Consider the following 57,671-nt stretch of genomic DNA (forward strand, 5'->3'; position numbering starts at 1 on the left):
GCGGTCTTGTCGGTGGCGTTTAGCCCCGATGGTCAGCGCATCGTCAGTGGCAGTTTCGACAATACGCTGCGGCTGTGGGATGCCAACACGGGCGCACCCATCGGCGCACCGCTCGCAGGCCATGGGGATGCGGTCTTGTCGGTGGCGTTTAGCCCCGATGGTCAGCGCATCGTCAGTGGCAGTTTCGACAATACGCTGCGGCTGTGGGATGCCAACACGGGCGCACCCATCGGCGCACCGCTCGCAGGCCATGGGGCTGCGGTCTTTTCGGTGGCGTTTAGCCCCGATGGTCAGCGCATCGTCAGTGGCAGTTTAGACAATACGCTGCGGCTGTGGGATGCCAACACGGGCGCACCCATCGGCGCACCGCTCGCAGGCCATGGGGCTGCGGTCTGGTCGGTGGCGTTTAGCCCCGATGGTCAGCGCATCGTCAGTGGCAGTTTCGACAATACGCTGCGGCTGTGGGATGTTTCTCCAGCGGCTTGGACGGATCTGGCTTGCCGCCGACTACAGTATCACCCACTCCTGAATCAGCCCGAAACCATCACCCCTGACCCAGCGTTCCATGAGGTGGCCGCTCGGAGCAGAGCGGTCTGCCAGCAGCGAGCATGGTGGCGTTCAACCCGTTCTAACCAGGTTCCCACTAACTGGTTTGGCAGCCTCATCCACCGAGTCGCCAGTCTGTTCGGGCAAGGATAGTATTCAGGAGTCAGGAGTCAGGAGTCAGGAGTCAGGAGTCAGGAGTCAGGAGTCAGGGCCTCACTGGCTTCTGGCTTCTGGTCCCGGATTCTCCACCTAGCCAGAATTTTTCGGCTTAAGTTGACACCCCGTTTACCCGACTTAACCCCAGATAGACACTAGAAAACCCCATCTGGGCACTTGGGTTAAGCACCAGACGGGGGTGGTAAGGCTAACAGCGGGTAATAACTCAAAGCGGGATGTTTTTTCAAGGAGAGTATTCAGAAACCAGAAGCCAGGAATCAGAGTCTCACTGACTTCTGACTTCTGGCTTCTGACTCCTCACCTAGCTAGAATTTCACGGCTTAAGGTGATACCGCTAACAGCAGCTCAATCACCAGCATTTAGAACCGAACTGGGTTGCCGGTAATACTCTGGAACTCAAAGGTGCCAACAGTCTCACGGTAGGTGTAACGAGTGTCGCGCAGCATGCTGATGGCCAGGCGCTCACCCAACAGATTACCACCGGTTTCGATGCCCGTACCGGGGCGACCATGACCCGCATTTCGCCCGGAGAGGGTGCCATCGGTGCGCCAGTGCATCCCTGCCCCATCGCGGAACAGTGTCACGTTGGAAATCAGCTTGTTCAGCTCACCGTGGATAGTCAGGGGTTCACCCTTAGTGTGGTAGTCAACCAGCTTAGAACCACCCTCAACTGGCACTTTGGGGTTGGGGAAGAGACCATCGGCAAAGTAAGCCTTAGCCACCGTCGCCGATGCCGCCGCAAAGGCCGAGTGTCCACCGGGGTAGGCCGGGTGGGTGGGCGACCCTTCGGGGAAGGCCATGGGTAGCAGCCAACTGCCGTTGCGATCGCATCGGTTTTGAGCAATATTTTGCTGGCGGTTGTGCTCATAGATGCGATCGAGTACCTCGGTGTGCCGCCACACATCGGCCCCTGCGCCAAACAATTCATTAAACTTCTCATTGTTGCAAGGGGTGTCAGCATGACCGCCCAGAAGGCCACTGCGGAAGAGTTCTAGCCGCTGGGCATAGACCTCGGGGCGCAGACGGCGGTGCAAACACCACTTCTGGAACCAAGCGTGCTTCAGGGCATAAACCCCGGCCATCCCAGCCTGAATGCTGATGTCGGGCGCGCCTAGGCTACCAAAGGGAACGGAGGTGGTGATGTCTACACCATAGGGAATCGCCTTCGAAGCCGCCGCCTTCTGACCCAACAGCATGAGGGTAGCCCACAGCCCCGCTTGGTGCGGCAAGTCGATGTGCACCCACTGCCCAGCATCCCGCATGGTGGTGATATAGCGACTGCCATCCAGGATATCGGTACCGCTGGGGTCGATGTCGCCATTGTTGACCTGGTTCCAGCTGTTGAGGTCGGTCATGTAGTCGACACCGGGGCGCGGGTAGCGCTGCTGCTGACGAATGGGCTGGTTGCCAAAGTTAAAGTCTTGCAGCAAAAATTGCGATACATGGGGGCCGACATCGCAGCCTTCATAGGGGGCTCGAAAAACAGTTTGGGGGGTGCAAACAAAGCCAAACTGCTCGTCAAAGCCCAGGGCATTGAGGTCATCGCAGGCCGCTTGAATCAGGCCGCTATTGGCGTACTGGTCAAAGGGGATATCGCGGCAGAGAGCCATCCAATAGCGCTCAACCATGTCGATGGCGGTGCTGCGGCTGTCAAAAGTGGGAGCCGCAGCCATGCGAGCCCCGTTAGAGTCATTGCCAATCAGCTCAAAGGAAAACGCATTCAGTGGGTTGACTAGCTGGCGCTTGCCGCCGCCCAGTTGCACCTGCTCAAGCGCCTCTTGAGTACCAACTTGCAATGCATCGAGCAGCGATTGAAACGAGCTCGGGTCAACCAGGCCATTGGCATTGTGGGTCAGGCTCTTAGTGAATGAAGCAAAGCCAGGCAACCCAATGTTCTTAAATCGAACTTCGTCACCGTTAACGGGGGCTGACGTGACGTTAAACTCATTGGCGGCAGCGTCACGTTGTTGGTCACGCAGATCCGCCGCTTCGGTGCGGCGAGCTTCGTAATCGTGCTGTTGAGCAGTGTTGGACGGACAATCAACCATTGGAATATTCCTCATTAGTGAATGGGCTAGTGAATCGCCAACTTCGGATTGAGTGGCGTTACTCTCTGAATCGACCCCAAGGCGCGCCAAGCTTGTTGGTCCTAGGGCATTACTCTCTAAATCGACCCCAGGGCGAGCCAACCTTGTTGGTCCTAGGGCGTTACTCTCTAAATCGACCCCAGGGCGAGCCAAGATTGTTGGTCCTGCGGGCGTAAATAACCACTTCAAAAATTTGACCATCGTCCTGGAATCCATAGAGCAGGCAGGAGGGTAAAACAGAACTTGTGAGCCATCGCGCTTGAATGGGTCAAGCACCGCTGAGGCAGCGGGAAAACCCTCATTCATCACTGAAAGTAATGGTGGTGGGCTTTAGCCGTTGCGATAGTCCAAAGGTAAACGAGACTAAACGGCAAATCACAGTACTCGCTCGGGTACTCTTTGTCGCTATTGCTGATTCTGTTGCAACAAGCGGACATCATTGCTGGTTCCGTTGCAACAAGCGGACATCAGCCGGGTAGAGCAGCGCGATACCGGGCGACGGTATCGCGCGACGTGGAGCCGTCTAATGCTGTGTAGCTCACGCTGTGCGACGGGGTGAGCGGGGTATTGGGTGGAGCGATGTTGGGTTGCGATCGCAGGGTAACCCGATGCGTCATCGGATCGCCCCTACCCGTTCCCTATGACTTCCTCAGAACCGTTTAAGTGGCGTCATTTTAATGTCTTAGCTGTGGCCCACTAGCGAGGGACAAGCGGAACTTTGACGTGCCGGTGTGAGTACACGGGCACAACGGTTTTTCTAAGCTGCTGAGGTGGAAGGGGTAGCAGCTGGCGGTACTCCGTGGGCTGAGGGTTTGGGTGGTTGATGTTGGTTGCGTTGGCGAAGCCTCTCCCCTGGAGAATCTCAAAGTCTAGAAGGGCTTAAATCGATGCGCGCGGTGCAACTAATCAAATTGAAGCGTAACGTTCCCAATCACCCGCCGCAGACAATCTTAAACTCCAACCAACAACCTCTCGGTGGTCGGTGTGCATTGGGTTTGTTATGCATTGATTGCTTTAACCCTAATGTACAGATCTTTTAGATGCCTAGGTGCCATATCTAAAATTGGCTCATACATGAACGAGTTAATATGTATATTCTCAGGTGTCATCAAATTAACCTGCTCAAGAAGCTTTACAGCTTCGATCTCAGAAGGATAATCTGTCCTAAATCGTTTGAGTAATTTTATAGTCTGATTACTTGTTATTGAATCAACGAAGGACTGATCGGCAATTTTATTAATCATAAATTCTTCTGAATTTAGACGAATAGCTATTGACAAAATGATTTTGCTTTCTAGTTCTGCTGCTTCATCTACCTCACTCAAAATCACTTCCGATATTTCATGTATAAGATCAATTACGATCTTATCTGGGTTTGCCAGAGCAAGATCTGACTTATCTTTTAGAATGGCAGCATATATCGTGTTCAACTCCTTGATAGATATGCTTTTAGTGTCTGACTTGAGATGAAGTAATGAAGTGAGCTTTGTAAATTCATCATGCCAGCCACAATATTCAGCAAGATTTCTTACAAATGGAATCGCAGATATTATGAATTTCTCATCGCAAAAATTTTCTTTCCAGTGGTTAAATGGATTATTTTGATATTTCTCCTGAGCCAGGGACAAGTTACATCCATTCTTAACGGCGAAGAGCCTATTTTCTCGTGGGATACCTAATCTACCTGAAATAGTTCTATGAAAATCAAAATTATGGGTCAAAAATATCGAGCAAAAATTTGCTAATTCTGATATGTCTTTTAGGTATTCAACTATTGCATATTTATTTTTATAGTCAAAAGAATCAGCAATATCATCAACCAAAAGCAAAGTGAAGCCGGATCTTTTCTTCCTCGCATTCAATTCAAACAATATATTGAGAATATAAAGCGCCCTTTTTTCACCTTGACTTAAAATCTTTAGGAGCGAGTTCCTCTCAATATCTGCTGATTTTCGATCATCAGAGAAACTAAATGAAATCTGCGGAGAAGATCCCTTTAAAATTACATCTTCTTGGTTAGATACCTCAACTGTGAAAGGGACAGAAAATCTGTTATTAAATAATTTAACTACTTCCTCCCACTCTGTTTTTTCGCTTTTAGCAGCATCTATTGCTTGCTTAATAATAATCTTTCCGCTATTGTACTCTTGCAGTAATTCAGTTAGTACATCTTGCTGAGTGTTTAGGTAAGCTATCCAAACATCCTGTTGAAGTTTCTTATAATCCAGAAGTTCCGCTACAATATCTTGATTTTCAAATAAATAATCTCGAAATTTTCTGAGTTCCGCATTTGTGAGTTTCTTATCAATAGCATCAAATTTTTTTGACAACTCTTCATCTGAGAGTATTTTTTCTTTCTCTTCTTCTATTTTATCCTCTAATTGCTTTGCAGAGGTTATCTCTTCCTTATCTTTTCCATCAAAAAGATTGACTGAATGATTCGCGGAAAAAAATCCATTATCAGAAAGATTTTTTTGGATGGTTTTTGCATGATAATGGTTGAACGACTTATTTAGAATGGGGGATTTTTCAACCAGCTCATTATATTTCTCAATGTACTCACTTAGTTGTGAGCTGATCTGACCTGAATTAAGAAAAGAAATAGTTTTTTCATTGAATAGCTCAATATATTTTAGTGATGATAAACGCTCATCTGAACTATTTTGGATTTTTTCTTCTATTATTTCAAATAGATTAAAAATAGAGCTTTGCTCGAATACTTTCAGTAGTTCACTTTCAGGGGTTGCTGATTTTCCAGTAAGTCCTGAAAGTTTTTTTAGCTCTTTAAATAAGGCTTCTTTCTTCTCATCGATTTTTAACAATGCATCATCATATTGCTTCTTTATTGTTTGATTAACTAAAAGCAAAGATGTTTTGTCTGAGCTAAAATCTTGATTATATGGCTCAATGACAAGTATATTTTCTCCATTCAGAGAGACTAAGGTCTCATCTTTTATTTCTCTTTTGCATAAACGCTCAGGGAATACTAAGTCTCTGGATTCTTCATTCTTGCATAAGTCGGAGAACGTTTTAGAAAGCGATGTCTTCATGAATCCATTCGGAGCATAAACAGAATAAGTTCTCGACTTGACGAAACTGAAAGTATAAGTTAATTCTTTAATTCCGTAGCAGTTCTCCAAAACAATCGAAATCTTCTGCATGTATTCCTCTTTGTATGAAATTCATTGAGCGGCATAACGTTCAAAGTGAGCCGCGAGTATGGCTGGCGCGTTTTGTGCTGCTCGGAGCACAAAACGTGACAGCCATGCTCGTTGGCTCCACTGCCTTGTTAGCCTCTGTTTCATGGGCTTATTCTTTCAGATTTTATTGGATAGTAAGATTCGCGAGGTAATCCATTTATCTTTAGCTTATCGAATAGAGGTCGAATAGAAAGACCACTTTCGAAACCAGATTCACTTTGCACATGAAAATGCAAATGAGGCTCCGACGAATTGCCTGAATTTCCGCAGGAACCAAGTCTATCGCCCGCGCTAACCAAATCTCCAACGCGTTTGGAAACTGAACCATTCTTCAGGTGAGCATAAACGGATACAAAGCCTAACGAATCCTGAATCATCACTACGTTTCCATATACCATTTGTGGATTCATCTTCCCCGGAATGTTGTCTGGGATACCATCCACCGAAACAACTACCTTTCCTTCATGTGCAGCAAGAATATCTTTGTTCCAGCAATAATAATCCTCATTTTTTCGACCATCAAATTTATGTGATTTCTCTTCTTTAGAATGAATAACCAAATCTAAAGCGAAATTCTGCACCCCTATACCATGATGAGCATTTTGTTCAGGCGTCTCTCCACCCCAAAATACGAACCACTCACCTTCAAATGGAACTTTCGATAATCGGGCATTACTGTAGTTTGTTTTTGTGGGCTCAGCTTTAACATCCGGTTGAATTTTTATCCACGCCCAGATAAACAAAGCTATGAAGCCAATAATAAGGCCACTGATAAATATTGTTATGGATTTCATTTTTTGGCTAACGTCGCCCATCACCCGCCACAGACAACCTCTGCATCCTACAGATCCACTTTCGGTGGTCGGTGTGCATGGGCATTGTTAGGGTGGTCAGCAAACTTACTAGCATTTCCCAAACTACGAAGTGCCTGGAGAATGCTAGCGTCAAATATCTCACTGAGCTATTCTGGAGATTTATTGTTTATCTAAAGTTATTTTAAACCTATTTCCATTGTTGTCGATATACTCACCAAACAAATCACCATTGTCTTGTACATTTAGAGTAACCTCACCAGTTTCTCCATCAATAAAACTTTCATAATCTAAAACTATTTTTCTTCCTGTAATATTTCCTTTTCCTTGAGATATAAATTTACCCTGCAAATCAAACTCATCTAAAACAATAGAAGTATTTTGTTGTTTAAGATCGTAAGTAAGACCTCCACCTCCATCACCTCCAACACTAATGTACCTTCCTGCAACATCCAGCACTACGCCAGGTACGTCTTGCCCAGAAATAGGTATACGGGCAAGAACTTCTCCATTTTGAAGCTCCAAGAATATCTGCTCTGTCTTATTAGATAGAACAACTGTAGATGGTGCTGCTGCTAAATCTGCACCGTCTACAGCACGAGCAATTCTGATAGTCAATAAATAAGGATTATTGACCGTAACCCCATCAGTTTCATCAACAATAGAAGAATCAAAATTTTTCACTTTAAGCATGACACTTCCCTTGTCGAAGTTGTATCCCGCAACGTTAACAGTCTCCGTAATACTGCCAATTCGTCTAAGGTCAATGGAATTAGGACTCGTGCTACAAACAACTGGGATATTGAATGGATTAGCTCTTTCTGCGATATTTACTGCCCTTGCAATTTCATTACGCAACTCAATCAGTTCCGACTGGGTTCTTTGAAGAAGAAAATCTATATTGCATCTAAACTCTATACCAATTCCAAAAGTCGTATCACTAATAATACGTGGTATTCCCTTGTTGACTATACTATCTAGCGAATCTCTCCACTCTTTAGATTCTTCCTGAACAGATTGTCTCCAGGATCTTGATTCTTGATTAATTTTAGTTAATTGCTTATCTAAATCCTTGCCTAGGCTATCTATCGTTTCTCTCCATTTCGAAGATTCACTAGAAATTGAATCAATAGCATTATCTATCCTATCGACTACGTTTTTAGCTGCTCTTACTGCAAGAAAACCGCCAATTATCAAACCAACCATGTAGTTACCTCATAATTACGCAAAACTAAAATCATAGATGATCGAAATTTAAATCTGGAGTATCTATTGTTATTTTTTGCCATAAGTATGTGAGCTTAAGGCATTAGAACACTGGCTATTGTTTATGCGGAGCGGTTCCTTCCCAGGCAGTCGGGTAAAGGAGAGAGTTTTAGATATAGCCCCCTCCCTCCCCTCAGAACCGTACGTACAACTTTCACTGTATACGGCTCAAGCAACGCCTTGAAATTCGGTGTCTCCGATTCTTAACAACCCTTGCGGATTGTCCTGACGGTTACGTTTACAAACCGAGGTTTGCACCTAACTTTTCCCAATCAGTTACGTTTCATCTCACTTGCGCTCAAGTTGCCACCTGTCCCAAGTCTGCACCCTTTCGGGTTAGGCACAAGCCCTATCTGCCCCGTTATGATTTCCGGTTACCTTTCGGTTGGCAGCTTTCGCTTCTTGGGACATCCTGTTTCCGCTAGAGGTGTCAGCATCGGTTACCCTTTACTTACCTAAGAATGAAGGCATTCCCAGGACTCTATCGGAGTTCCCTCGTTCCATACGGGGTGGAGATATGATTGCCTTAGGACTCCTCTTTACTCCGGGGGCGAGGTGTTCCCAGCCGATACTTAGACGCTACCGACCCTCATTTGCCCCATAATGCTCGTATCAGCCAATTTCAAGCACTTAAATTAACGAAGCCTCATCAAGGATTCATTTGCATTATCCGTAGCAATCTTGCCCTAGCCCTGATACAAATTTTGGCTCTTGTACCATTAGGCAATTGACCTCTTCTGCTGATACTGCCCCTCCATTACTGGTTGAACATTCCGAGGCGGACATCCGTCTGAACACTGACGGGGAAGGACTTTTGGAATCCTTCCAGCTCCCCCGAACGACTTCGAGTCGCGCGCCTAACAACTTATTATACGGAAACTTTCCGTATATCTACCCCACACAAGGTAAATACCCCGAAACTTTCCATGTATCTACCCCATAGAGCAGATTATACCGAAACTTTCCGTATAATATCCCGCTCAGGTGTGTTACCCCGAAACTTTCCGTATAAACTCAGAATCCTATACGGAGATTGCCGTGTGATATTAAGGACATTCCTGAAATCCGTTACTTGATTTGCCATGTCCTCTCAACCCAAATTGCTTGATCAAGTTCGGGACGTGCTGCGGTTGAGGCACTATTCTTACGAAACGGAAAAAAGTTATATCCATTGGATCAAGCGCTTCATTCGCTTTCATCAAATGAAACCGCCTCGGGAGATGGGTGCTGCTGAAGTGGAGGCATTTTTGACTCATGTTAGAGGGGTAGTGCAAGCATAGCTGCTATCAAGTGCCATAAGCTCAAAAGCACTACTACATAAGGGTTTCAGGTTAGTTCTTTTGAACTACTTTTCTGAAAGGAATTCAGAATTTTCCTGTACGCTTAACGAGTTTACGTTGTTTCAGGCTTCGCCTTTACCCTTATGGCACTTTGTTGCAGCTACGCTTGTAGCACCCCTACACAGGGTTGAGATCGCAACCCAACTGTCACACAACAAACCACCCTCAAACACTCATTCCACGGTTCCAATCGCCGCCACCGGCCGCTGCGCACTGTCACACCACAACCACCCCTGTGACCCCCATCACCAACATTCCTCAGCCAAACTCAGAAACCCCTTAAGCAACCCTCAGGTACCCGTCAGATGACGTTCAGGTAGCTGCTGCATTCTAGTAATCAATGAAGCCAGTAAACACACTTCACCGATTCACCAAGGAGCTTTAACCATGAAACGCACTATCCTTTCCGCCTTAACCGTCCTCGTTGCCGCCGCCGCTCTGGCCCCTATCGCTTCCGCCGTTGAGCCCGCTAGCTTCAATATTCAGTCCACTCGCCTCGAAGAACTAGACGCCCGCACCAAGAACGACGTCCACAAACTACGCATCGAGCACCTAAACACCCAGACCAAAGCCATCGAAGATATTCAAGCGACTCGGCTAGAGGCCCTAGACGCCCGCACTAAGGCTGTCGAAAATATCCAAGCTGAGCGCCTAAACGCCCTGGATGCTCGCACCAAAGCCGTTGAGAACATCCAAGCTGAGCGCCTAAACGCCCTGGACGCTCGGACTAAGAACGACGTTCACAAGCTCCGCATTGAGCACCTAAACAACCAAACCAAGGCCGTTGAGGATATTCAGGCTGAGCGGTTGAATGCGCTGGATGCTCGTACCAAAACTGTAGACAACATCCAGGAAGCTCGCCTCGATGCGCTGGACGCTCGTACTAAGTCCGTCGTTCGCTGACAGAGCGGAGCGCGCTTAGGCTAGCCAAGTTTGGGTGCCTAGCGCGTCTCCGTGCGTCAGTGAAGCTTCATTACCTTTCGTGAGGCACCCTTCTCTAATCAGACTCTCCCTACACACACTTCGAGCCTCTGCCACGGCAGGGGCTTTTTTGTGGGAGAAGGTTGCGAGCTCAACCAACCACGACCGCAGCCCCAACCCGCTAGCGCACCAGCCGCACTCGAACGCGCCCGCCCCGCTGACCGCCGCGTAGAACAACCTGACCCTGAGGCACCACCACCGGCACCGACACAGCAAACTGACCAGGCCCACCGGCCACCGAACGCACTAACACCGAGTAGCCCACCACAGCGGACCACTTGGCCGCAAACGCTGACGGCAGCTGGGTAAACCAACACTCGGCCACGTAGCCCGTAAAGGACCACTCAGACTCGCGCCAGGCGCACTCAACCGCGCCAAACTCAGCGGCCAAACTAGAAACAAACTCAAATGGAACAGAATGCATAAACCAAACCAACGCAACACGCCCCATTGACCCAATGGCAACGCGTTGGTCTTTTACCGTAACCCAGCGTCAAGCGTACTTATGACCGAAGTTCGACCACGCTGTTGAAAATAGAGCCGTGAAGGCAACATATTATTTCTTGTAGGGGATGCATAATCTCCTATTTTTTTGCCTTCCTATTTCCTAAAAAAATTGCCAAATATAGGCTTCGAGTGCCTTGTCACCCTTTAAGTAATTTCTAGGCCCTAGCACGCTTTTCGTATTCCCCAACACAAACTTGAACGATTTCCGTCCATCCGGTTCCATGGAATGCGAAAATAGCCCTTGACAACGAACGTCACAAGGGAGATATGACATGGCTGCATTTCCAATTGACCTAGGCGCTTATCAGCGCATCAGTCTTGATCCGTCCACACCGACGCTGACCGGTGATCAGCGCCAGGCTATCCAAGCAAACATCCAGCTTTGCCGCGATGCCATAGTCTTTTTTACAGCCACTGGCGCTGCCCGGGGTGTTGGCGGTCACACGGGGGGCCCCTACGACACCGTGCCCGAGGTAATGCTGCTGGATGCCATTTTCCGAGGTGCCCCCGATAGCTACGTCCCCACTTTCTTTGATGAAGCCGGACACCGGGTTGGGACTCAGTATTTAATGTCCACCCTGAATGGTGACCTGCCAGCTGAGCAGCTGATGAACTATCGGGCAGCCGGGTCTCACCTGCCCGGACACCCTGAGTTGGGCCTCACCCCCGGTGTGAAATTTAGCTCCGGTCGTCTCGGTCACATGTGGCCCTATGTCAACGGCGTTGCCCTAGCTAACCCTGGCAAAGCCGTTTTCTGCCTCGGTTCCGATGGTTCTCAGCAAGAAGGTAACGACGCTGAAGCTGCCCGTCTGGCCGTCGCCCAGCACATCAATGTAAAATTGCTGATTGATGACAACGACGTCACCATTGCTGGTAATCCTTCCAAGTATCTGCCTGGTTACAGCGTTAAGAAAACCCTAGAAGGCCATGGCCTTAAGGTGTTGGAGTGCAACGGTGAAGATATCGATGCGCTATATGCCAACATCTGCGAAGCTATCAACACCCCTGGCCCCATCGCCGTCATCCTTAAGCGCCCCATGTGCCCCGGCATTGATGGTCTAGAAGGGTCCAACCACGGCCACGACGTGATTTCTGTTCCCGCCGCTGTCAAGTATTTAGAAGCTCGGGGCCATCAAGCTGCGGCTGACATTCTTACCAATACTAAAGCGCCCAAAAATCCCAACACCTATAGTGGCTCCTCCGACAAGATGGGCTCTAACCGGAATGTCTTTGGTGAAGCGGTGGTTGAAGTGCTCAGCGGTATGAGCGAAACCGAGCGCAAGGACAATGTCCTAGTGATCGATAGCGACCTAGAAGGGTCCTGCGGTTTAGTCCACATCCACGAGGCCCATCCCGAAATCTTTATCCATGGTGGTATCCAAGAGCGGGGCAACCTGTCTGCGGCGGCTGGTTTTGGGATGGAGAAAGGTAAGCAAGGGATCTTTGCTACCTTTAGCGCCTTCCTAGAGATGTGTATCTCTGAGATCACCATGGCCCGGCTCAACTATTCCAATCTGCTGTGCCATTTCTCCCATGCTGGTATTGACGACATGGCCGACAACACTTGCCATTTTGGCATGAACAACCTGTTCGCCGACAATGGTTTGGAGGACAGCCACCCCACCAACATCTACTTCCCCGCTGACGCGAACCAAATGCGTGCCTGTGTGAAGTCAGTCTTCCATGATCCCGGTCTGCGCTTTATCTTCTCCACCCGTTCTAAGGTGCCGATGATTTTGGACGCCGCTGGCAATGAGCTGTTTGGCGGTGACTACACCTTTACTTCAGGTAAGGACGACATTGTTCGGGAAGGTACTGCGGGCTACGTTGTGGCCTTTGGTGCGGCCCTTTACCGTGCCCTAGATGCTGTTGAGAAGCTCAAGGCCGAAGGGATTGATGTGGGTTTGATCAACAAGGGGACTCTCAACGTAGTTGATGAAGAGATTCTGGCTAAGATTGGTGGCTCCCCCATGGTATTGGTGGTTGAGTCCTTTAACCGTCGTACTGGTCTGGGTAGCCGCATGGGTTCTTGGTTGTTGGAGCGGGGTCTGACTCCTAAGTATGGCTACATCGGCACCCACATTGAAGGGGGCGGTGGTCTTTGGGAACAGTTCCCTCACCAGGGTATTGATTCTAGCGGTGTTGTTGCTAAGGTGAAAGAGCTACTGGGTTAATTGCAGTAAAAAGTCTCTCATAATCCTTTTAGTAAAAGCAACAGAGTCTTACGGGACTCTGTTGCTTTTTATTGAGATTACCAACACTATAGCGCTCAAGCCATTCTGGCTGGCGCTGAAACCGCAACCATTCTGGCGCTACAACGGCCAGAGCGTTTAAGGTTGCACGAAACGTTATAAGTTCTGTAAAGCAGGGTGTTATCACGCAAAAATGCTGGATTAAGATGCAGAAGTGTGGATCTTATCCAGCAGATCTGACGTTGAATGACAAGTTATGCGGCTCAGGTTGTAGTTTATGGCATTTCCCTTGGCCCACTGTGGTGAAGCGCAATGTTATCGAATTGCCGAATAGGAGGAACGTTGGAGGGAAGGATGCAAGAGATTTGGGAACGAATAGAAAATTGGCTAAGAGTTAATGCTCCACAAGTTTTTGAGGTGCTACAACCAGGCGCTTCAGATGCTCAAATCGCAGAACTAGAAAATTTTCTCTCCATTCAGTTTCCTGAAGACATCAAGACTTCATATCGTATTCATGACGGGCAATCAACATTTGATTACGGGTTAATCAACGGGCGAGAGCTTCTTTCTCTGGAGCGTATTAGAAGTGAGTGGCAAGTTTGGAAAGAGCTTCTAGATAGCGGGACGTTTCAGAATAAAGATGGGCAAGACCAAGGAAGTGAGCCCGCACCAGGGATTTGCAATGTGTGGTGGAGTTCAAAGTGGATACCACTTACGTATGATGGTGCTGGCAACCATGATTGTCTAGATCTAATTCCTGCGACGGGAGGAACGAATGGACAAATCATTTCGATGTGGCATGATGATGCTGAAAGGAATATTGTTGCACCAAGCTTTTGCAAGTGGTTGGAGCAATATGCTGAGGGGCTAGAATCGGGACAATTTGTTTTCTCTGAGGAATACAATGGGATAATGAACAGAACTGATCTGTGGTGACATAAGAAGGAGTTAGAGATCGACAGAAATTATTTCTCTCTGTCGTTTGGGGTCAACTGCTCACACAGGTCCAAAATACTACAGATATTGCCGCTTCGTTTGGCGTTGAGATTGTTCTTAAGCCATTGTCTGACTGGGCTTATCAGGAATGGTGCAAGATCTGAGGTAATCCACCCCGTCGCCCCTCCTAGGAATTGACGAGTGGCCTGATGAACGGTTAACCCCACCCCGTTGCCCCTCCTAGGAATTTGACGGAGTGGCTTGAACGGTTAACCCACCCCGTTGCCCCTCCCAGGAGGGGAAAATGTCTTGTCTAGTGCTTAGGGTGCTTGGGGAAAACGTCTTGTCTAGTGCCTATGGTGCTTGCTGTTACTAGGAAGAAACAACTCCATGATTTGGATTTTATGAGCTCAATTCTTCACAAAAAATCGATTCAGGACACTGATAATCGACCCTGCCGTAATCCCAACTTAATGCGATTCGGGATAACTCGGCAAGTTGAGGTTTAGGGTGTGTTTCGGTCCTGTTCAGGGGAAACCCCATATGCGATTTGGGGTAACGTGGCTACTTCCGGAAAGGGAACTCGGGGGGACCCCAAGCAACATCTTTAAATTCCCCGCCAACAGTCTAAATTACGTTTCCTCACTACTATCTTCCTGCTCATCGGTCGACAGATCCAAGTGAAACGTATTCCCTGTCGACTGCTCAATTGCCTGTAGTATCCGTAATTTCAACAAGGCCGGATTCCGATTGATCAACCGTGCCCCATTTGCCAAACTGCGTAGTGCCGCCGTTTCCCCCCTAGCTCTTTCCAACTGTGCCAGCCCCTCCTGCCGGGCCTGTACAATCTGAGCATAGAGTTTTTTCAATTCCCCTGGCAGCATTAAATCCTTAATGCTGATGGCCGTTAGCTGCACTCCCAAGAGCGCAGCTTCACTGGCCGCCGCCGCCAGCAACTGCTGATCCACCTGGGTATTACCTATCAAATCATCCATCGCCACCGTGCCAATGATCTGCCGCAGGCTATTTTGCACCGTCATGTACAGCCCCTGACGATAGTCCGATACTTGGTTGATGGCAATAGCCGGGTCGCTAATGGCATAAACCGCCATCAGGCTAATTTTCAGCCCCACTCCATCGGCGGTGAGCACCGCTTGCCCTGGGATGCTGAGATATTGCGATCGCATATCTACCTTACAGATGGTGGTATTCCCAAAGGCCCACAGCCAGTACTGCCCAGGCCCCAGCAACTGCTTAAACCGGCCCTTAACGTACTTCAGGCCGCGTTCATATTCAAAAACCGTAATCCGGATCGGTACCATAGAGACTTAGAACTCTCCGACCCACCACCAGGGCAACCGGGCGGAGGTCTAAACCTGCAGAGCCCAGTCGGCCTAAAAGCAATGGATCGGAGAGCTGATAGGGGTTGAACCTAGTAGATGGCGGAACCATCTTCCGATTGAAGGGGCAAGGGACAACCCTCAGCTAGCCGATGCCAGCCCGGGGGGCTAACTCACCTTCAATGGGTCCTAGGCTGCCCCATAAAAGGCCTTAACCATGCACAGCCCTAACCCTTGGCGGTTTTCACCTTCTCCGCCAGACCCAGCGCCTGTAACAGACGAATCACTCCCCACACCGGGTCAATTTCCCACCAGTTCTTTTGGAAACAGGCCGAAGATTGACAAGCATGATGATTGTTGTGCCAACCTTCACCGTAGGTGAGCACGGCCACCCACCAACAGTTGGTGGACATGTCGTCCGTATTGGTGGGGCGATAGCCAAACTGATGGCAGGCACTATTCACAAAGCAAGTGCCGTGGAAGCTCACCAACAATCGCACAAACACCCCCCACACCAAAAAGGGCATGCCGCCCAACAGGAATAGGGCCAGACCTAGGGCCACCTGCAAACCGATGTAGTTGTTGTGGCAGAACTGATAGAACTTATCCTCCCGAATATCTTGAGTCATGCGGGGCAGGAGGGAATGGGTGGGCACCGTGTGCATCAGCCAGTTCAGGTGGCTCCACCAAAATCCTTTACTGGCACTGTGGGGATCGAGTTCCTTATCCGTGTGGACGTGGTGCAGTCGATGGTAGCCCACCCAGCCATACACCCCACCCTGAAAGGCGAGGGTGCCGAGCAAAATGAAACAATGCTCTAACCACAGGGGCACCCGCAAACTGCGGTGACTGGCGAGCCGGTGGAACCCCAGGGAAATTCCCAGGCCTTGGGTGATGGCATGTAGCCCAACGGCCACCCCAACGGCGGCCCAACTGAAGTTGCTGGGCAGCAGCGCCAGGAGGGCCAGTAAGTGAAGAATGACGGTTGATGTGACCACCGGCCAGCGTAGCCGGGGACTGGGCAAAGCTGCTGTAGTAACCAAAGGAAGCACCTGAAAAAACTAAAGGTTAAGGATTGTATACCTACAAGGCAGACTAACATATCACCCTGATGGCAAGTCGTTGGCCCTAGCCGCAGATCCGAACAGTTCGAATCGGAAGCTTGGGCAGTTTTTGGATATACCAATCTCCAGGGTAGGCCATAGGTTTATTCAATTGATCCGATCCCTGCTTTGGGCCGTAACGCCAGAGCGAAGCGATAAGCTAAGGGGAGTATTGCCCATCTCTTCCTGCATGCAGACTTCGCAACCTTCCCCCCCCCGTCCCCTGAAGCTGAATACTGGCCTGGACTCTAACCCTGATGGTATCGGCACCCATGGCTTTGATGCCCAGGAGCCCCCTGAGCAATCTCTGATTGACGCCTGTGTTCATTGTGGGTTTTGCCTCACCACCTGCCCCAGCTATCGGGTGCTGGGTAAGGAAACGGACTCGCCTCGGGGGCGCATTTATCTGATGAATGCGATTAATCAAGGGGAGGCGGAGCTGACCGAGGCGGCGGTGAGCCACTTTGATTCTTGCCTGGGGTGTTTGGCTTGTACCACTGCCTGTCCGTCTGGGGTGCAGTATGACCGGCTGATTGATGCGGTGCGATCGCAAGTCAACCGCAACCACCCCCGGTCCCTCCCTGCCCGGTTGCTACGTCAGCTGATCTTTTCCCTATTTCCCTATCCAGACCGCATTCGGCTGCTGCTGAGCCCCATGGCCCTCTACCAGTGGCTGGGGGTTTCTCAGCTGGTGCGCCGTACCGGCCTGCTAGATCGCTGGTCCCCCCAACTGGCCGCCATGGAGTCCATCCTGCCCCGGGTCACCCCCCAGTGCTTCCAGGACAATCTGCCAGAGACCGTGCCCGCCCAAGGGGAACAGCGCTACCGAGTCGGCATGATCCTAGGCTGCGTCCAGCGGGTGTTTTTCTCCCAGGTGAATGAGGCCACCGCCCGCGTTCTGAGCGCCAATGGCTGCCAGGTGATGATCCCCAAAAGCCAGGGCTGCTGCTCCGCCCTGCCCGCCCACCAGGGGGAAACCCACCAGGCCCAAGCCCTGGCCCGCCAAATGATCGACAGCTTTGCCGCCACCGAGGTGGACTACATCATCATCAACGCCGCTGGCTGCGGCCACACCCTCAAGGACTACGGTCATATCCTTAAGGACGATCCTGACTATCGAGACCGGGCCATTGCCTTTAGTAACAAAGTCCGTGATGTCCAAGAGTTTTTAGCCGAAGTGGGGTTCACGGCCAAACTCTCTCCTTTGACGGACGAGCCTCTCAAACTGGTGTACCAAGATGCCTGTCACCTGCGCCATGGCCAGGGCATTACCCAGGCCCCCCGCCAACTGCTCCAGCAAATTCCCGGTGTCACCCTCACCGAGCCGATGGATGCCGCCCTCTGTTGCGGCAGTGCCGGTGTTTACAACATGTTGCAACCCGCCGTGGCCAATGAACTGGGCCAAATGAAGGCGAAGAATCTGGTGAATACGGGGGCTACCCTGATTGCTTCTTCTAATCCCGGCTGCGCCTTGCAAATTCAGAAACATTTAGCTCGACAGGGGCAAACAGTGCCGCTGATGCATCCCATTGAGCTACTGGATCGATCCATCGCTGGTCAGCAACTGGCATAACGGGAATGTAGTCAGGGCGTTTCACTGCTGCAAAAGTTGGTTTGCGATCGCACACCCGCTAAGTCCACCGCCAACCGCTACTCCCAATATCGCTGGGTGATGCAAAGATGATTTAGCCATTCAAAAAATTATGAAAACTAGAGCGATGCCCCAAAATATGCTTTAATCCCGGCCAAAATTGTCTCCATCGCCAAAGCCGCTAACAATAAACCCAAGATCCGAGTGATCACATTCACTCCAGTGGAACCTAACCCCTTCTGGATAAAGTCGGCAGACAACAAGGCCACATAGGTGATCAGGAGCACGCTCAGCAAAGCCAGCGCAGTCATCGCCTGCTGCATCACACCAAACTTCAGATTGTCAGTCAATAACACCACTGACATGATGCTCCCTGGCCCTGCGATCAGGGGCATCGCCAAGGGAAACACCGCTAGATCAATAGAGGAAGCCGGGTCAGTCGAAGCTGAGTGGCCCCCTGTCTCCTGTAAAACCATTTGTAAGGCCACGATCAGTAACAACAGTCCTCCCGCGATCCGAAAGGCAGGCAGGCTGATCTCTAAAGCCTCTAACAGCTGCTGACCCAGGACTAGAAAGCTTAACAAGATGACGGTTGAGATGCCGACCCCCAAGAATGCGAGTCGTTTACGACTAACATGGGGCTCGTTTTTGGTGATAGCAATAAAGATCGGCACCAGCCCAATCGGGTCAATCACGACAAAAAATGTCACCGCATCCTGAAGAAAGTGTTGAAACATAGAGGTCTTTGCAGAATTATTGAGGCAAGGCTATTCTAACCATCATGGTACCTGTCCTTGATGGCAGATGGTATGGATACCGTTAATGGTTTCCAGGGAGACTTGTTGAAGCTGTTTGCTGGCGCTTACCTGTTGCTCTCCTAACTGTTTTGCCTGTTTGGTAATCTGTTGTACTACCAGCAAGATTCGCAACAGCATGCCTATGGCAAGGAAGGTTAAACCAAGTCCAGGTTGAGAACCCTAGTTCTGGCCCACCCTGCGGGAAGCAAGCTACACCCCCAGCCCCTCTCCCGGAGGGCGTTGGCTCCCCGTCTCCTTCGGAGACGGGGAGCCAGCAAATCGTCAAAGTCCCTCTCCCCTCGGGAGAGGGATTTAGGGTGAGGGAAACTCCAGGTTTCGAGTTAGACAAGGTTAGCTGCCATGATCACAGCAGTATACCTGTCAATGCAGAATCATCCATGCGGATAGCCCATGGATAACAACGACTATGTTCGGCGCAATTTGCTGAAACCTGTCAGCAAATTACTATAGCTAAATCCCTGATGGCAATGGTTTACCAGATCCAGACATCCCTCCATAAATCCGTGTTACCGTGTGGTGTCAGTCACGGAGTGGGCGTTCTAACCAAATGGTCTGGGGTAATGGGATCTTAGTCTGTGGTTTTTATGGTTATCGCAACCTAGGTGACGAGGCCATGCTCAGCGGTCTACGCCATTGGCTACAGCGCTGTGGTTGCGATTTGCCGTTGACGGTTTATTCTAAAGACCCAGAAGATACCCGCCTACGCCATGGCGTAAGCGTGCTGGACAATCGCTATGCCGGTGGACGACGAGCCCGTCTACAAAAATGGCTGCGACATCGGACAGCCCTCGCTACCCATCGTTTTTTTATCCTGGGTGGGGGAGACCTGCTCAGGGATGATCCGGTGCGAGATGTGGCAGGGGAGTGGTTGCAACCGTTGGAACAAGCGGTCTGGGCTGGCAAACGGACTCTGGTGCTAGGTATTAGCGTGGGTAAGCTGTGGCGACCGGAAACCCAGGCCCGGATTAAAACCGTCCTCAACCAGGTGGATTTGATTGCGGTCCGAGATCGGATCTCTCAACAACGACTCATCAGTCTGGGAGTGAGTCAACCGGTCCATGAAATGAGTGATTTAGCCCTAGAAATAGTTGCGCCTAAGGACTATTGCCCCCCAGCTGATAGCCATCCCAATATCGGTATCTCCGTGCGCCCCGTTGCTGGTCGCAATGAACAATCTAGCGACGACAGTTTTTACCAGCACCTGGCCACCCTGGCCGATCACTTGGTGGAGATCCATGGAGCCACTATCCACCTTTTACCCTTTCAGGCCTATAACGATGACTTTCGTCAACGATACTGTCCCCCGGTGGATGATGAAGTTGCCATTGCTGAGGTGGTTAACCGTAGTCGCCATCCAGAAAAGCTCCATATCGTGCCCCGGATCGATTCCCTAGACGAGTTGATTCAGCGTCTTAGCCAACTGGATATGATGGTGGGGACCCGTCTCCATGCTGTGATTTTGGCCGCCGGGTTGGGGGTGCCGGTGGTGGCTATTGAATATGCTCCGAAAGTCACCGGCTTTATGAAAGCCATTAACCAAGAGCAGTGGAGTATTCCCCTGGCTGACTTTACGGCGCAGCATGCCTTAGAACGTGTTAATACGATGTTGTCGGCAGGGGAGACGGTGCGGCAGCAGCTCAGGCAAGGAGTAGACGCCTATCGGAGCCCGATGGATCAGGTGGATCGGTTGTTAAAGGACGTACTACTGTAAGTTCTGTTGTTTTAGAAAAACATGGCAGTACCTGGAGTATTCCTTTTAAGTCACTTGTGACGATGATGGCCGGGGGTTAGTTAATATTATCGATGATAAACAGCTGTGATACTTGCACTGTCGAGCATATTTGCACGGGTCATGAAACCGACAAGCGCATTGCTTGGATTTTCAGGCAGTTCCAAACGTTCCGTACTCAGCGCATACACCGTAAAGATGTAACGATGGACCTCACCGGGAGGGGGACAAGCGCCGCCAAACCCAATGGTACCGTAGTCATTTCGAATCTCAATTGCCTCACCAGGTAAGTCGTCATTGATACTCACATTCTGAGAAATAGAGTTCGTGGAGGCTGGGATATTGACGACATTCCAGTGCCACCAGCCTGATCCAGTTGGTGCATCTGGATCGTACACATTGATTGCAAAGCTTTTTGTTTCTTCTGGTGCGCCAGTCCATGACAATTGTGGTGACTGGTTTTCACCTTCGCATCCAAAACCCGCAAAAACGTGGGCATTTGTCAACTTTTCACCTTCGGAGACGGTTGTACTGGTTAAGTTAAACTCCTGCGCAGATGCAGGAGATGTGATCATTGTGGTGAGCAAAAAGCTAAGGACAGTAAACTTACTAAGCATTGTCGTGGTCTTCTTTAAGTTGAGTATTGTCTACACTCTGAATTTAGCAAGGACAGCTTTACTCTACTTTCACCAATCAGGCAGAAACTATCAAAAAACGCTCAATTTTCTACCTTGCGTATCTCACTTGGCTTGATTCCAAATCGCTTCTTGAACGAATTTGAAAAGTGGGATGGTGCTTTGAATCCACAATCAAATGCGATTTCTGAAATTGGCATGTCTGTTGACTGTAAAAGACTAAGCCCATGCTCAAGTCTCGTATTCTGCAGTATTTTTGAAAACCCTTGCCCGGATTTGGTTAACCAACGTCTCATGGTTGCCTCACTTATGGCAAAATGCTCGGCCACTTCACTGGACCGCCAAGGGTGGCTTAAATCTGTTTCAATAAGTCTTCTAACCTTGCTAAGTGGTTTCTCTTCTTCATTAGGTGAGAGATGAACACCCTTATGTTTTAACCAGATCAAGGGTTCCAACAGTCGATGCTGTCTGATCGGCTCTGGTATTTCTGTGTCGTCCAGTGTGGCCTGAATAGCATTTAATATTTGGAAGGATTGACCTGTAGAAGCTGGCACGATTTGGATGCCAGTTGATTCAGATTTTGGTGTTTTGTTAGAGAACACCGCTTCTATCATATGACGTGGAAAGCAAACGCCAGTAGCCCGATAATCATCGCCAAGCACGGGTCGGTTTTCCATCGTCACTACAGATCCAGGTGGAAATATCATCACATCTTCAGTATGCCCAATCAGTTCACCGTTTATTGGACACAATACCCTTTTGCTACCAGCCTGAATGAAGAACAAAAATGTGTGTTGAAAATAAAGATCGGTAAACGTAGCTGTCGTTGCCTGAGAGATTGACAGCACGGACACATTGGATTGAGAGCAACGTCTGGACATCCGCAGAGGTAGGATCAATTCTTGCATTGGGACGGTAGGCGAGAGCGCTCTTCCCATCCAACGCAAACGTTTGGGGGCGATTACTCACCCACCGATCATCATCAAGCAGCTTAACCTATGCTTTTATAAATTCCATAACACTTTGGTAGAAGCAAGCTAAGGTTGCCCATCACCTAAGCAGATCGGTGATCGCTTCAATGGGGGCGCCACAATAGCATCTGGCCGTCACTTCCAGTAGGCGATCGCAACCATCATAGGTGCCCAAAGACGTAATACTGTAGCCGGAGATCGACTCCACCACATAGCTATTCAAGGTCCCCGCCCCCTCGTAGGGCAGCAGTTGGGCGTAAGCGGGGACGCGACTCCTGTGCTGTCAAACTGATAGCCCATCGACCAGATGGCCTGCTCCTGCAAAGATAGGGTCGGGTCCGGAGCCACCAAACGATCCGTGATGGCGAAAGGCCGGTCAAAGACCATCGCGTCAATCCAGGCCGCCGCCGTAATTTTATTGGTTTTCGGGTGGTGTGCGTTTCCCCCTTGCACGCTTTAACTCATACCCAGCAGACCGATAGGCTTCCCCCGTGGAGGCAGAGCCTCGGCACGAGGGAAGCTTTGTTAAGAAAACCACACTGAGCCGATGTAACGTAGTCAAACAAACAAACTTTCTGGATGGTTCTGTTAAAGTGCTTTGAGCCCACGAATGAAAGCAGCCCTCTAGCGTTTCATTCACCTATCCTGAGGTTTTTATCGTGACTATTGGTATTCGGACCGTTGCGATCGCATCGCTAAGTCTTTCGTCCGCTATGTTAGCGGCTATTCCCGCAACGGCCGCCACCTTTACCTATGGCGAAACGGCGGTTGAAGCAATCAACTACCTGTCAACAAATCTCAAGGGCCGTAGCATTGGGACAGCGGCAGAGGCCCAAACCGTTGATTATATAGTCGAGCAGCTCGAAGGTTTTGGCTATATACCCGAGCTACAGCCGTTCACCTATGAATTTGATGGTGAAACGTACACCTCCTACAACATCGTAGTCGAGCGGACAGGTACCTCCGGTAAACAAATGCTCTTTGGGGCGCACTACGACAATGCACCTAGCAACATACGACCCTTCCTCGACCGCACTAACCTAGAAGGCACCAACGACAACGCATCCGGCGTCGGTGTCCTCTTAGAGCTGGCCCAACGTTTAGAGCCAGAGACAACCCACACCGTCAAGTTTGTGTTCTTCGGGGCAGAAGAGATTGGTCTAGTTGGGTCAGGGGTCTATGCCAATAACCTCAGCCCAGAAGACATCGACAATACCTTGCTGATGACCAATCTTGATAGCCTGATCGTCGGTGACAAAATGTATTTCAACGCCGGACGCGGCGCAACCGAAAATCCGAGCTGGTTTAAGTACCGTGACTTGGCGCTTGAGATTGCTGCCGAAAACGGCATCGCCGCAGAGAGTAATCCCGGCTTTAATGAGTTTTATCCTATAGGCACGGGCTGCTGTAGCGATCTAGAATCTTTTGACATGATCATGCCGGTCCTTGCGGCGGAAGCCACCAACTGGGATATTGGCGAAAAAGACGGCTACACCCAAACGGCCAACCCCCTAGTCCCTGGCGGTGCCACCTGGCACGACCCCGCAACGGACAATCTCGCCTTTATCAACGCCGTTTTTCCAGGCTTGATCGAAGAACGCGCCCACAACTACACGCTAGTATTTGATCAGTTTATCGACCGGGTCAATGCAACATCCGTGCCTGAACCGGCCAGCCTCCTAGGGTTGCTCGGTGTCGCAGGTGCGATGGGCCTATGGCGAAAGCGCCCGGACAGCAAGGTCTAGAGTCTGGAGACAGAGCCTCCCGCGTTGCGTCCCAGTCTTCGGCTGGGACGCAGGAACAACTAAGTTTAGGGGCACCCATGAGGCGTGGCCGAAGCGATGGTAAGGGTTAGCGCGTCCTCTGCAACGCCCAGTTAGGCCACAGAGCGAAGGCACAGAGTGTCAGTCTGTGTTTTGACCGATTCGCCATAGAACGCCTGATGGATCTAGCATGCAGAAGTCTCTCATTCGCCAGGGCTGAGATTCGATTGGGCCGACCTTGATGCCGTATTTGGATGCGACGTTGGATTCTTGGACGTGCCTCCACCATGCGTCTACATCTTCTACAAGGATATGCATCATGAAATTGTCGGCCAACGATTCTGTGCAAAAGTCTTGCAGCAAAAAGCTCACATGCCCAAAGTGGAAGTAGGCAACACCATCGCCTTCGGATGCCATCATGAAGCCCAAATCCTTGTAAAACTGCTTAGACAGTGCAAAGTCTTTGGCTGGAACGAAGGCCTTTATCTCGGTAATTTTTAGATTTGGCATAGAGAGAGGGTTACACGAATTACTGAGCTCGCTCTTAATGGGAGCCTAACGGTGAATTTGTGCGGCGGCAGATAACCTCTGACTCCCATCGGTCACCTCCGCTCCGTTCGTATCAACGCAGTGTTGGCTGACTGTAGCGTAGGCTTTACGCTAGCGCTGGGTAGCCTCACTTAGTGCTTCCTGAAGCACTTCATCACTCACACCATGACGCTTTAAACTGGCAATCAACGCAGAGACAGTATCTCCCTCTAATCGCTCAAGGTCAGCACGCAGCCCTTGGCCAATATAGGCACGTGCCAAGGGCTGATACCCGGAAAAACCCAATAATGGAGCTAGACGCTTCAGATCCTCAATCACATCTTCTGGCATCCGAATAGTGATCGTTGTCATAGGCCGATCCCTATTTAATCGTTGTTTCAAAGCATCAATCTTCATAATATTCGCGATCCTTGCGTGTCGCTTTGCGGGCTGAAATAATCCTAATGGTGTCGTTTTCACGCTCTATGTAAACGGCATATAAAAGATTCCAGCGTCTGTCCAGACCAATGACCGCATCGCGCGCTTCATCATTACGACTCGCATCAACCACAACAAGAAACGGATCAAAGAACGCCTCCGCAGCTTGCTGAAAGGTGATTCCATCGTGGTTTATGGGGTTAACCCTGGCCTTCTCGTTATTCCAAACGAAGGTGACGCCATTGAGCACGAAATGTACATCCATACCCCATATTGTAGCCATCATGTATTTACACCGTCAATACATGATGGTGCTGAGTACCTTGGTTTGCCTCAACCCTGCTACTCAGTCGGGCTGTTAGTTGGATGGCCGCCTAGCAAATACCCTTAAGCAGCCCAACGGTGAAGTTGTGCGGTGGCCAGAAGCTCTGATCTTAGTTGATAGCTTTTGCTCCATCCGCACCGACGTAGTGTTAGGCTTCACCGTCAGTTTTCGGTGGTGTATTGGCGGCGTCTTGTATCTTTTTCTGAAGAACCGCAACAGCGTTAGAGTCCAGTTCCTTATCTGGTGGAACCATTTCTCGTTCAGCCAGTGCAGTTGTGATCTCAGCCGAAGAGGCTTTTCCTAGTTCCTGCAACAAAGAGTTGAAGGACAGTTTTTGCTCCTGGATTTCTTCTTTAGGAACTGAGTCGACAACATAGGAAAGGGTTACCTGTCTTGTCAGAGCATAGACAATATATTGATTTAAGGAAACACCTTCACCTTCTGCCAAATTAGCCAGTTGTTGATGTAGTGTTTCTGGTAATCGAAGGGTTAATCGACTCATACTTCACCTCCATTGCTTGCTAATTTGACGACCAACTCAACTGGAGTCATTACTTGTAAGCCTAGCGACATTTCAGCATTTTTAAAGTCACGCAGATTGGACGTAATGACCACTGCTCCTGCATTCATGGCACAGTCCACAACTAAATCATCACCTGGATCTGGCGAAGTGGGTCTCCACGAATAGTAAATTTCTGCAAACTGACAAAGGTTTAGCAATTTACCTAGAACGGGTCGAAGTGTTTGCCAGCGTTTTTCGGAAAGCTTACGGGATAAAACATCGACGTATTCGTAAGCAAGGGCATTGGAAACACAAACGGTCAAAAGACCAGCCAACCATGCATCCATGACTAACCCAACAGCACCGCCCTGCCTAGTTAAGCCCTCGAATACAACGTTTGTATCAATCACAACTCGCAAAGATGAATCAACAGCCATGACACTACTATAGCACCGTATTTAGTGTCAGTAATTCGGTCCTATAAGCCACAAATCTGAATCAACACCTTTCGTCCCTGTCTCGGCCCATCCAAATCCACCAGCATCACAGACTGATACGTACCCAACGCCAACTTCCCATCCACAATCGGCACCGTCTCACTATTCCCCAGCGTCATTGCCATCAAATGCGAGTGCGCATTAATCGGCTCATCCGGTGGCACATCCCGCAAATGTAGATCATTATGCAAATACTGACCCTGCGGTGGAGCCAATTGACGCAGATAAGCCTTAATATCCACCAGCAACCGTTCCTCAGCCTCATTCACCGTCAGCGCCGTCGTCGTATGACAAGAAAACACCACCACATGCCCCTGGGTCACCCCAGCCGCTGTCACCTGTTGCTGAATATTCGCCGTAATGTCAAGAATATAAATTGTCTCAGCCGTATCAAAGGTTAGATAGTGAGAAACTAACACCATAGTCCCATTCCTTATAGGGCATCCCATGAACACTTCCCATCAAGACCCAGCCGTGATCGAAAGAGTTCTGGCCAAAACGAAGTATATCGCCGTAGTAGGTCACTCACCTAAACTCCAACGTCCCAGCTATCAAGTATCCCGCTACATGCGTCAGCAGGGATATATCGTCTACCCCGTTCACCCAGCCGCCAAAGAAATCGACGGCCAACGGTGCTATGCCTGTTTGGCCGATGTGCCCGGTCCCATCGACATAGTGAATGTATTTCGGCGCAGTGAATTTCTCCCTGACCTGGTGGATGAAATACTCACTCTAGAAACCATGTCTGAGGTGAAATGTCTGTGGACCCAGCTGGACATTTATGATGGGACGGCGGCCCAGAAGGCGATGGAGCACGGCTGGCAAGTGGTGATGGATGCCTGTCTTAAAATTGAATTCCAAAAGCGAAGGGCAAACAGCGTTGCTGATTTAGGGGATGGACCGATCGGCTAGCCATGCCATTTGACGGTATCTTTCAGGTGAAATTCTCCCAAGGATCAGCAACGCCAACTCATTAAATGGCTGGCATTCGCTCTCCCATCTGCACGCGCCATAGGTTGGCATAGATGCCATTGCGGGCCAAGAGTTCTTCATGGGTGCCCCATTCCGATAGTTTTCCTTGGTCCATGACGTAAATGCAGTGGGCATTGCGGACGGTGGAAAGACGATGGGCAATGGCAATGGTGGTGCGATCGCACGTAATCTTCTCCAACGATCGCTGAATCGCTGCCTCCGTATCGTTATCCACCGCCGAGGTGGCCTCATCCAAAATTAAAATCGGTGGATTCTTCAGCAAGGCGCGGGCAATGGCCAGCCGCTGCCGTTGGCCCCCCGAGAGCTTTTGGCCCCGTTCCCCCACGATGGTCTCATACCCCTGGGGTAACTGCTGGATAAAGTCGTGGGCCTCCGCTAGCTGGGCCGCCTGGGCAATTTCCTCGGGCGTCGCACTAAAGCTGCCATAGGCAATATTTTCAGTCACCGTCCCATGGAATAAAAACACATCCTGACTGACCAACCCAATGGCCCGACGCACATCGTCCAGGTGCAGCTGACGCAGATCGTGGCCATCCAGGGTGATCTGACCATGGCTAATGTCATAAAACCGCAGCAGTAGTTTGACTAAAGTACTCTTGCCGGAGCCCGTCGCCCCAACGATGGCGGTTGTTTTACCCGCCGGAATTTTTAAGGTCAAATGCTCCACCACGGGGGGACGATCCCGATAGGCAAAAGTAACATCCCGAAAGACAATCTCCCCCTGCACATTACTCACCGGCAGCCGATAGTCCCCAGGCCGAATCGCCACCGGCGTATCCAACAAGTCCATCACCCGCGTGATAGACGCCATGGCCCGGCGATACTCATCCAGGGTTTCCCCCAACCCGGTTAGGGGCCACAGCAACCGCTGGGTTAAAAACACCATCACACTGTAGGATCCCACGGCCAAATTGCCTGCCACTGCCTCCAGACCGCCATAGATCAGGGTGGCCGTAAACCCCACCAAAATCAAAATACGGATCATGGGAATAAAGGCAGAACTAAGGGCAATGGCCCGGCGGTTGCTTTGGCGATAGGCCTCGCTATCTTGGCCCACCCGCTGGGTTTCATAGGTTTCTGCGGTGTAGCTTTTAATCGTGGCAATGCCCGTCAGGTTATTAGACAGTCGCCCATTGAGCAGCCCCACCCGTTCCCGCACTTCGGTATAGCGGGGGGCCAGGTGTTTTTGGAATGCGATCGCACCCCACACAATAAACGGCATGGGCAGCATCGCCAGCCACGCCACCTGGGGAGCCATGACAAAAAATGCCCCGCCAATCAGCAGCACCGTAGTGATGACCTGCAATACTTCATTGGCCCCCTGATCAAGAAAGCGCTCCAGCTGATTGATGTCATCGTTGAGAATAGACATCAACCCTCCCGAACTGCGCTCTTCAAAAAACGCCAGCTCTAAGGATTGCAGATGGTTGTAGGCATCCAACCGCAGGTCGTGCTGCACCGACTGGGCCAGGTTCCGCCACATCCAGTTATAGATATACTCAAATGCCGACTCCAGCGTCCACACAATCACCGTCATTACAGACAGCCAGATAAACTGGTCGCGAATGCTGGATATCCCCCAGCTGGCAATCATGGAATCCTGCTGCTTGACCACCACATCCACCGCCAAACCAATCAGCACCGGTGGGGCCAAATCAAACAGCTTATTCAAAATCGAGGTCAGACTCGCCAGCCAAATCCGGCGGCGATAGCGTTGACCGTAGGTTAACAAACGCTGGAGGGGGTAGTTCATGGCACCTGATGGGGGAATTTTGGCCAGGGAAGGGTTCAGTGAACCGTCCTAGAATCCTTCATTGAATCCTTTATTGTGAACCATAGTTGCGGCGGTTCAACGCTCTGGACCATCGATTCCATTCATTCACCTGACCCATGTCATGGATACCCCATGCCATGGATATGCAAATGCCATTTTTAACCCCAGACGTGAATATTCTTAGACCCGGACATGGTTGTTAAAGAGTTCAAAAAGATCTCGTGAGATCTACGGTAAGACCCACTTTTTTGGATACTCTGTCTACATAGGTAACTCGGTGTGCTACCCATCACGATTCATCCCAACAGACTAAAACCCTTGTTTGTGAATCACTACCAACTTTCAGGGTGATCTAAACCACGGTCTAATTAAAACTAGGTATTTTCGCCATAGAAGCACTGCGGCCCTAGACGTGGCTCGGCGGGGCAGTACTGACTTATTGCGCTCTAGGCGAGTCTGGGCTTGCTGGGGCAACTCCAGGGCATTCTATAGGTTGCATGCTCTTACTAAATAAAAATATTTCCCTAACCCATGGCTAAGCCGAAGCTCGTAGCTTTCCCTTGGCCCAAACGACCGTTCTGGACGTAGTTAAGGTTGATGGACAACAACGCTCGGTTTTTACTGGAGTGTTGTCGTTGCTTTATTCTGCTTTATCCATTTAGGGTTTAAGCCCTATCTAAATACGCCTACTGATAAATATATGGAAACTCCTTTTGCAATTCGCTACCACAACATCAAACTCCGGGTGGAGCGTTTATATAAGAGTACGGAATTAAAAACGGAGAAGGAGAAACGATCCCTCAGGTTGGAGGATGTATCCTTCACCCTGAAGGGGGGAGAATGTATTCACTTATATCCCTCAGTTGTCCATGGATTACTGTTAGATGCGGTAGTCGGCCATACCCGCATCGATGCGGGAGCCATTTGGATAGACCATCAGGGACAGTGGCTCAATTTACCCCAGCTATCCCCCCGCCAGATGAGACAGATTCAAGCTCGCACCATTGGTTATATGGGCTCCAGTGAAGCATTGCGTTCTATGCCCACCGTGATTGACTGTGTGCAGAGTCGGTTACTTGAGCTGGATTTTTCCCATTCCCAAGCCACATCCCACAGCCGCCATGTTTTAGATTGGGTGGGGTTACCGCGCAGTCTATGGCACAAGGCTCCGGCCGATTTGCCCCTAGTGAAGTTGCACCAGGTTAATTTGGCCCGCACGTTTGCTGTGGATTACAGCGTTGTCGTGATTGACCTGCCCATGGATCACTTTGACCCGGACAATCAGAAGCGTCTACAGCAGCTGATTGAATATCGCAAAGCTCAGAATAGCTGCTTTATTGGCTGCTTTGATCAGGTGGAACTGCGGCAGAATGTGTGCGATCGCAACCTCTCCATCCCCATCCCCACCCCGATTCCCAGGGATAAATCCAGGGACCAACCCGCACCCACCGGCCCATCTACTGGCGTAACAGTAGGTAGTACAGTCGTCCACTCGTATTGATCAATCCAGCCTGCTGGCCAGCCAACTCCCCCGTCCCCACAAAAATATCCACCCGGCCCGGCCCCCGAATTGCCCCCCCGGTATCCTGATCCAGCACATACCGATTTATGGGCCTAGTCTGCCAGTTACCCGCTGTGCTGGGTACGGGCAGATTCAAACTAATCAAGGCCAATGCCCCCGGCGGCATCAACGTTTTGTCCGTGGCAATGGAGCGCCCGGCCGTCACCGGCACATTGAGACTGCCCATGGGCGGCGCGCCCCCCGTTGCCTGGAAAAATACAAACCGATCGTTGCGGGGCAAGTAGCGATTGAGTTCTTCTGGATGCTGCTCAAAATAATCCAGCAGCACCGGCAGGGACAGGTCTGCCTCCGCCACAATGCCATCCTCAATCAACGCCCGACCAATGCTGGTATAGGGATATTCCGTCCGTCCGGCATAGCCCACTGACATCACCGAACCATCCGTCAGCTGTAGTCGAGCCGAGCCCTGGACCTGAACTAAAAAGGCCTCTAGGCGATCCCGCAACCACACCAGTTCTAACTCTGCTAGCGGCCCTTGTCCTGCCTGCAATCCATCCGTTCCCTCTAGCTCAGCCCGGGTAGGGTGGGGCAAGGGCCAAGCATCCAGATCCGCCGGTCGACTATAGAGGGGATAACGATATTCCGCCGTGGGCACCGCGCTGGCACTGTAGGTGGGCTCAAAATACCCCGTAAAGTCCACATGGCCAGCCCCATCACTGCCTACGGAGCGATAAAAATCAAATTCCTGGGCCACCGATGCCTGCAGTTGCTGGGCCGAATGGCTGGTGGCCACCAGCTGCCGAAACCGTACCAGACTCTGCTGCACTCGCTCCTGGATCACCCCCGCTAGGGGATAGGCTTCGTAAGCCATGGCCGCCGCATCCGTGGCCAAGTAGTCCAAACTGTGATCAATCGCTTGGAGTAGTGCTACTCGATCTTGACCAAACTGAGCGTCATATCCCAAACATACATCGTCTACAAACTCAACATGGCAGTTAACCAGGTCCAAAGGAAATGCGATGGCAGATGGTTGGGTGAACAGGTGGGCCGAAAGTGGACAACAGACCAATGCCGCCCCTAGGACTGCCCGCAGTTGCCAAAATTGCTTAACCATCACCGCCGTTCTAAAACCGCTCCACACTGGAGCTAAACTGTGGCTCCACCCGGATCGCAATCAGTCGTGATGGCCGCATTACCATATATTCCCCAGGATTAATCTCGGGTAGTGGCACCTTAATAAAGTCCTCCGAAGACGCCTTGGGCATAAGCTCATTGCTGTACCACTTTTGGAAATCTTGAATTGATGAAAACCTCACTTCCTCATGATGGCCGCCATCAAAAAGCATGTGGACGATAAATTCACTAGGTTTCCTAGGCATATGTGCGCGCCGATTTAAGTGATCGACCTATTATGGACCTTCAACCGGCAAAAGTTGCACTTAATAACGATACGAATACTTACAAAATCGTTATGTGTCCCCTGGCAATTCCTGAATAAAGGTAGAGTTTACTCGTATTTTTAGTCCGGTTCTTTTCCACACATCAACACACTTTTTAGAATCCCATGTTGCGTAAAGTTTCCATAGCTATCGGTGCTCTTTTGCTCATTGGGCTACTGGCAGTGGGCGGTTGTCAGCTCACTCAACTCAAAGCCTCCCCATCTAGCGACAATGCTAAATGGGAGCAAATTGAAGAGCAAACCCCCGCCGTTGCCGTTGACAAGAAAGCGGTCATTGACGGTGGTAACTTCAACAAGTTTTTCCCCAGTGACGGTGGCGGATACGAACGAGTCTATACCCAAGAAAAAGATGGCTTTGCTGAAGCCAAACTTAACCAGGATGGCAACACCCTAGCCATGCTGTCAGTGTCCGACACCGTTTCAAACCCTAGCGCCGCTAGCAAGTATCAAAATAGTGAGCGCACCCTGGCGGGCTATCCCGTAGCAGAAGTGGGCAGTACCGCCACCAGTCTGCTCGTGGCGGATCGTCTCCAGGTCAAAGTCCTCTCTCGGGATCCTGACTTTACGTCAGCCGACCGTGAAGCCTGGCTAGAAAAGTTTGATCTTGCTGGTCTGGCCAAACTGGTCAATTAACCCCCACCCAAGTCCCCCATCCCAATCTGAACCCTAGAGTTTTAACCTATCAGAGAACTCCAATTCTGGCTGGGGGACGAAGGTTCTATCGCCTGAGACGTAAATGAGGACATCAACATGAGCAAGCCAATTTATGAGCTAGTTAACGACCTACCTCAGAAAAACCTCACGGTTTTTGTACTGCGTTCCTTGGATAAAGTGCTGCCCGGGGAATGGGAGAATATCGTAGGTTTTGAAAACACCATTCGACAGGTGACGGGGGAAAGTGACGCTGCCCTGATTGAGCAAATTGGTGCCCGGGCCATTCAGCTCTATAACGATAAGTCTGAAGGCTACCAACGGGCCATGTGGCTTTATCAAACCATCGATTCCACTGGGCGTGCCCTAGGGCAGGCGGCGTTGGCCGGTAAGGTGACAGAAAATGTACCCTTTTTGTCCATTGTGAATCGCCTTACGCCAAAACCCGAAAAGGCCCAGACCATCGACCTCTGCATGAAGCTGGTGACCGAGATTGTGGCCTTCTGCAAAATCAACGGTATTCCCGGCGACAGTGTCGGTGATTTTGTCAAAGCCTTGGGTGACTATGGCGGTGAGTCTTTGATCCGCATGGCGGGTCTTGTCTGTTTCGATGGCTTAGTCCCCCTGGGACCCAATTTTATCAAGCAAACAGAAACCATATTGGGCAATCTCACTCCCAAGGACTTGGATAGTAATCCGGCATTTAAGGCCATTAAGGAAGCCATCCCTGGGGGTAAACCTGACGATCAGCTCACCTTTATCGGCAGTAGCTTTGAGTCGGTTAAGGGTTGGATGGGGAACTTTGTGGAATCCAAGGGGATTACGCCCCAAAGCGTGGTAGCCAACATCAAAACCTTTGTGGATGTGGCGGATGATAAAATGGATTATGTTGGGGCCTTTTTGGATATTTCCACGAATTACTACGAGCACACGGGGGTACAAACCCTGGCCCGACGCCTAGTGGAACGGGCCGTTGCTGAAATTTAGGCCAATGCAGCCGATGTGACCACTGCCAATGTGACAACTTATGGCCATTGTTAAAAACGTTCTGGGTGACAATCTCCAAATTTGCTGTACAAAACCGATGACGGGTTTTTATCGGGATGGCACTTGCAACACAGGACCCAATGATATGGGTTCTCACGTTGTCTGTGCCGAAATGACGGCGGAGTTTTTGGCCTATACCAAAGCCCAGGGCAATGATTTAAGTACCCCCATGCCCATGTACCAGTTTCCCGGTCTAAAGCCTGGCGATTGCTGGTGTCTATGTGCTAGCCGCTGGAAAGAAGCCCATGAGGATGGCATGGCTCCCAAGGTGGTTCTGGCGGCTACCCATGAAAAGGCATTGGAGCAGATTACCCTAGATGTTCTCCAGCAATATGCCACTGAGTAGCCGACTGAGGTTAACTTGGGGGTTCGGCCTTAGCCACCGCTGACGGGCGGGATAAATACAACTTCATCGCCATCATGGATTGGGGTATCGGCTTCAACAAACTGCAGGTTGATGCCAAAACGGGTTAGTTCTTGCCACTGCTTGAGGTCGGGGTATTGGGTGCAGATGCGATCGCACAGTTCCCTAACCGTAATCTCCTCCGGTAGGGTCATTTCCAGATCAGGACGCCCCAAAGCATCCTGATAGGCGGCAAATAACTTCAACGTAATAGATATCATCGTCACCCAGGGTGTTTAATCTGTCTTCAAGACCTATTAAACAACCCCTTAAGTACTTTTTAAGTACCCGTTAAACACCACCGCTTAGACACCGACCGCTTAGACACCGACCGCGTTGGCTAGGGTATCCAATAGCATTTGCTCACGGTAAGGCTTCGAGAAGTATGAATTGGCCCCTAACTTCATCGCTAGTTTACGGTGCTTCTCCCCGGTACGGGATGTCAGCATCGTAATGGGCACCTGGGAGCAACGATTGTGGGAGCGCAGTTTTGCCAAGAATCCATAGCCATCTAGACGCGGCATTTCAATGTCGCAAACAATCGCATTAATATCTAATCCAGCATCCAATTTCTCTAAAGCATCGAGACCATCCTTGGCCTGAGTCACGCGATACCCATGTTTCTCCAGGGTTAGTGCCAGTAACCGTCGCACATTAACCGAGTCATCCACCACCAAAATCGTTGGCTGCTGGGATACCTTGGCCATATTAGGCTGCAGGTCACTGAGCTTACCGCTGAGTAGGGGGTTTCCATACAGTACCGCCGCTTCTTTGATATTGGACCCTTCACAACTCAATACCCAGCGGATAAATTCTGGTGCATTCAGCAGGGGGACCACCTGGCCATCCCCAAAGATGGTGCAGTTGTTAAATCCGGCTGGCATGGGAACCGTGCCTTCCACCCGCCGGAGGGCCACTTCTTGATCTCCCCATGAGCGGTCGATCTGCAACCCAAATGACTGGTCGTTGTAACGGAAAATCAGCACCGTTGGCACCGTCACATTGGCACTCATTTCCAAACTTTCGATGTGGCGAGCACAGTTAAAGGCCAACCACTTAGCCATGCGAATCAGGCGAACTACCTGGCCACCGCGGGTAAACATCTCGCGACCACCATCCTGGTAAATATCTTCATTGGCCACCACCGTGATTTCCTGAAGATTATCCGTTGGTATGGCCATGGGCAGACGATTACTCTCGACCAACAACACCCGGGTCACAGATAGGGTGTAGGGCACCGAAATGGTAAATGTTGACCCCTGGCCTGCCTGGGTCGCCACACTGATATCGCCGCGAATGTCTTCTAGATTGTTGCGGACCACATCCATCCCCACCCCACGCCCAGACAGCGCAGTCACCTGGCTAGCTGTACTAAAGCCAGGCTCAAAAATTAGGGAGAGCAAATCAGTTTCACTCGCTGTGGCCAACAACGATTCATCCAGCCCCATTTCTTGGGCCCGGGCCCGAATCTTGTCTAGGGGAATGCCGCGACCGTCGTCGCGAATGGTGATGATTGTGCGGCTGCTTCGCTGCTGGGCGGTGATGGTAATGGTGCCCTGTTCTGATTTGCCAGCGGCTCGGCGGTCATCTGGCGTCTCGATGCCATGATCAAAGGCATTGCGCAAAATGTGCATCAATGGATCGTTCAAGGACTCTAGGATATTGCGATCCAACAGGGTTTTGTCCCCTTCCACCTTCAGCTCAACTGGCTTACCAAACTCTAGGGATAGTTCACGCAATGCCCGAGGGAAGCGATTGGTAATGTCCGATAGGGGCCGCATCCGCAACTTGTTGAGATTGCGCTGGAGTAAACGTGTAGTGCGCTGTAAATTACGCGATGACTGCTCGGCCATATCCACACTAATTTCAAGATCGTCGGCCACCTCTCGCAGCCTGACGGCCGTTTCCATAATGTCGCGGAAGGGCAAATGACGCTCGTCATAGCGATCCATTTCTAGGGCATCAAACCCAGATGTACTGGAGGCAGAGTCTTCGTGGATTGTCAGGGCAGGCCTGGCCGCCCCGGTAGGGTCCTTTGCCGGCGGTAGCATCAGCTGGTTATCACTGGCGGTTTTATCATAGGCGTCCCGCAGATCTTCCTCCGATTCTTCTAGGGAACGTAGCCGCTCGTTAAGCAGCTTAACCAAGGTTCTTAGGCGCTTTACTTCACTGTCGAGGCGATGACGCTCAATGGTCAGATCGCCGAAGTAGTCGTTGAGCTCGTTCAGCTGCCGCACCGACACCCGCACCGTGGTGTCTTGATCGGCCTCTGTGCCTACCTTAGCTTCAGTTGCTGGCTGACTTGAGAGGCGAAACTCCGCCTGGGGTGGGCTTTGCTCATGTGCCCCTGTTTCCCACACAGGGCTAACGGCCTGCACCTGCGATGGAAACACATCGGTGTCTGGGGGGTGAACGTTAGTCGGTGAAATCACCTCTGTCAGCTGGATGACTTCATCTGGGGATAGAAAGTCTGCTGACTGACCAAAAATGTCCTGGTCAGCGGGTATGCTTTCTGCCTGGGCTAGGAGAGCGGCCCAATCCTCGTCTGAAGTTTGTTCTACTGATAGGATATCGTCTAGGTTTTGGGGGTTGCTAACTGGAGGGAAGTCGTTGGATGGGGCTTGGCCACTCTCCCCCGGGAGAATCTCGAAACTCAATCCGGTTAGGGCGACGGGAAGCTGTTCAACCTGGCCCGCTAAGATCAGGCTTTGGGACTGCCGCCATGCATCTAGGGCAGCTTGGGCCACTTCCATGGACTGGGCCTCATTTGCCGTCCCCATTGCCTGCTCTACGGATACGCATAGCTCACAAAAGGCTGGCAGCTGTAGCATTTCCCCCAGACCGCCCAGTTCCTGGGCGAGGATAGTGACTTCTTCCCGTAGTAGTTGAGGTATCTGACTAGAGATGGCCGTGTCTAGGCGAATTAGACACCCTTCTACTTCGGTACTAAATAGTACCGGAATAATATCCTGGTTTTCATCGGACGACAGTAGACTATTTTCGTCCTCAAGATCAGCTTCTCCCAAAATGTCGTAAAGCTGTTCAAAAATAGGCATGGCTGTACTACTCAGCCATGGTTCTTCCGGTTCACTGCGGTTGCGATCGCAATCAATTACCCGCCGCAACACATCTATCGCCGACAGTAATAGCCGCTCCAAATTGTCATCAATAACCAGCTTATCCCGCTGAATTTTGAGCACCTTTAACGAATCTTCCAGGCGATGGGAAAATTCACTCAGAAGGACATATCCCATCATGGCCGCCCCCCCTTTAATAGAATGGGCAGCGCGCAGGGCAGCATTGATGCTGTCTTGCAGTACACCTTTATGGGCTAGGTCCAATAAGGACCCGTCTAAAGTCTGCAGATATTCATCAGCTTCATCGAGAAACTGAAGCTTAATCTCAAGTTCTTTATCCATTGCCATGACATTGCACCTGTTGCATACCTGTCTTATGTGACTGCCTATTGCCCGATCCAACGTAGACGCCCTGATGATTCAAGCGTCCTGCGAGAGCCTTATTCATCTACCTTAAAGGCAGCCATGGACAGTTCCAGCTCCTTAGCCACTGTCACTGTCTGCTTCAACGCATCCGAAACAGCCTTAGACGAGCTGGACGTGCGTTCAGATACCAACGAGATTTCCTGCATTAAGGTAGATACATCCGCTGCTGTTTCTACCTGGGAAACCGTTGCTGCAGAAATCGTCTGCACCAGGGCATCAATTTGTTGGGACACTTCCATCATTCGCGTCAGGCTCTGCTTCGCTTCGTCCACCCGACGAGTGCCTTCAACGACTTGAGAGGTACTACTTTCGATAGCTTCCACCACATCGGCGGTCTCTCGCTGAATACTGTCCACAATCCGCTCAATATCTTGAGTGGCCGCCGCTGAACGCGCCGCTAGTTCCCCCACCTCTTCAGCAACCGCCGCAAAACCCTGACCCTCTTCTCCAGCCCGGGCTGCTTCAATACCGGCATTAATGGCTAGCAAATTTGTCTGGGTAGCAATTTGGTTAATTAGGGAAACAACCTTAGAAATCTGTTGGGAAGATTCTCCTAGCCGCTTTACCTTCTTAGCCGTTTCCCCTACGGTTGTGCGGAGAGCCAAAATATTTTGCACCGTCAGATCCATGGCAGCACCGCCGGTTTCAGCCGTTTGCGAAGCTTCACGGGCCACCACCGCCGCCTGCTGTGCCCGATCCGCGGCATGGGTAATCGCCATGGTCATAGTTTCCACAGAATCCAACGTTTTAGTTGTTCGCTCCGCTTGTTTTAAGGCATCTTCAGCTAGGGCCTCCATCGCAGCTTCGTTATCCCCCAGGGACGTATTTACCTGGACCGCTGAAGTTTTTACCTGAGTCACAATTTGACGCAAACTCTCAATGATGGCATTGAAAAAGTCGGCAACCGTACCAATTTCTCCTGCCGAAACATCAGCCCGCACGGTCAAGTCACCTCTGGCAGCTCCTTCTACATCATCTAAAAGACTCAGTAGTTCCATTTGAAGAGTCTCTTGACGCTGTCGTCGTTCCTCAGATAGGGCCTCTGCTTCTAACTGGGCCTGCTGTTTCTGGTTGAATAGACCCATTTGCTCGACAGATAAACCAACCTGTAGGGCAGCCTGTTTAAAGAAGCTGATGTCTAACTCGCTCCAATTCCGTGGACCGGAGCATTGGTGGGCCACCAGCAAACCGAGCAGTTCTCCATTTTCCACAATGACAATGGGGGCCACCAAATTAGCTTGGACTTTAAAGGGTTTTAGCTGCCCTAGATGACAGGCGGTTAAGCCAGCCTCAAAAATGTTGTTGGTTACCTGCACCCGCCCCTGACGATATTTGTCGACATAGTTGTTGGCAAAACATGGGTCATTAATGTTAGCTCCGAGGGCTGCGGGCCAGCCCATGGCAACGGATTCCGATACAATCTCACCGCTCCAGTCCTCATTAAAGCGGTAGACTACGACCCGATCCGCCTCAATTGCCTTGCGAATCTCATTGACTGCAATGCTAAAGATGCGATCTTGATCAATATTATTTTTCCGCAGGTCACTGGTTAGGCTAGCTAGCTGGCTAGATCGTCGAGCCGCTTCCTCTTGAATACTCGCCTGGTTTATCAGGGTGCCTTCAGACTGTGCCACCTTAGCGGTTAAATCGTTAAAGGCCGCCGCCAGCTGGCCGACTTCGTCACTGGCAAACACATCGGCTTTTATCTGACGATTACCCCCAGAAAAGGCCTCAGTAGCCTGCTGAAGGCGCTTAATTGGGCTGGCAACGGCGCGTCCCAACAGCTGGGCCAACAAGATATCAGCCAAAATTGCCAGCAATACAATTGCAAACTGAATCTGCAAACTTCTATTGATCAGTGTCTGGAGATTAGATTCTGATGTCCCGCGCACTAAAACACCAATCGGTTCACCGTTGATGTCATCCAGTGTTTTGGCAGACATTGCGTAGGCACTGCCACCAGGTTCCACGAGGCGTGTTGATACAGCCTTGCCTTGATTTTGGACGGCAAGGTTCAGGATTGCCTCATCATAAATTTCTTCACCGAGCTCAATCTCATCCTCACCTTCATCCAAATCGGCCGATGCAGCTAACTGAAATGTATCATTCCCATCGAATAGGTAAATCGCATCGTAACCAGTACCAAATACCTGGACACTCGTTTCAACGATAGTTGATTTACCGTTGACAACATCACCCGCAATTAACACCCCAACCAACTCATCAGGCTTGTTTTGGGCAAACACTGGAGTGGCCACATAGCGAATTAGGGCGGTGTCTCCCTCCGTTGATAGCTCAAAGTTTTGGCGCTGCAACTCGCTACGCTCAACTAGACCGTTTAATTTGAGCTGCTGCTTTTGGGACACAACCCGGGACACTAAGTCGTAGGGATTAAACTCTTCGCCAGTGCGATCAGTTTGGGCATTAACGATGATTTTGCCATCGATCCCAACCAGGGTGGCATATTCAATATTACGGGCCTCAATTTCCCCTTGCAAAATCTTACGAACGGTAGAGCGCTGTTCGCTGCTTACTTCATCAGGCTGTTTGGCAATGCCTTCGGCTAGCTCCACAATTGCCGTATTTTCGGACTGTCCCCGAAAACCAAACCCCATTTGGTTAACTTTGATGCTGTATTGAATATCCATGACTGATAGTTCAGCCGCAGCCTGCTTCAATAACTGCTGACGCGCCCCACTAATAATTAATAGTGATCCTGCTCCCACTAGGCCAATAACCGAAATAACCTCTGATGAAATTAGACCAATTAGCTGTTTGCTACTAACGGGAAGGTCGTAGAACCACTGCAGGAAATCGCCGCTCTTTGAAATAGTTAGATTTTCAGTGGCATAGCGTCCCTCTCCCTGGCTATATCGAACGCCTCGGCAGGACATGACGTCCTTCTCGGAGGACTCTGCTGGCATCTCTTTCGGGGCAGCAGCATTCGCTGGTACGGGGAGTTCAACGTTTGGGGCGACATCGTTTGTAACTGCCGCCGCTGTATTCCGGCGACTAAGGGCTGCAATCTCTTCTAACTGGGCAGACAGCTCCAGGGTTGGCTGCTGTTCTTTTCCGTTGTACGGCTCTTTGCTATTGTTCTCAATGTCGCCTAACGCTTTCATGACGGCACCTTCTAATGGGGGTGGGGTGGCGGAGTCTGCTGGATTGGCAGACCCTGCCGCTGCGCTGACCTTAGGATTAGGCTCAGCATTTGAGTTTGTACCAACATCCATGGTCATGAGAACTTTCCTTTGGATAGCGTTTCAATAAAAAGTCGTAGAACGATCAGAACAATTAAATATAATCGGCCAAAGGCGATGACGTTAATTTAGGAAAAGCCTGAAAAATTAAGCCTTTAGTTCGACTGAAGCACCGAGGACTGTAGCAGGGATTCTACATCTAGAATAAAAATAGTTTCGTCGTTGTGGGTGACGCAGCCTGTCAGGTAAGGCAATATTATGCTGCTCACGTTATTCGGGGGTGGATGGACCGCTTCCGGAGGGAAGCTCACCATGCCGTCAATTGATTCCACCTGCAGTGCTAAGGGGGTAACACGCCCTTGCACCACGATCAGGTTGTGCTGTTGGCTATGGCGATCGGGGATAGGTAATCCTAATAAGCGCACCAAATTAGCCACCCAAAACACGCGCCCACGACGATTGATCAGCCCTAAAAGAGCTGCAGGCATATTCGGCATTGCCATTACCCGCCTGGTGGGCAGTACCAACGCTTCTTGCACAGCTTGAGCTGGAAGCATGGCTACCACGTTGGTCGCTAGCTGGAATTTCAAAAACGACTTTGCCAGTACGGGACTGTCTTTTTTTAGGGATAGGGCAGACAAAATAATGACCTCATAAATGTGATCCTATGCTAACCATCTACAAAACTGACTTAATCACCTTTAATAATTCCTCGCGGTCGAACGGCTTAGTGATGTAAGCGTCTGCCCCTTGCCGCATACCCCACAACCGATCAATGGCCTGATCCTTAGACGAACAGATGACCACTGGCACCTTTTCAGTCTCAGGCGAGCGCTTTAGGCTCCGACATAGCTCAAAACCACTCATCCCAGGCATTACAACGTCTGTCACAATGACATCAGGCTGGCTGGCAATGGCCTTTTCCAAACCTTCTTGAGCCGTCATAGCATGAATAACGCTATAACCTTCCTCTTGCAAATAATGACTAATGAGCTCTCTTTCAGAGGGCGTATCTTCCACAATCAGCACTGTAGCCGTTTGAATTACTGTCATGACCTATTTGGTATCCCTTAAGTATGTGCCCAATCAACCTCAGTTCATAACAGCGACCATTACAAATCTAAGGCTTATATAACCCAAGTAAATTGATTACTACCTAGACCCTACAGCTGGTAAGTGCATAAACACCATTTTCAAAAGCTCTGATTGACTAAAAGGCTTTGTCAAATAGCCTGAGGATCTGACTAGTTTGGCTTTAGCACGATCAATAAATCCGGTGTTACCTGTCACCATAACAATCGGTGTATTTCTGAAACTTGGGTGTCTACGGAGGAGGGAACAGAGTTCGTAGCCATCCAAGTTAGGCATGGTGACATCTAGTAGGATTAAATCCGGACGACACCGCATAACCTGCATCAATGCCTTCACTGGGTCATTGATCGGCACGACGTTCAGACTTTTATCATTCAGAAATTCTTGAATGGCATTTAAAACCGTTGGACTATCGTCAATACAAGCAATCGTGTAAGTAACTCTGCCAGCATCGGTGGCTGCTGGCATACCCGATGTGCCCATGGTCTGGGGGTAAACAAGGTCATTCGCAACACCGAGCTGGGAGGCTCCTGACTGGGTGGATAGGCCAGAATTAACCAGGGAATTGTTTGGGGCTGCGCCAGGGTTGGAGCCGTTTGGCATTGCCGATGTTACTTGTGCAGGTATACCCTGGGATACCGATGGGGACGAAAGCAAACTCTGTCGGCGATTGCGCTGACAAATTTCCACAATAGGACGCAAATCTAGCTGACAGAGGACCGGATATTCCCCAATATCATCTAGCCCTAGCAAATCATAACTACCTTCCTGCACACCCAAAAAAGACTCAATTACCTCAATAGCCATGGCGCGGATCAGATCACTAGCCTGCTCTGGCGTTAGGTGAGACTGCTCTACCAGCCAGCTGATCGCTTGGTAGTCTGGAGTCAGAGGCGCTCGCTTAGGGGACTGTTCAAACATCAGTCGCAGCTGCACACGGACAGCGCCCACCAAGGTGGAAATCTCATTACTAAAGGACTGGAGGTGACGATCCAGGCGATCAAAGGGCGCATTCGTATCGGTAGCAAAGTTTAGTTTGCCTTGGTTCAGGAAAAGCGACCATGAGTTATCCCCTGAGTACAACTTGAAGTGACCACTCACCTGACGACTAATCAGTTGAGCTAAAAAGCTTAGAGGATGTAACTTCTGGGTTGCACCATAACCCACGATCGAACGACTGTTCATAACTGAGTACTTAACTATACAGTAAAAATCTAAAACCCTTTTGGGCTAATAGACCAAAGCAATGGATAATAACCATGGTGCATATTGGTCGTGAAAAAGGTATATAAACTCTCGACTGACTAACCATACAAATGGTTTCCTAGTCATAGAGCGTAGATGCAGGCGTAAATAGGAATACGTTTACACGTTTATGTAACTATGAAAAAATTCTATCAATCAACCTTCAGTCCGGACTATGTTCTGTAAAAAGTTCGACTTACTTTAATCATTGGTCAAAGATAAATATTTTCAAAACATCTACTCAAAAGGGTTTCGAGTGTACAAGTACCTCATTGTAAGTTTCTAAGCCTACCTTAAGAATACCAGTAAATTTGTCCGTACTTAAACGAAGTCTTGATAAAGAAAACCAGTTTAAGATAATAGTGCCCTCAACATTTTTATTAACAGACTCGATTAAGGTGTTCACGATATTGTTTCCGGTTTAGGAAGATGTGGATGCCCTAAATTGGGGGTGATCCTGCCATTGGTACAATAATGGCATTGGCCAGAGGACCTATGCAACCTGCGCAAGCAATGTCTTAATTTGCTCCTGTTGTTGTTGATCGAGGGACTGAGGGAAAGTTAGCTCAAGGGCTATACGGTAGTCTGATAGCCGATTTTGGCTCCCTAATGCTGGTTCCGCATTGGGGCCATCGCTGTGGGTGCTAGATAGTTTTGGTAGCAGTTCAAGTCGTTCAACTTGAGCCATCAAATCATAGGAATGGACGCTATCAATTTGGGGGTAGACCTGTAGATGCAGCAGGGGGGTATAGTCCTGTAGAGCGATGGCTGCGGTGCTGGCATCGCCCAATAGCTCTAGACGCATATCCCTTGATCCCAGCTCAGTGATCATGGCCGCTTGCACGTAGCTGCCCCAACCTTTCCACCGGATATCGCTCATCACCTCTACCTGTTTGCGCATTTTAACGCTGTTGGCTGGACGTAGCTCTTGGAATGCCCGCTTTAGACTCAGCAAAATAAAGCTGAGGGACTCCCATGGATTGTCTGCATTCTGACGATCTTGGGAGTACCATTTACGCACATCCGAGAAAATGACCGTCGTCAGATTATCTTGCTGCATTTGGGTCATATTCACAAAGTTAATGGCTAACTTTGTCTGCAATGAATCTGTGGCACTGGCCCTGATGATTTCCGCATCGAGTAAAGCGACAGCACCATAGTCGCCAAACAGCTCTATCTGTACACGATCAGAAATATTGGGCCATATATCCAGTAGAACCTGACATCCTGTCTCACTAATATCTACGGTTGTTCCTTCCCAAATTTGCCCATCGTCACTGTAAATTCTGGCAATTAACTCGCGGGGTAAACGGTGAGATTGTCTCAGTTGGGGTTGCTCAAAGGCCACTAGACAGGCAGTCAACACCAGCGCTAGGTTGAAGACGCACCACAGGGTATTAATCAGTACTGCCTGGGTATCTAGGGGGCTAAGAATTAACCAGATGGGCACAGTTAGTAAGGAGGCCGCCGTAATTGCCCCAAGGATAACGAGGTAGCGAACACTATCGATATCAAAACTACGTGACTCTACGGAGACTCCCTTGTCGGTCACGTTGAAGGATCCCAAATTGGGGTTGATTAACGCTAGCAGCGTTACGATGCCTGCCTGGAATGACATGGCAAATTCATAAATCTCATTCCAGAAAGAAAATCTTACATGCTTATAGGCAATGTGGTTCGCGTGCATCGACAGCACAATATGGGGCAAGGCGTAAAACAGGGTTTCGATGCCCAGACCTTTTACAGGGTTGATGCCAAATAGCAAAAATAGGTTGGGAGCGATGGCGTACATCAGCCGTGGAAATCCAAAAAAGAAGTGGGACGTGGCACTGAAATAGCAAAATCGTTGGGATAAGCGTAAATTGAGGCGGCGATTAAATAGGGGATTTTCAATTCGCAAAATCTGGGCCATTCCCCTTGCCCAGCGGACCTGTTGACCGACGTAGGAGGAAAATTTCTCAGGGGCTAAACCGGCTACCATAATTTTGTCGTAGTAGACGGTACGGTAGCCCAGGGAGTGCAGCCGTAAGGAGGTATGGCAGTCTTCCGTCACTGTTTCGGTCGCAATACCACCGATATCAAGTAGATACTTTCGCCGAATAACGGCGGCAGAACCGCAGAAAAAGGCAGCGTTCCAGAAGTCGTTTCCTTTTTGTAGAACCTTGTAGAACAGCTCGTTACCTACCGGGATCTGTCCTTTGGTCAAAAGATTGCGCTCAAAGGGATCCGGATTATAGAACCAGTGGGGTGTTTGGACTAAGGCTACTTGTTTGTCGAAGAAGAAACCGATCGTTTCTTGCAAAAAGCCCCTTACTGGAATGTGATCACAATCTAGGATAAGTACTAGCTGGCCGTCGGTTTTGTTCAGGGCTGTGTTGATGTTTCCAGCCTTAGCATGATCGTTATTTTCTCGGGTGAGCATCGTACACCCTAGATCGACACACATGGTTTGGAGCTTTAGGCGACGCTCTTTGTATTTTTCAGCCCGGCCATCGTCCAATACGTAGATGGTCTTTTTATGGGCTGGATAGTCGATATTCAAGGCTCCCAGTACCGTCTTGCGTACAATGTCTACATCCTCGTTATAGGTGGGGATGTAGATATCCACCGTTGGCCACTTCTCTTCGGGCCACTGGTCGAGGGGGATCGGTTTGCGATCGCGAATTCTCAAGGTCTGAAAATAGGAGAGCAGCAGGGTTGCGATCGCATACATCTCGGCTACAAACAACAAAACCGAAAAGAAGCCATCTAGCCAAGAATCGAGGTTGAGGGTGTAGTTGGAACGATAGTACAAATAGCGCAGAGTGGTAATTGTACTCAGGGCAGCCAACAGCAAATGTAAGTATTCACTAACCCGCCGACTCGTTTGCCGATCCTCTAATCGCAGCAGTATTTGCCCGAAAAAGAGCAAAGCCAAGGCCACTAGGCCCTGCTGTAGGATGGTGGGCCGCGCCGTCATAATAGGCCAGGCAAACATGGTGAGACACGCTGCCAAAATCAATAGCTGTTGTTTAGTCAGCCAGTGTAAACTTTGGTCAAACCAGTTGGGGAGGGAGATGATTAACAGCTCAATCAGTAGGGGCCGCACTCTCTCAGCGAGGTAGGTTTCAACTAGCTGTTTAAATCCGTTGAATCGATGGGGGATAGACAGTCGTCCAGCCATAGTTACAGTTCTCCTGGCGCAGATGAATCGGTCATAGAGCCAGGTGCTGGGCCCAGCGTTTCGCTTCGCTTCAAATAGGCTTGGATAACGCCGTAGAGTAACAATGACAGCACAATAATGCCGGGAATTAGGAGAAACCAGTTACCTTGAATCACCGTAATGGCTCTCTGAAACGTGCTTTCTTCTTGAACATCCCGTTGGGCCGAGCGTTGCAAAAACTCTAATTTATAGGCGTTGTCATCGTAGGGGGAGGGTGTTTCGGCATTGGCACTGATCAAGGCGGTATCCCCTTGGAGTTGGAAGAATAAAGAATCCAACTCTAGTAAATCCCGCAGTTGCTTTAAGCCAGCTTCGCTTTGAGCCGTCAGCGTTAACAGCACCCGCGTGTTATTCCAGGGGGAAATCTGCTGCTGCAATACGCCCTCAGCATCGGGCAGGGTTTGCACCTGACTGTTGCCCCACTGACGTGCCCCTTCCTTCAGATTAAAATCGGCGGCATCTAAGGCTTCAACTAACGGAAATTGAGATCGCAAACCAATAGCCACCAAATGTTGTGATTCCTGTACCTCAGGGGGCAGTTGGCTGACGGGATAAACCGCAACCTGTACCGCTTCCGAACGACTCAAGCGGCCAAGACGCTCACTGAGTTCCATCATCACCGATAGCTCGGTCATGGAGGGTTTGTTCGGCATCACAATCGCCGTGCGGGATAAATCCTGCGGTGCGACAAAGGGATAACCTGCTTTGAGTAGATTCAGATCGGGCAGTTTTGCCACCTGCTGACGATTCAAATTGAAGCTACTGTCGCTATGGATAGTTCCCCAAAGCTGGTGATCGGTGACTCGACTACAAGAGCGGCGCTCCCGGGGGTCAAATCTCAGATAAACCTTCAGTCGAGATTGAGGGGTAATGTGCTGCTCTGGCAGCTCCACTTTTAATGTGGCTTTTCTCTTACCGTCAATTGAATCCAGACGGCGACCGGCCACAGTAATACCGTCCAGCTGAACTTCCACCAGAGATGTTAGGGGGTTGACCTGAGGACCGTAGGTATAGATCAGGTTCATCACATTCCCTGGGAGGAAACGATCGTCTGGCAGGGATTTAAAGTCAAACTCAAACGGGGGAGCATGGGCACCTCGAATCACCACATCCTCAATCGGCTCATTATTAAAGCCGGTTAAATCCCCAAGTTCAAAATCATCGGATAGGGGCATATACCGGGGCCAGTCGCGAATATCCGGTGAGCTGATGATTTCAACATCATTCACCAGCACCACCTGTCCAGCCCCAATTTTACGATCCTGGGACTGGGTTAGGAACTGGACGGCCTTAGCTACAGCCGTTGGTCCATTTCCCGTTGCCACTAAAACGGGGGACTGTTTATCCTCCAGAACGGTCCACATCAAAATACCGGTATCAGACGAAATCAATGTCTGTTTCGGATCTAACCAGCGCTTATTTTTTAAGGTGAGGGGCAGCTTTAAATTTGCCAGTATCGGCTGCTGTTCGGGAGTTCCCACCACCACCATGCGGTTGCCATTAGCTACCTCATCTAACTTTTCAACTAGGGATGTCTCTAAAGGACGGAAGTCTGCAATTCGTCCTAGGGATGTCTGTAGCTTAGCAATGGCCGTTAACCAAGCCTGATCTTGAGTCGTCGGCACAACATAATCGATATGATTGGTCTCTAAACTGAGAACATCAATCAGGGGATAGGGATAACTATTGAAATCTAGCTGAAAAGGTTCCGCGTCGTAATTGAATACAAGTTTGGAATCCGGTAGTATTTCCGTCCAAAGTGACGGATCAAAGGGATCCTGGGTACAGGTGGGGGAGTTGTTTTGTAAACCAGCAATAATTAGCTCGTTATAGTCTTTTAGGATACGGGTTGGGATGTCAAAGACAATCGTGCCGGTATCGCCCTGTTTAAGATTAAGGGGCACACTACCCACATTGTTTTCATTCACAATCACATTGAGATTGGAGCGGGTGGCATAGAGTGCGCCAGAATGGCGATAACGCAACAGAATCTTGACCGATTTAACTGACCAGTTGCGGGGCCGGGTAAACCGGAGGCGAGACTCATTGTAAATACCTTCTAGCCGCAGCCGTGTTCCTACTACTGGACTGCGGTTAAATTCCAAAATGTATTGGCTACCATCTTCCTGCTGCAGTTCGGCTGCTTGGGCATCCTGGAGCAGATCTCGCCCGTCGGTCGCCCCATCTTCGTCTCGGACACGGCGATCGCCAGCAGTTCCTGTTTCTGACCCATTATCTGCTGCCCCTGGAGATGAGGTGACCTGTGCCAAACTGGGACTGAATGTTGTCACAGATAGGAGAACAGCTAAGAATAGCGCGATAAATATGCGTTTCCTGAATATCCTTAAAAACACTGATGTAAGTACTCCCCCCAGATAGATACCTAGGTCAAAATAATAAAATTATTGGCACTTGTGCCATTTCAGACATATACAAACCCTGACGAACCCTAAGTGGGTGCTCAGTCAAGTGTTAACCGGTTGACGAACCCTTTGCAAGGGTTCACCCCATAGCTTGTTGAATACTCCATAATTTAGTCTTCACCCTAATCCACGTGTAGAGGCTAATGTTATTTTTAAGGAATAATGCATTTGTTGCTTTTATACAGCTCCCAACTTCAAATATCAGGGGTAATCGACATCATCCGGTAAAGTTAGCTCAAGTTAAAATTTAAATATGGAATGTTTATGTAGATGTTTAGGTAGTTATACAAGAATCTATCTGTTCAACTGTCGATTAACTATAGCTGAACCTATAGCTTGTAAATTTACCTATGAAGGAAACATTAAAAACACTCGATTTTCTATGTGTTTTTAGTGAAAGTTATGGATATAAGAATTTAGGTACACCCTCTATTGCCAAAATCACTGATAGATTGAAAAGCAACTTTACCTTATTTTCGATAAGTGTAGAGGGCCCGTCATAGGGTTCACCTCTCAATCTCGGCCAAGTCGGCTAAGATTAGAATTCTTCCGGTTAGTATACAAGACTTGTCGTAATCGATTTCTATGGTGTTATGGCAAGGGGCGGATGTGTTGGTCGATTGCGAGTCAGGTTAGCTATCGTAATTTAAGGTTTTCAGGGATATTTTTTATCCTAACCAATCTGACAGATACAAGAATTCAGATGCAACAACTATACTGCTGTTGCTAATTTAGAGAATGAACTAATCTAAAAGCATGGCTCTAGGTTAAGACCGGCAACGGAAATCATACAGAGAATCCGCAACACTTTTATATTTAAGTTCTAAGACAAGAAAATCTCAGACAAGAAGCTCTAAGACAAAAGACATCCCCAAGGAAGCGGCAGCTGGGGCATCCCTAGTCCCCTGACGATAGTTCCCTTAGTTTATATAAACTCTTTATTTTACTGACTATGTCTACAAGTTCAATGACGCAACGTCGTCCCCGTCGTTTAAATTTTTGGCTTCTGATGGGTTTAGGTAGCCTGTTGGGTAGCTGCGGTTTTTCCATTGAAACCCCTAATAATCCCATTTTAATCAACCGATTACCCGTAGCTGCCATGGACTTTACCGTAGAGCCGGGTCCCAATCAATATACCTACGAGCTTGATGGCACAGCCAATTTCCCAAATCAAACGGAACTTAATGTGTTGGCCATGCGTCAGCTTGCCCCCACTGATGAAAGTGTGGAGCTGAAGCCGACTTACTCGGTGTTGGATTATCAAGTCGTTAGGGTACAGAATGGTCGCTGGCAAGGGGAGCTCACGTTTAAGCAACTGGCAGCAGATGGGACGAGAAAAGAAGCTTGGCAACTGGATCAGTCAGAGTTAAATCTGCAGGTGGAACCCCTCGATACGGTTGTTGTTATGGCTACCTATACCCCCTTGGATCAGCTCACAACGTTAGAGCGCATTCTTGCCCAACAGGGGCTTCAGGTTTCTTCAGATCTGTTGCAAACAACGTTTGAGGGGCGGCGTTATCTCGAAATGAAAAAGGTTTTGGATATGCCCGTGGAGAATGAGGTAAGCATGCGACCTAGACCCTATAACGATGGTTGGGGCACTCGTCACATCCTGATTGATGAACCCCCTATGCCCTATCAGGTGGATTTTCCTGAAGAACGACAAACAAATCGCCCTGCCGAGCCTGAAGAGTTTTTGTATTGAGTTTCAGTCGATCTCGGGATGGATGTTTAGTCATAGATCGCCGAGCGCGCCCCAACCAAAATTTTGGTTGGGGCGCGCTCGGTGGTTGGACTATGTTGAGTAACGTTTTGCTTCCCTAGGCCAGCATGGCCACGTCTAGGTTAGCGGTGTCGATTTCAGCCCCCGTGAGATCCGCGTCTATGAGGTTGGCTCCCCATAGATTAGCCCCAGATAGACAGGCGTCTCGCAAATCACATCCCTGCAAATTGGCACCCCATAAATCAGTGCCTGTGAAATTGACCCCTACGAGGTTTGCTCCGCTGAGATCAATGCCGGTTAATACCAGGTTGCTTAAATCTGCCGCCCACAGGGATTGGTTAGGGCCTAGGCAGTAGACACCGGCCCACTCCCAGTCAAAGTCTTCAGGCCATTGGGTTGTGGGGTCGCATACGGCCCCAGACAGATAACTTTTCACGAGATCTGTCTGACTCAAATCAACGCCGAATAGGATAGCTTTTGTTAAATTAGCTCGGGTTAAGTCGGTTCCCTTGAACTTTGCCCGCTGCAGACTGGCATAGGAAAGATTACTTGAGGATAGATTTGCATTTCTGAGATTGGCTTCGGTTAACTGGGCGCCGACTAGCCAGGCTCCTAGCAAATTTGTGTCGATCAGTTGAGCTCCGGCTAAATCACTATGGCTCAGATCAACGCCACCTAGGTCATGCTGACTGAGGTTGCAGTCGATTAAGGTAGCCTTGGGACCTACATAGTGGATGCCAGCTTTGAGGGGCTCAAAATCTTTGGGAAATTCGGTTTGATGGTTTGCGATCGCATCTTGGAAATTGGCATCCTCAACTTGGGCGTCCTTAAGGCAGGCACCCCGTAAATCAACCTTCTGCAAGTTTGTCCGCCGCAAATTTGCCCGTTGCAAATCAGCTCCCCCCAGGTTGCTTTCACTGAAGTCCACGTCTGCCAAATGGGCATCCGCTAAATTACAGCCCCATAGGTCAATCCCCGTTAGAACATACTGGGACATGCGAATAGCTGGCATGTGGCAATAGCTAAAATCTCGTTGTCCCTTGGAATAGGCAGCAATCACCTGGGAGGATAAATCGGCCATACGTCATTAATTAGGTATAAAAAGACAAATATTAAAATTACTAGGTTATCCCCATTAGATTGAGGTGAAAGTTTACTATCGCAGGTGTTTGGGGGGAACGTACCAGAGGGAATAATGGGCCTGACTATTCTGAGTCACAATAACATCTCTATGCTGACGCAGGAGACGACGTGCCCATCCGGTTGCCCGTGATTGATCTGCCGTACTGCGCCATAGGCAGTAATACTTATTTTGATAACGAACGCCAAACACCATGGCATCACCCGTATCTAGATGGGTTGGATCAACCTGGTCTAAAAATTTAAGGATGGGGATATCCACGGGAGGAGCATCCGCATCTAACTCCATGAGCTTCTCCAAGGCAACGGGGTTCAACTCTAAACCATCAACGCTGCTATTTTGGGTATACCCCTTAAAATGTACCACCGTATGACCAGGAGCCAGCTTTGTGGCCAGTAAACTCTGGCCATTCAAGGTCATCGCACTACCCACGCCCATGGACGGCGTTACCTGTTCATCAAAGCTGACATTAGTCGTAGTCTGCTCCGTCTGAATGGGTAACTCCTTGGCTGGTGTCTCGAAAGGCACTGGTGTAGAAGCTAGGAGCCGCTGTCGCCGATAGATTCGTCGCAGGATGTCTGCGGTGAGCATTCCCGTCCCAACGCTGCCGATAATCGCAATGCCAATGTAACGAATAATGGGTTTAGCCGAATTATCCAATGGGCTGACTAAGTCGCCTCGCAATTGACTAGGAGATACCCAGGTGGGTACTGAGTTCGCCATGGATAGGGGTAACGTGATCACGGCAAACGCTAATCCCGATGACACCAGCGATGGCAAGAATATACTGCGGAAGGGAGATGAGCCCATGGAATTTAATCTGTAATCGGTGAATAATAACGTAAGGTTGAGTTACCGTCTCTATGCTCTCCTTAAACAATCCATCCAAAACTTTCAACGTCAGGAGGCAGTTTAAGAAAGCCGTAAAGCAATCTATACTATGTCAATCATCCTAAACGGTTGATGAACTTAGGCGGTACAAACAAAATTTTCAGGGTTGCAATCCGAATTATTAAGCTTATCCATAACTAGAACTAATTTTTTAGAGAATATCAAATAAACAAAATCTATAACCATAGACTGAATGTCCTGGTGTGCGTCCATAGTCATAAGACAGTTATAACGGTTGTATGCTTTTAGGCTATCTCTCAACTGTAACCCGTAGCTTTCTTACGGAAAGTTGACTGTGCTGGGCGTAAATAAGGTTTATTCTTACTTCGCATTAGGTTCTAAATACTTCTAAATTCTGATTTTTTTAAATAACTTTTTTATTGTCGGCAGTGTATGGCCTATGAAACTTAATTTTCTGCTAACCCTGTTGATTTTAGCGGGTGCCATTGCACCGTTACTGCTGCGATTGCCGCAGGTTAACAAGGCATTATCAAAATCCCTTGATCCCGCCGAGGTTAGCCAGCGGGGTGATTCCCTGGATGCCATGACTGATCCACAGCAGCCAAACTACACCTGTGTTAGCTGCGATCTACGGGGTAAGGACTTTAGTAATCAAGATTTGAGCCGAGCCAACTTTTTTGGCTCTGACCTGCGGGGGGCTAACTTTAGCAATAGTCTGTTAATTAACAGCGTATTTCGCGAATCCAAGTTGGATGAAGCGGACTTGAGCCATGCCAATCTGCGCGGTGCTGACTTAGAGGAGGCCAGCCTGGTCAGGGCTAACCTACGCAACGCCAAGATCCTCCAGGGCACTCTAGAATATACTAATCTTGAGCAGGCTGACCTCACCAACGCTGAACTGCGTGACGCCAATCTTTGCTCCGCTCGATTGGTCAATAGCACCTTTAAAAGTGCCAGCCTCTATGGCACTATCCTTCGAGCCGCAGATATGACCGGGGCAGATTTTACCCAGGCCTACATGCGCTATGCCGATATGTACAACGCGGAGACTAAGGGCACCCGATTCGACCAAGCCGACATGGCCTTTGTGACCTATCCCGATGGGTCAACGGCTCATGAAGGCTATATCAATTCTGTTAATCAGGTAACTGACTGCAATATTGATGATGAATCCAGTAGCTCAGAATAAAGGACTGTCGCGGTGACGACAGTCCTTTAAGTGTTTCCTCTAACCCTGGGCTAATGGGATCCTAGGCTAATGAGCCCTAAGCTAATGAGCCCTAAGCTAATGAGCCAGTGTTTGTGGCCCAACCTAGCGGTCGACGGAACCCATAATCACATCAATGCTGCCTAAAATGGCCATAATGTCCGCCAGCTTTACTCCCCGCAACAGGTTAGGCAAAATCTGAAGATTGTTAAAGTCTGGGGCCCGAATTTTCCAGCGCCAAGGGTAAATACTATTGTCACCAACGATAAATACCCCCAGTTCGCCCTTGCCGCTTTCTAGGCGGACATAGTGTTCTCCGGTCGGGATTTTGAATGTAGGGGCAATTTTTTTGCCAATGAACTGGTAGTCAAATTCGTTCCATTTAGACTTTGGTCCTTCGGACATGCGTTTAGCTTCAAGGTTCTCGTAGGGGCCACCGGGCAACCCTTTAAGAGCCTGACGGAGAATTTTGACGGACTCTCGCATTTCCCGTACCCGGATCACATAGCGGGCAAAGCAGTCCCCTGCGGTCTCCCACTGAATGTCCCAGTCAAAATCGTCGTAGCACTCATAGTGATCGACTTTGCGCAAATCCCATTTGACGCCGGATCCCCTTAACATCGGGCCTGACAGCCCCCAGTTGATCGCATCTTCGCGGGTGATTGTACCAATGCCTTCTACCCGACGGCGGAAAATTGGATTATTGGTAATGAGTTTTTCGTATTCGTCGACCTTGGGCAAAAAGTAATCGCAGAAGTCTTCGCACTTATCGACCCAGCCGTAGGGCAAATCGGCTGCGACACCGCCGATGCGAAAATAATTATTGTTGATCAACCGTGCCCCTGTGGCGGCTTCCCACAGGTCGTAGATCATTTCCCGTTCGCGGAAGATGTAGAAGAACGGGGTTTGGGCTCCGACATCGGCTAAAAATGGCCCTAGCCAAAGTAGATGGTTGGCGATGCGGTTGAGTTCGAGCATGATGACTCGAATGTAACTGGCCCGTTTGGGCACTTCGATATCCGCTAGCTTTTCTGGAGCATTGACGGTAATCGCCTCATTAAACATGCCCGCTGCATAGTCCCAACGGCTAACGTAGGGCACAAACATCACGTTAGTGCGGTTTTCGGCAATTTTTTCCATGCCGCGATGCAAATAGCCAATCACGGGCTCACAGTCAATTACATCCTCACCGTCGAGGGTGACGATGAGCCGTAACACACCGTGCATCGAGGGATGGTGGGGGCCCAGGTTGATCACCATGGGCTCTGTTCTGGTTTCCAGACGTGTCATAGAAACTATGCCGTATTATTCTCTGATTTATACACCCTAGTATATTAGCCATGGTTTAGGGCAGGAAAAGCAAAAAAAACTTATCCCTGCTCTGAAAAAGTGAATAGGGGGGGGGAATGGGGGGATACCCCTAAGTCGATGCGATCGCAACCTCCCCTGGAGAACTAGCCCAAGCTCGACCTCTTGCGATCGCAACCTCCCACGGAGAACTAACCCAATACCTAGGCAGTCCTCCTCCAATAGTAAACAGTCACATAGGGCGCTAGGTTCTGATGAGGGTTACCAGAGCCGGACGAGTTAACCGATACACCCGTAAAATTAGGAGAAGTAGCGATAGGACCACCGCCAAAAATGGAGAGGGAAACAGGCCACAGGTTAGGATCTGCGCTAGCGCCTCCAGCGGTTGAGAAAGTACTAGCTTTAATGTGAGCGTGGCCAGGGTCAGTCACATCATGAATATGGGCACCGTTCTGACTAGCCACTAAAGCAACCGTTTTAGCCCCGCCGGTTTTTCCCCCTGCATTAAACTCAGTTTGAGAGACGTCATATCCCATCAGACATCGACCCTCGCCGAAAGAAACCCAGGTACCATAGCCCAGCAGAGTGCTTGGGTTAGTCGCCACGTCAGCATTAGCATAAATCGAGCCGACTGGTAGCTCGGTCCCTTGGGTAATGAGAGTAGTCAAGTTTGATTTAAAAGCTTCCATCAGCTGGAAAACTCGGGTTTCAAAATTGGTGGGGTCTGCCATCACTGGAATAGTGCCGTTAATCGTTGTAATTAAGCTTTCAAGCAGAGCAATAAAACCGGCTTCGTAGCTAGTTGTCATCAGTAGCCCCGGCGGTGGCTCCGGCCTCAGACTCTGCGATCGCAACAGATAGATCCGCCTGATTCATTTTGGAATAGCCCGATATACCCAGATCCTTGGCCATGGCTTTTAACTCAGTCACGGTTTTGGAGTCAGCCAGCTCGGCAGCCCGCTGGGTGATCCAGTGCTCTCTACCTAGCTCCAGCGTTGGCTGGGTAGGCTGCTCTTGCCAAGGGATATGAACGTCGGGCAGATAGTCACTCTGATTAATCACCACGTAGTCAGAGCCATCAGCATTTGCGATCGCAATCGTCGCTACACTAGCCATCGTTAACCGCCTCCTTAAACAGCTTGCCAGCCCGAAATATGGGTTTAGTTCGCTCTGGTATGGTCAACGTTTCACCCGTGCGCGGGTTACGGCCTACCCGTTCTTTTGCATGAACCGATTCAAACGTACCAAAGCCCACCAGGGTTACCCGGTTACCCTGGGCCACCTGCTGAACAATTACATCGATGGCCTCAGAAATGATAGATTCAGCAACCGCCCGAGTTACCCCCCGACGGTCACAGATTGCGCCGACTAATTCACCTTTGTTCACCCTGCGATCCTCGTTGCTAGTCGTGCGTCTACCAGCTCATTACCCCACAGACAGCTAAGGTAGAACCCGGTTTGGTGATACTCATCCCGGATTTCTAGCCGCAACACTACACCGGTCATATCATCAACCCAGGTCATAAAGTTACTGGTCACCCCAGGGATTCTTAGCCGTGTCGCTGGGCGTGAGTCAAAGGCAAACGCCATCGGATGAAAGGCCAGATTGATGGCATGGGCTGCTCTAAAGGTGATGGCGGCATTGTTGGCCCAGGCCGCCCTAGCCGCCGGAACATAGGTGATCGTATTAGCCGCGAACCCAACCACGGCATAGGTCTGGCTATCACCGGCTACGGTGAAGATATCACCAACCACAGGGGCATTAGCGCCAGTGTCGATCACAACGGTTGTATTGCCCAAGGCGTGGTTAGCTTGGTTAACCAGCCACCCTGCGGGGGTGCCGTTGGGGTTAGTGTGGGTGATGCCGTCCATGCCTGCATCTTCATGCCAGTCAAAACCGTAAGCCCGGTTGATCTCCCCCTCTCGGACCACCTCGGCAGAGCCATAGTTTAAAGCCCGTGCGAAGGCATCAAGCCCCGTAGCGTTGCCATAGGCATCGGTGTTAAGCACCAGGCGACGCATAAATTTAGGGCACTTCTGCCGGGTCAGTACCTTCTTTGCATTCTGGGCATCGGTAGGAGCAGCGGCAAAGGGCGTTACACCCGCTGTGCCCACGTAGCCATAAATGCCTTTGTAATTGGCAGCGATCGCGGCGGTAATCGCCTCAACAATAGGGCTTACCGCGTTAGCCAAAAACATAGGTATCTGAGCATCGGCATTTTCGAGCAGACTGATTTGCTTTTCAGTCAGCGGGAAATTAACCTCTTTCCAGTAGTTCAAATTCACCTGCACCGTAGTCGGGTTAGGTGCCGCTTGGCTGGCCGGTGGCGTTGGCGCTGGCACCACGTCACGGGCGACAAACTCAGGCGGTACTATCACTTCAGTCACACCGCCCAGGGTGTAGGCTTGCTCCCGGTCACCCGCTGGGGTGTTATTCACCAGGCGGGGCAGGCAGGTTTCCCTACGGATAACCTGAGCGCCAAGTGCTAAAACTTTGCCGTATAAATCTTCAAGTGCCATTGATCGCTTACTCCTAGTAGGTTGTTAGTACGGGGTTTAGCCCATCGAAACGTTCACTTTCCCGCTAAGCACATCGTCAGGGTTGACCCCAGTCACTATCCCGTCCTTAGCCGTCACCTGCT

The 57,671-nt window shown here is 49.8% G+C and carries 52 protein-coding genes and 1 pseudogene (1 of these 53 running past the window's edge); 15 read left to right on the forward strand and 38 right to left on the reverse strand.

Translation table 11 applies throughout. The features are described from left to right. Window positions 1-699: pseudogene (locus VB741_RS15955) on the forward strand (WD40 repeat domain-containing protein); the annotation flags it as partial. A gap of 383 nt (window positions 700-1,082) precedes the next feature. On the opposite strand, the gene VB741_RS15960 reads toward VB741_RS15955, so the two are convergent. From VB741_RS15960 to VB741_RS15980, 5 genes are all read right to left on the reverse strand, one after another. Then, a complete protein-coding gene (locus VB741_RS15960; protein ID WP_323366176.1) occupies window positions 1,083-2,771 on the reverse strand; it encodes a hypothetical protein in 1,689 nt (562 codons plus the stop codon). Between the two features lie 506 nt (window positions 2,772-3,277). Continuing rightward, a complete protein-coding gene (locus VB741_RS15965; RefSeq protein WP_323366177.1) occupies window positions 3,278-3,427 on the reverse strand; it encodes a hypothetical protein in 150 nt (49 codons plus the stop codon). A 381-nt stretch (window positions 3,428-3,808) separates the two neighbouring features. Continuing rightward, window positions 3,809-5,860 carry a hypothetical protein gene (locus VB741_RS15970; RefSeq protein WP_323366178.1) on the reverse strand — a complete coding sequence of 684 codons (2,052 nt, stop codon included), beginning with the start codon at window positions 5,858-5,860 and terminating at the stop codon, window positions 3,809-3,811. 251 nt (window positions 5,861-6,111) lie between these two features. Beyond that, window positions 6,112-6,825, reverse strand: a complete 714-nt coding sequence (locus VB741_RS15975; protein ID WP_323366179.1) for a M23 family metallopeptidase — start codon at window positions 6,823-6,825, stop codon at window positions 6,112-6,114. Between the two features lie 159 nt (window positions 6,826-6,984). Next, the gene (locus tag VB741_RS15980) at window positions 6,985-8,028 is read right to left on the reverse strand and encodes a hypothetical protein (RefSeq protein ID WP_323366180.1); all 1,044 of its coding nucleotides are present in this window, start codon (window positions 8,026-8,028) and stop codon (window positions 6,985-6,987) included. Between the two features lie 1,142 nt (window positions 8,029-9,170). On the opposite strand from VB741_RS15980, the gene VB741_RS15985 reads away from it, so the two are divergent. After that, the gene (locus VB741_RS15985; RefSeq protein WP_323366181.1) at window positions 9,171-9,368 is read left to right on the forward strand and encodes a phage integrase N-terminal SAM-like domain-containing protein; all 198 of its coding nucleotides are present in this window, start codon (window positions 9,171-9,173) and stop codon (window positions 9,366-9,368) included. Window positions 9,369-9,815: 447 nt separating this feature from the next. Then, window positions 9,816-10,331: a hypothetical protein gene (locus tag VB741_RS15990; RefSeq protein ID WP_323366182.1), complete on the forward strand. Its 516-nt coding sequence runs from the start codon at window positions 9,816-9,818 to the stop codon at window positions 10,329-10,331. A 199-nt stretch (window positions 10,332-10,530) separates the two neighbouring features. Here VB741_RS15990 and VB741_RS15995 read toward each other — a convergent pair whose 3' ends face one another. Continuing rightward, entirely contained in the window at window positions 10,531-10,833 is a 303-nt protein-coding gene (locus VB741_RS15995; protein ID WP_323366183.1) for a hypothetical protein, read from the reverse strand. Window positions 10,834-11,188: 355 nt separating this feature from the next. Here VB741_RS15995 and VB741_RS16000 point away from each other — a divergent pair, with 355 nt between their 5' ends. Both VB741_RS16000 and VB741_RS16005 read left to right on the forward strand, forming a co-directional pair. Continuing rightward, window positions 11,189-13,090 (forward strand): transketolase C-terminal domain-containing protein, encoded by a 1,902-nt coding sequence (locus tag VB741_RS16000; protein WP_323366184.1) that lies wholly within the window; start codon window positions 11,189-11,191, stop codon window positions 13,088-13,090. A gap of 372 nt (window positions 13,091-13,462) precedes the next feature. Beyond that, the gene (locus VB741_RS16005) at window positions 13,463-14,044 is read left to right on the forward strand and encodes an SMI1/KNR4 family protein (protein ID WP_323366185.1); all 582 of its coding nucleotides are present in this window, start codon (window positions 13,463-13,465) and stop codon (window positions 14,042-14,044) included. 632 nt (window positions 14,045-14,676) lie between these two features. On the opposite strand, the gene VB741_RS16010 is transcribed toward VB741_RS16005, so the two are convergent. Further along, a complete protein-coding gene (locus VB741_RS16010; protein WP_323366186.1) occupies window positions 14,677-15,366 on the reverse strand; it encodes a slipin family protein in 690 nt (229 codons plus the stop codon). A 245-nt stretch (window positions 15,367-15,611) separates the two neighbouring features. Then, window positions 15,612-16,427 (reverse strand): acyl-CoA desaturase, encoded by an 816-nt coding sequence (locus VB741_RS16015; RefSeq protein ID WP_323366187.1) that lies wholly within the window; start codon window positions 16,425-16,427, stop codon window positions 15,612-15,614. A gap of 250 nt (window positions 16,428-16,677) precedes the next feature. Here VB741_RS16015 and VB741_RS16020 point away from each other — a divergent pair, with 250 nt between their 5' ends. Beyond that, on the forward strand, window positions 16,678-18,060 hold the full coding sequence (locus VB741_RS16020) for a (Fe-S)-binding protein (protein WP_323366188.1): 1,383 nt from the start codon (window positions 16,678-16,680) through the stop codon (window positions 18,058-18,060). 137 nt (window positions 18,061-18,197) lie between these two features. On the opposite strand, the gene VB741_RS16025 is transcribed toward VB741_RS16020, so the two are convergent. Both VB741_RS16025 and VB741_RS16030 read right to left on the reverse strand, forming a co-directional pair. Then, on the reverse strand, window positions 18,198-18,815 hold the full coding sequence (locus VB741_RS16025; RefSeq protein WP_323366189.1) for a MarC family protein: 618 nt from the start codon (window positions 18,813-18,815) through the stop codon (window positions 18,198-18,200). A 42-nt stretch (window positions 18,816-18,857) separates the two neighbouring features. Then, window positions 18,858-19,013: a hypothetical protein gene (locus tag VB741_RS16030; RefSeq protein ID WP_323366190.1), complete on the reverse strand. Its 156-nt coding sequence runs from the start codon at window positions 19,011-19,013 to the stop codon at window positions 18,858-18,860. A 430-nt stretch (window positions 19,014-19,443) separates the two neighbouring features. On the opposite strand from VB741_RS16030, the gene VB741_RS16035 reads away from it, so the two are divergent. After that, the gene (locus VB741_RS16035; RefSeq protein WP_323366191.1) at window positions 19,444-20,607 is read left to right on the forward strand and encodes a polysaccharide pyruvyl transferase family protein; all 1,164 of its coding nucleotides are present in this window, start codon (window positions 19,444-19,446) and stop codon (window positions 20,605-20,607) included. A gap of 86 nt (window positions 20,608-20,693) precedes the next feature. On the opposite strand, the gene VB741_RS16040 is transcribed toward VB741_RS16035, so the two are convergent. The 3 genes from VB741_RS16040 to VB741_RS16050 form a co-directional block, all read right to left on the reverse strand. Continuing rightward, on the reverse strand, window positions 20,694-21,200 hold the full coding sequence (locus VB741_RS16040) for a YbhB/YbcL family Raf kinase inhibitor-like protein (RefSeq protein WP_323366192.1): 507 nt from the start codon (window positions 21,198-21,200) through the stop codon (window positions 20,694-20,696). Window positions 21,201-21,343: 143 nt separating this feature from the next. Next, complete coding sequence (locus VB741_RS16045; protein ID WP_323366193.1) at window positions 21,344-21,937, reverse strand: helix-turn-helix transcriptional regulator; 594 nt, start codon at window positions 21,935-21,937, stop codon at window positions 21,344-21,346. Between the two features lie 373 nt (window positions 21,938-22,310). Then, entirely contained in the window at window positions 22,311-22,454 is a 144-nt protein-coding gene (locus VB741_RS16050; RefSeq protein WP_323366194.1) for a hypothetical protein, read from the reverse strand. Between the two features lie 436 nt (window positions 22,455-22,890). Here VB741_RS16050 and VB741_RS16055 point away from each other — a divergent pair, with 436 nt between their 5' ends. Beyond that, on the forward strand, window positions 22,891-23,976 hold the full coding sequence (locus VB741_RS16055; protein WP_323366195.1) for a M28 family peptidase: 1,086 nt from the start codon (window positions 22,891-22,893) through the stop codon (window positions 23,974-23,976). Between the two features lie 159 nt (window positions 23,977-24,135). Here the strand turns inward: VB741_RS16055 and VB741_RS16060 are convergent, their stop codons facing one another. From VB741_RS16060 to VB741_RS16085, 6 genes are all read right to left on the reverse strand, one after another. Continuing rightward, a complete protein-coding gene (locus VB741_RS16060; RefSeq protein ID WP_323366196.1) occupies window positions 24,136-24,504 on the reverse strand; it encodes a VOC family protein in 369 nt (122 codons plus the stop codon). Between the two features lie 150 nt (window positions 24,505-24,654). Further along, window positions 24,655-24,939 (reverse strand): hypothetical protein, encoded by a 285-nt coding sequence (locus VB741_RS16065; RefSeq protein ID WP_442786378.1) that lies wholly within the window; start codon window positions 24,937-24,939, stop codon window positions 24,655-24,657. Next, complete coding sequence (locus tag VB741_RS16070) at window positions 24,929-25,225, reverse strand: BrnT family toxin (RefSeq protein WP_442786379.1); 297 nt, start codon at window positions 25,223-25,225, stop codon at window positions 24,929-24,931. Before VB741_RS16070 ends, VB741_RS16065 begins: the two co-directional genes overlap by 11 nt. 208 nt (window positions 25,226-25,433) lie before the next feature. Then, window positions 25,434-25,787, reverse strand: a complete 354-nt coding sequence (locus VB741_RS16075; RefSeq protein WP_323366199.1) for a YlcI/YnfO family protein — start codon at window positions 25,785-25,787, stop codon at window positions 25,434-25,436. Continuing rightward, entirely contained in the window at window positions 25,784-26,224 is a 441-nt protein-coding gene (locus VB741_RS16080) for a PIN domain-containing protein (protein ID WP_323366200.1), read from the reverse strand. Before VB741_RS16080 ends, VB741_RS16075 begins: the two co-directional genes overlap by 4 nt. A gap of 41 nt (window positions 26,225-26,265) precedes the next feature. After that, on the reverse strand, window positions 26,266-26,706 hold the full coding sequence (locus VB741_RS16085; protein ID WP_323366201.1) for a secondary thiamine-phosphate synthase enzyme YjbQ: 441 nt from the start codon (window positions 26,704-26,706) through the stop codon (window positions 26,266-26,268). Window positions 26,707-26,731: 25 nt separating this feature from the next. Between VB741_RS16085 and VB741_RS16090 the strand changes: the two genes are divergently transcribed. Beyond that, window positions 26,732-27,196 (forward strand): CoA-binding protein, encoded by a 465-nt coding sequence (locus VB741_RS16090; protein ID WP_323366202.1) that lies wholly within the window; start codon window positions 26,732-26,734, stop codon window positions 27,194-27,196. A 61-nt stretch (window positions 27,197-27,257) separates the two neighbouring features. On the opposite strand, the gene VB741_RS16095 is transcribed toward VB741_RS16090, so the two are convergent. Beyond that, window positions 27,258-29,030 (reverse strand): ABC transporter ATP-binding protein, encoded by a 1,773-nt coding sequence (locus VB741_RS16095; RefSeq protein ID WP_323366203.1) that lies wholly within the window; start codon window positions 29,028-29,030, stop codon window positions 27,258-27,260. Between the two features lie 721 nt (window positions 29,031-29,751). Between VB741_RS16095 and VB741_RS16100 the strand changes: the two genes are divergently transcribed. After that, window positions 29,752-30,552, forward strand: coding sequence for a hypothetical protein (locus VB741_RS16100; RefSeq protein ID WP_323366204.1), 801 nt, complete (start codon window positions 29,752-29,754; stop codon window positions 30,550-30,552). Here VB741_RS16100 and mltA read toward each other — a convergent pair. Further along, window positions 30,509-31,687 (reverse strand): murein transglycosylase A, encoded by a 1,179-nt coding sequence (gene mltA / locus VB741_RS16105; RefSeq protein ID WP_323366205.1) that lies wholly within the window; start codon window positions 31,685-31,687, stop codon window positions 30,509-30,511. The genes VB741_RS16100 and mltA overlap by 44 nt on opposite strands. 10 nt (window positions 31,688-31,697) lie before the next feature. Next, complete coding sequence (locus VB741_RS16110) at window positions 31,698-31,952, reverse strand: hypothetical protein (protein ID WP_323366206.1); 255 nt, start codon at window positions 31,950-31,952, stop codon at window positions 31,698-31,700. A 185-nt stretch (window positions 31,953-32,137) separates the two neighbouring features. On the opposite strand from VB741_RS16110, the gene VB741_RS16115 reads away from it, so the two are divergent. From VB741_RS16115 to VB741_RS16125, 3 genes are all read left to right on the forward strand, one after another. Further along, on the forward strand, window positions 32,138-32,665 hold the full coding sequence (locus VB741_RS16115; RefSeq protein WP_323366207.1) for a hypothetical protein: 528 nt from the start codon (window positions 32,138-32,140) through the stop codon (window positions 32,663-32,665). Window positions 32,666-32,782: 117 nt separating this feature from the next. Then, on the forward strand, window positions 32,783-33,670 hold the full coding sequence (locus VB741_RS16120; RefSeq protein WP_323366208.1) for a hypothetical protein: 888 nt from the start codon (window positions 32,783-32,785) through the stop codon (window positions 33,668-33,670). Between the two features lie 40 nt (window positions 33,671-33,710). Further along, the gene (locus VB741_RS16125) at window positions 33,711-34,076 is read left to right on the forward strand and encodes a DUF2237 family protein (protein ID WP_323366209.1); all 366 of its coding nucleotides are present in this window, start codon (window positions 33,711-33,713) and stop codon (window positions 34,074-34,076) included. Window positions 34,077-34,105: 29 nt separating this feature from the next. Here VB741_RS16125 and VB741_RS16130 read toward each other — a convergent pair whose 3' ends face one another. The 8 genes from VB741_RS16130 to VB741_RS16165 all read right to left on the reverse strand — a co-directional run bounded on the left by VB741_RS16130 (window position 34,106) and on the right by VB741_RS16165 (window position 48,666). Further along, window positions 34,106-34,354: a MoaD/ThiS family protein gene (locus tag VB741_RS16130; RefSeq protein ID WP_323366210.1), complete on the reverse strand. Its 249-nt coding sequence runs from the start codon at window positions 34,352-34,354 to the stop codon at window positions 34,106-34,108. Between the two features lie 99 nt (window positions 34,355-34,453). Continuing rightward, window positions 34,454-37,552 (reverse strand): hybrid sensor histidine kinase/response regulator, encoded by a 3,099-nt coding sequence (locus VB741_RS16135; RefSeq protein WP_323366211.1) that lies wholly within the window; start codon window positions 37,550-37,552, stop codon window positions 34,454-34,456. 98 nt (window positions 37,553-37,650) lie between these two features. Then, window positions 37,651-40,875, reverse strand: a complete 3,225-nt coding sequence (locus VB741_RS16140) for a methyl-accepting chemotaxis protein (RefSeq protein ID WP_323366212.1) — start codon at window positions 40,873-40,875, stop codon at window positions 37,651-37,653. 116 nt (window positions 40,876-40,991) lie between these two features. Next, window positions 40,992-41,477 (reverse strand): chemotaxis protein CheW, encoded by a 486-nt coding sequence (locus VB741_RS16145; protein ID WP_323366213.1) that lies wholly within the window; start codon window positions 41,475-41,477, stop codon window positions 40,992-40,994. 37 nt (window positions 41,478-41,514) lie between these two features. After that, window positions 41,515-41,889, reverse strand: a complete 375-nt coding sequence (locus VB741_RS16150) for a response regulator transcription factor (protein ID WP_323366214.1) — start codon at window positions 41,887-41,889, stop codon at window positions 41,515-41,517. A 99-nt stretch (window positions 41,890-41,988) separates the two neighbouring features. Then, window positions 41,989-43,113: a response regulator gene (locus VB741_RS16155; RefSeq protein ID WP_323366215.1), complete on the reverse strand. Its 1,125-nt coding sequence runs from the start codon at window positions 43,111-43,113 to the stop codon at window positions 41,989-41,991. 553 nt (window positions 43,114-43,666) lie between these two features. Beyond that, entirely contained in the window at window positions 43,667-46,336 is a 2,670-nt protein-coding gene (gene bcsA / locus VB741_RS16160; protein ID WP_323366216.1) for a UDP-forming cellulose synthase catalytic subunit, read from the reverse strand. A gap of 2 nt (window positions 46,337-46,338) precedes the next feature. Beyond that, window positions 46,339-48,666, reverse strand: coding sequence for a cellulose biosynthesis cyclic di-GMP-binding regulatory protein BcsB (locus VB741_RS16165; protein WP_323366217.1), 2,328 nt, complete (start codon window positions 48,664-48,666; stop codon window positions 46,339-46,341). Window positions 48,667-49,750: 1,084 nt separating this feature from the next. Here VB741_RS16165 and VB741_RS16170 point away from each other — a divergent pair. After that, a complete protein-coding gene (locus VB741_RS16170; protein ID WP_323366218.1) occupies window positions 49,751-50,503 on the forward strand; it encodes a hypothetical protein in 753 nt (250 codons plus the stop codon). A gap of 115 nt (window positions 50,504-50,618) precedes the next feature. Here VB741_RS16170 and VB741_RS16175 read toward each other — a convergent pair whose 3' ends face one another. Then, window positions 50,619-51,602 (reverse strand): pentapeptide repeat-containing protein, encoded by a 984-nt coding sequence (locus tag VB741_RS16175; RefSeq protein ID WP_323366219.1) that lies wholly within the window; start codon window positions 51,600-51,602, stop codon window positions 50,619-50,621. A gap of 75 nt (window positions 51,603-51,677) precedes the next feature. Then, on the reverse strand, window positions 51,678-52,385 hold the full coding sequence (locus VB741_RS16180; RefSeq protein ID WP_323366220.1) for a hypothetical protein: 708 nt from the start codon (window positions 52,383-52,385) through the stop codon (window positions 51,678-51,680). Window positions 52,386-52,953: 568 nt separating this feature from the next. On the opposite strand from VB741_RS16180, the gene VB741_RS16185 reads away from it, so the two are divergent. After that, a complete protein-coding gene (locus VB741_RS16185) occupies window positions 52,954-53,703 on the forward strand; it encodes a pentapeptide repeat-containing protein (protein ID WP_323366221.1) in 750 nt (249 codons plus the stop codon). A 123-nt stretch (window positions 53,704-53,826) separates the two neighbouring features. Here VB741_RS16185 and VB741_RS16190 read toward each other — a convergent pair whose 3' ends face one another. The 6 genes from VB741_RS16190 to VB741_RS16215 form a co-directional block, all read right to left on the reverse strand. Further along, window positions 53,827-55,011 (reverse strand): NAD(P)H-quinone oxidoreductase subunit H, encoded by a 1,185-nt coding sequence (locus VB741_RS16190; protein WP_323366222.1) that lies wholly within the window; start codon window positions 55,009-55,011, stop codon window positions 53,827-53,829. A gap of 221 nt (window positions 55,012-55,232) precedes the next feature. Then, window positions 55,233-55,838: a phage baseplate protein gene (locus VB741_RS16195; RefSeq protein ID WP_323366223.1), complete on the reverse strand. Its 606-nt coding sequence runs from the start codon at window positions 55,836-55,838 to the stop codon at window positions 55,233-55,235. After that, window positions 55,828-56,145, reverse strand: a complete 318-nt coding sequence (locus VB741_RS16200; protein WP_323366224.1) for a Rho termination factor N-terminal domain-containing protein — start codon at window positions 56,143-56,145, stop codon at window positions 55,828-55,830. The genes VB741_RS16195 and VB741_RS16200 overlap by 11 nt, the downstream gene beginning before the upstream one ends. Further along, window positions 56,138-56,416, reverse strand: coding sequence for an HU family DNA-binding protein (locus tag VB741_RS16205; protein ID WP_323366225.1), 279 nt, complete (start codon window positions 56,414-56,416; stop codon window positions 56,138-56,140). The genes VB741_RS16200 and VB741_RS16205 overlap by 8 nt, the downstream gene beginning before the upstream one ends. Beyond that, the gene (locus VB741_RS16210; protein ID WP_323366226.1) at window positions 56,413-57,549 is read right to left on the reverse strand and encodes a hypothetical protein; all 1,137 of its coding nucleotides are present in this window, start codon (window positions 57,547-57,549) and stop codon (window positions 56,413-56,415) included. Before VB741_RS16210 ends, VB741_RS16205 begins: the two co-directional genes overlap by 4 nt. A gap of 36 nt (window positions 57,550-57,585) precedes the next feature. Next, window positions 57,586-57,671, reverse strand: the final stretch of a protein-coding gene (locus VB741_RS16215) for a hypothetical protein (protein WP_323366227.1). The gene runs 502 nt beyond the window's last position; 86 of the gene's 588 nt are visible here — the last part of the coding sequence; its start codon lies beyond the right edge, outside the window — the gene reads right to left on this strand; the stop codon is at window positions 57,586-57,588.

Source organism: Leptothoe sp. PORK10 BA2 (assembly GCF_034932105.1).
Lineage (GTDB): Bacteria > Cyanobacteriota > Cyanobacteriia > Phormidesmidales > Phormidesmidaceae > Leptothoe.

What these genes read in the sequence shown, in the direction of transcription:
- VB741_RS16000 (WP_323366184.1), top strand. Translation starts at nt 11,189, where the DNA reads ATGGCTGCATTTCCAATTGACCTAGGCGCTTATCAGCGCATCAGTCTT.
- VB741_RS15990 (WP_323366182.1), top strand. Translation starts at nt 9,816, where the DNA reads ATGAAACGCACTATCCTTTCCGCCTTAACCGTCCTCGTTGCCGCCGCC.
- VB741_RS16020 (WP_323366188.1), top strand. Translation starts at nt 16,678, where the DNA reads ATGCAGACTTCGCAACCTTCCCCCCCCCGTCCCCTGAAGCTGAATACT.
- VB741_RS16135 (WP_323366211.1), bottom strand. Translation starts at nt 37,552, where the DNA reads ATGGATAAAGAACTTGAGATTAAGCTTCAGTTTCTCGATGAAGCTGAT.
- VB741_RS16030 (WP_323366190.1), bottom strand. Translation starts at nt 19,013, where the DNA reads ATGCTGTTGCGAATCTTGCTGGTAGTACAACAGATTACCAAACAGGCA.
- VB741_RS16090 (WP_323366202.1), top strand. Translation starts at nt 26,732, where the DNA reads ATGAACACTTCCCATCAAGACCCAGCCGTGATCGAAAGAGTTCTGGCC.
- VB741_RS16190 (WP_323366222.1), bottom strand. Translation starts at nt 55,011, where the DNA reads ATGACACGTCTGGAAACCAGAACAGAGCCCATGGTGATCAACCTGGGC.
- VB741_RS16210 (WP_323366226.1), bottom strand. Translation starts at nt 57,549, where the DNA reads ATGGCACTTGAAGATTTATACGGCAAAGTTTTAGCACTTGGCGCTCAG.
- VB741_RS16080 (WP_323366200.1), bottom strand. Translation starts at nt 26,224, where the DNA reads ATGGCTGTTGATTCATCTTTGCGAGTTGTGATTGATACAAACGTTGTA.
- VB741_RS16100 (WP_323366204.1), top strand. Translation starts at nt 29,752, where the DNA reads ATGGAAACTCCTTTTGCAATTCGCTACCACAACATCAAACTCCGGGTG.
- VB741_RS16010 (WP_323366186.1), bottom strand. Translation starts at nt 15,366, where the DNA reads ATGGTACCGATCCGGATTACGGTTTTTGAATATGAACGCGGCCTGAAG.
- VB741_RS16130 (WP_323366210.1), bottom strand. Translation starts at nt 34,354, where the DNA reads ATGATATCTATTACGTTGAAGTTATTTGCCGCCTATCAGGATGCTTTG.
- VB741_RS16180 (WP_323366220.1), bottom strand. Translation starts at nt 52,385, where the DNA reads ATGGCGAACTCAGTACCCACCTGGGTATCTCCTAGTCAATTGCGAGGC.
- VB741_RS15965 (WP_323366177.1), bottom strand. Translation starts at nt 3,427, where the DNA reads ATGACGCATCGGGTTACCCTGCGATCGCAACCCAACATCGCTCCACCC.
- VB741_RS16175 (WP_323366219.1), bottom strand. Translation starts at nt 51,602, where the DNA reads ATGGCCGATTTATCCTCCCAGGTGATTGCTGCCTATTCCAAGGGACAA.
- VB741_RS15980 (WP_323366180.1), bottom strand. Translation starts at nt 8,028, where the DNA reads ATGGTTGGTTTGATAATTGGCGGTTTTCTTGCAGTAAGAGCAGCTAAA.
- VB741_RS15975 (WP_323366179.1), bottom strand. Translation starts at nt 6,825, where the DNA reads ATGGGCGACGTTAGCCAAAAAATGAAATCCATAACAATATTTATCAGT.
- VB741_RS16115 (WP_323366207.1), top strand. Translation starts at nt 32,138, where the DNA reads ATGTTGCGTAAAGTTTCCATAGCTATCGGTGCTCTTTTGCTCATTGGG.
- VB741_RS16085 (WP_323366201.1), bottom strand. Translation starts at nt 26,706, where the DNA reads ATGGTGTTAGTTTCTCACTATCTAACCTTTGATACGGCTGAGACAATT.
- VB741_RS16195 (WP_323366223.1), bottom strand. Translation starts at nt 55,838, where the DNA reads ATGACAACTAGCTACGAAGCCGGTTTTATTGCTCTGCTTGAAAGCTTA.
- VB741_RS16025 (WP_323366189.1), bottom strand. Translation starts at nt 18,815, where the DNA reads ATGTTTCAACACTTTCTTCAGGATGCGGTGACATTTTTTGTCGTGATT.
- VB741_RS16070 (WP_442786379.1), bottom strand. Translation starts at nt 25,225, where the DNA reads ATGGATGTACATTTCGTGCTCAATGGCGTCACCTTCGTTTGGAATAAC.
- VB741_RS16095 (WP_323366203.1), bottom strand. Translation starts at nt 29,030, where the DNA reads ATGAACTACCCCCTCCAGCGTTTGTTAACCTACGGTCAACGCTATCGC.
- VB741_RS16200 (WP_323366224.1), bottom strand. Translation starts at nt 56,145, where the DNA reads ATGGCTAGTGTAGCGACGATTGCGATCGCAAATGCTGATGGCTCTGAC.
- VB741_RS16075 (WP_323366199.1), bottom strand. Translation starts at nt 25,787, where the DNA reads ATGAGTCGATTAACCCTTCGATTACCAGAAACACTACATCAACAACTG.
- VB741_RS16170 (WP_323366218.1), top strand. Translation starts at nt 49,751, where the DNA reads ATGTCTACAAGTTCAATGACGCAACGTCGTCCCCGTCGTTTAAATTTT.
- VB741_RS16110 (WP_323366206.1), bottom strand. Translation starts at nt 31,952, where the DNA reads ATGCCTAGGAAACCTAGTGAATTTATCGTCCACATGCTTTTTGATGGC.
- VB741_RS16045 (WP_323366193.1), bottom strand. Translation starts at nt 21,937, where the DNA reads ATGGAAAACCGACCCGTGCTTGGCGATGATTATCGGGCTACTGGCGTT.
- VB741_RS15960 (WP_323366176.1), bottom strand. Translation starts at nt 2,771, where the DNA reads ATGGTTGATTGTCCGTCCAACACTGCTCAACAGCACGATTACGAAGCT.
- VB741_RS16035 (WP_323366191.1), top strand. Translation starts at nt 19,444, where the DNA reads ATGGTCTGGGGTAATGGGATCTTAGTCTGTGGTTTTTATGGTTATCGC.
- VB741_RS16005 (WP_323366185.1), top strand. Translation starts at nt 13,463, where the DNA reads ATGCAAGAGATTTGGGAACGAATAGAAAATTGGCTAAGAGTTAATGCT.
- VB741_RS16185 (WP_323366221.1), top strand. Translation starts at nt 52,954, where the DNA reads ATGAAACTTAATTTTCTGCTAACCCTGTTGATTTTAGCGGGTGCCATT.
- VB741_RS16060 (WP_323366196.1), bottom strand. Translation starts at nt 24,504, where the DNA reads ATGCCAAATCTAAAAATTACCGAGATAAAGGCCTTCGTTCCAGCCAAA.
- VB741_RS15995 (WP_323366183.1), bottom strand. Translation starts at nt 10,833, where the DNA reads ATGCATTCTGTTCCATTTGAGTTTGTTTCTAGTTTGGCCGCTGAGTTT.
- VB741_RS16120 (WP_323366208.1), top strand. Translation starts at nt 32,783, where the DNA reads ATGAGCAAGCCAATTTATGAGCTAGTTAACGACCTACCTCAGAAAAAC.
- VB741_RS15985 (WP_323366181.1), top strand. Translation starts at nt 9,171, where the DNA reads ATGTCCTCTCAACCCAAATTGCTTGATCAAGTTCGGGACGTGCTGCGG.
- VB741_RS15970 (WP_323366178.1), bottom strand. Translation starts at nt 5,860, where the DNA reads ATGAAGACATCGCTTTCTAAAACGTTCTCCGACTTATGCAAGAATGAA.
- VB741_RS16140 (WP_323366212.1), bottom strand. Translation starts at nt 40,875, where the DNA reads ATGACCATGGATGTTGGTACAAACTCAAATGCTGAGCCTAATCCTAAG.
- mltA (WP_323366205.1), bottom strand. Translation starts at nt 31,687, where the DNA reads ATGGTTAAGCAATTTTGGCAACTGCGGGCAGTCCTAGGGGCGGCATTG.
- VB741_RS16040 (WP_323366192.1), bottom strand. Translation starts at nt 21,200, where the DNA reads ATGATCACATCTCCTGCATCTGCGCAGGAGTTTAACTTAACCAGTACA.
- VB741_RS16065 (WP_442786378.1), bottom strand. Translation starts at nt 24,939, where the DNA reads ATGAAGATTGATGCTTTGAAACAACGATTAAATAGGGATCGGCCTATG.
- VB741_RS16150 (WP_323366214.1), bottom strand. Translation starts at nt 41,889, where the DNA reads ATGACAGTAATTCAAACGGCTACAGTGCTGATTGTGGAAGATACGCCC.
- VB741_RS16155 (WP_323366215.1), bottom strand. Translation starts at nt 43,113, where the DNA reads ATGAACAGTCGTTCGATCGTGGGTTATGGTGCAACCCAGAAGTTACAT.
- bcsA (WP_323366216.1), bottom strand. Translation starts at nt 46,336, where the DNA reads ATGGCTGGACGACTGTCTATCCCCCATCGATTCAACGGATTTAAACAG.
- VB741_RS16125 (WP_323366209.1), top strand. Translation starts at nt 33,711, where the DNA reads ATGGCCATTGTTAAAAACGTTCTGGGTGACAATCTCCAAATTTGCTGT.